Origin of the sequence: Priestia flexa (genome assembly GCF_021441905.1) — a bacterium.
Taxonomy (GTDB): Bacteria; Bacillota; Bacilli; order Bacillales; family Bacillaceae_H; genus Priestia; species Priestia flexa.
Genome location: NZ_CP090431.1, coordinates 2,128,970 through 2,183,247, shown reverse-complemented (window position 1 = coordinate 2,183,247; position 54,278 = coordinate 2,128,970). Strand labels below are relative to the sequence as shown.

Annotated in this window: 67 protein-coding genes, 3 pseudogenes, 1 riboswitch and 1 other annotated feature (2 of these 72 running past the window's edge); of the genes and pseudogenes, 41 read left to right on the top strand and 29 right to left on the bottom strand. The window is 36.5% G+C overall.

Features of this window, described 5'->3' with window-relative positions; all coding sequences use genetic code 11:
- Positions 1–172, top strand: partial view of a hypothetical protein gene (locus LZP85_RS11280; protein WP_224840296.1) — the 3' portion only. Its footprint begins 8 nt before the window's first position; 172 of the gene's 180 nt are visible here — the last part of the coding sequence; its start codon lies beyond the left edge, outside the window; it ends in the stop codon at positions 170–172.
- 23 nt (positions 173–195) lie between these two features.
- Positions 196–426, top strand: coding sequence for a hypothetical protein (locus tag LZP85_RS11275; protein ID WP_224840294.1), 231 nt, complete (start codon positions 196–198; stop codon positions 424–426).
- A 1-nt stretch (position 427) separates the two neighbouring features.
- On the opposite strand, the gene LZP85_RS11270 is transcribed toward LZP85_RS11275, so the two are convergent.
- Complete coding sequence (locus LZP85_RS11270) at positions 428–655, bottom strand: hypothetical protein (RefSeq protein WP_062686657.1); 228 nt, start codon at positions 653–655, stop codon at positions 428–430.
- A gap of 133 nt (positions 656–788) precedes the next feature.
- Here LZP85_RS11270 and LZP85_RS11265 point away from each other — a divergent pair, with 133 nt between their 5' ends.
- Both LZP85_RS11265 and LZP85_RS11260 read left to right on the top strand, forming a co-directional pair.
- Entirely contained in the window at positions 789–941 is a 153-nt protein-coding gene (locus LZP85_RS11265; protein ID WP_119542930.1) for a hypothetical protein, read from the top strand.
- Positions 919–1,113, top strand: a pseudogene (locus tag LZP85_RS11260) (NADP-dependent oxidoreductase); the annotation flags it as partial. The gene LZP85_RS11265 and the pseudogene LZP85_RS11260, both read left to right, overlap by 23 nt.
- Before the next feature lie 44 nt (positions 1,114–1,157).
- On the opposite strand, the gene LZP85_RS11255 reads toward LZP85_RS11260, so the two are convergent.
- On the bottom strand, positions 1,158–1,787 hold the full coding sequence (locus tag LZP85_RS11255; protein ID WP_078989551.1) for a YitT family protein: 630 nt from the start codon (positions 1,785–1,787) through the stop codon (positions 1,158–1,160).
- 305 nt (positions 1,788–2,092) lie between these two features.
- On the opposite strand from LZP85_RS11255, the gene LZP85_RS11250 reads away from it, so the two are divergent.
- On the top strand, positions 2,093–2,854 hold the full coding sequence (locus LZP85_RS11250) for a GTP pyrophosphokinase (RefSeq protein ID WP_224840292.1): 762 nt from the start codon (positions 2,093–2,095) through the stop codon (positions 2,852–2,854).
- 298 nt (positions 2,855–3,152) lie between these two features.
- Here the strand turns inward: LZP85_RS11250 and LZP85_RS11245 are convergent, their stop codons facing one another.
- Entirely contained in the window at positions 3,153–3,587 is a 435-nt protein-coding gene (locus tag LZP85_RS11245) for a hypothetical protein (RefSeq protein WP_119543557.1), read from the bottom strand.
- Between the two features lie 127 nt (positions 3,588–3,714).
- Positions 3,715–4,281 carry a GNAT family N-acetyltransferase gene (locus tag LZP85_RS11240; protein ID WP_061785275.1) on the bottom strand — a complete coding sequence of 189 codons (567 nt, stop codon included), beginning with the start codon at positions 4,279–4,281 and terminating at the stop codon, positions 3,715–3,717.
- Positions 4,282–4,503: 222 nt separating this feature from the next.
- Between LZP85_RS11240 and LZP85_RS11235 the strand changes: the two genes are divergently transcribed.
- Positions 4,504–5,301 carry a sulfite exporter TauE/SafE family protein gene (locus LZP85_RS11235; protein ID WP_061785276.1) on the top strand — a complete coding sequence of 266 codons (798 nt, stop codon included), beginning with the start codon at positions 4,504–4,506 and terminating at the stop codon, positions 5,299–5,301.
- A 35-nt stretch (positions 5,302–5,336) separates the two neighbouring features.
- Here the strand turns inward: LZP85_RS11235 and LZP85_RS11230 are convergent, their stop codons facing one another.
- The 3 genes from LZP85_RS11230 to LZP85_RS20775 form a co-directional block, all read right to left on the bottom strand.
- Positions 5,337–6,014: a class D sortase gene (locus LZP85_RS11230; protein ID WP_061785277.1), complete on the bottom strand. Its 678-nt coding sequence runs from the start codon at positions 6,012–6,014 to the stop codon at positions 5,337–5,339.
- A gap of 1 nt (position 6,015) precedes the next feature.
- Entirely contained in the window at positions 6,016–7,122 is a 1,107-nt protein-coding gene (locus tag LZP85_RS11225; RefSeq protein ID WP_226638953.1) for a processed acidic surface protein, read from the bottom strand.
- Between the two features lie 258 nt (positions 7,123–7,380).
- A complete protein-coding gene (locus LZP85_RS20775) occupies positions 7,381–7,512 on the bottom strand; it encodes a hypothetical protein (RefSeq protein ID WP_256993296.1) in 132 nt (43 codons plus the stop codon).
- A gap of 252 nt (positions 7,513–7,764) precedes the next feature.
- On the opposite strand from LZP85_RS20775, the gene LZP85_RS11220 reads away from it, so the two are divergent.
- From LZP85_RS11220 to qoxD, 10 genes are all read left to right on the top strand, one after another.
- The gene (locus tag LZP85_RS11220; RefSeq protein WP_119543559.1) at positions 7,765–8,013 is read left to right on the top strand and encodes a YueH family protein; all 249 of its coding nucleotides are present in this window, start codon (positions 7,765–7,767) and stop codon (positions 8,011–8,013) included.
- A gap of 187 nt (positions 8,014–8,200) precedes the next feature.
- Positions 8,201–8,260: riboswitch (Fluoride riboswitch) on the top strand.
- Positions 8,261–8,311: 51 nt separating this feature from the next.
- On the top strand, positions 8,312–8,719 hold the full coding sequence (gene crcB / locus LZP85_RS11215) for a fluoride efflux transporter CrcB (protein WP_025909950.1): 408 nt from the start codon (positions 8,312–8,314) through the stop codon (positions 8,717–8,719).
- On the top strand, positions 8,713–9,069 hold the full coding sequence (gene crcB / locus LZP85_RS11210; RefSeq protein ID WP_119543560.1) for a fluoride efflux transporter CrcB: 357 nt from the start codon (positions 8,713–8,715) through the stop codon (positions 9,067–9,069). The genes crcB (LZP85_RS11215) and crcB (LZP85_RS11210) overlap by 7 nt, the downstream gene beginning before the upstream one ends.
- A gap of 170 nt (positions 9,070–9,239) precedes the next feature.
- Positions 9,240–9,584 carry a hypothetical protein gene (locus LZP85_RS11205; protein WP_062686662.1) on the top strand — a complete coding sequence of 115 codons (345 nt, stop codon included), beginning with the start codon at positions 9,240–9,242 and terminating at the stop codon, positions 9,582–9,584.
- A 37-nt stretch (positions 9,585–9,621) separates the two neighbouring features.
- On the top strand, positions 9,622–9,882 hold the full coding sequence (locus tag LZP85_RS11200; RefSeq protein WP_025909953.1) for a metal-sensitive transcriptional regulator: 261 nt from the start codon (positions 9,622–9,624) through the stop codon (positions 9,880–9,882).
- Between the two features lie 163 nt (positions 9,883–10,045).
- The gene (locus LZP85_RS11195) at positions 10,046–10,573 is read left to right on the top strand and encodes a hypothetical protein (protein WP_224840290.1); all 528 of its coding nucleotides are present in this window, start codon (positions 10,046–10,048) and stop codon (positions 10,571–10,573) included.
- A gap of 562 nt (positions 10,574–11,135) precedes the next feature.
- Positions 11,136–12,116 carry a cytochrome aa3 quinol oxidase subunit II gene (gene qoxA, locus LZP85_RS11190; protein ID WP_025909955.1) on the top strand — a complete coding sequence of 327 codons (981 nt, stop codon included), beginning with the start codon at positions 11,136–11,138 and terminating at the stop codon, positions 12,114–12,116.
- 38 nt (positions 12,117–12,154) lie between these two features.
- Complete coding sequence (gene qoxB / locus LZP85_RS11185) at positions 12,155–14,098, top strand: cytochrome aa3 quinol oxidase subunit I (protein WP_025909956.1); 1,944 nt, start codon at positions 12,155–12,157, stop codon at positions 14,096–14,098.
- Entirely contained in the window at positions 14,098–14,706 is a 609-nt protein-coding gene (gene qoxC, locus LZP85_RS11180) for a cytochrome aa3 quinol oxidase subunit III (RefSeq protein WP_025909957.1), read from the top strand. Before qoxB ends, qoxC begins: the two co-directional genes overlap by 1 nt.
- A gap of 3 nt (positions 14,707–14,709) precedes the next feature.
- Positions 14,710–15,018 (top strand): cytochrome aa3 quinol oxidase subunit IV, encoded by a 309-nt coding sequence (gene qoxD / locus LZP85_RS11175; RefSeq protein ID WP_025909958.1) that lies wholly within the window; start codon positions 14,710–14,712, stop codon positions 15,016–15,018.
- A gap of 39 nt (positions 15,019–15,057) precedes the next feature.
- Here the strand turns inward: qoxD and LZP85_RS11170 are convergent, their stop codons facing one another.
- Positions 15,058–15,381 carry a hypothetical protein gene (locus tag LZP85_RS11170; protein ID WP_025909959.1) on the bottom strand — a complete coding sequence of 108 codons (324 nt, stop codon included), beginning with the start codon at positions 15,379–15,381 and terminating at the stop codon, positions 15,058–15,060.
- A 1-nt stretch (position 15,382) separates the two neighbouring features.
- Positions 15,383–16,162: an undecaprenyl-diphosphate phosphatase gene (locus tag LZP85_RS11165; RefSeq protein ID WP_025909960.1), complete on the bottom strand. Its 780-nt coding sequence runs from the start codon at positions 16,160–16,162 to the stop codon at positions 15,383–15,385.
- 348 nt (positions 16,163–16,510) lie between these two features.
- Between LZP85_RS11165 and LZP85_RS11160 the strand changes: the two genes are divergently transcribed.
- Positions 16,511–16,924: a hypothetical protein gene (locus tag LZP85_RS11160; RefSeq protein ID WP_025909961.1), complete on the top strand. Its 414-nt coding sequence runs from the start codon at positions 16,511–16,513 to the stop codon at positions 16,922–16,924.
- Between the two features lie 33 nt (positions 16,925–16,957).
- Here the strand turns inward: LZP85_RS11160 and LZP85_RS11155 are convergent.
- Positions 16,958–17,210: pseudogene (locus tag LZP85_RS11155) on the bottom strand (RrF2 family transcriptional regulator); the annotation flags it as partial.
- A 155-nt stretch (positions 17,211–17,365) separates the two neighbouring features.
- Here LZP85_RS11155 and LZP85_RS11150 point away from each other — a divergent pair.
- Both LZP85_RS11150 and LZP85_RS11145 read left to right on the top strand, forming a co-directional pair.
- Positions 17,366–17,926 (top strand): GNAT family N-acetyltransferase, encoded by a 561-nt coding sequence (locus tag LZP85_RS11150; RefSeq protein WP_062686664.1) that lies wholly within the window; start codon positions 17,366–17,368, stop codon positions 17,924–17,926.
- 172 nt (positions 17,927–18,098) lie between these two features.
- Positions 18,099–18,932 (top strand): LCP family protein, encoded by an 834-nt coding sequence (locus LZP85_RS11145; protein ID WP_076512436.1) that lies wholly within the window; start codon positions 18,099–18,101, stop codon positions 18,930–18,932.
- Between the two features lie 28 nt (positions 18,933–18,960).
- On the opposite strand, the gene LZP85_RS11140 is transcribed toward LZP85_RS11145, so the two are convergent.
- Entirely contained in the window at positions 18,961–19,236 is a 276-nt protein-coding gene (locus LZP85_RS11140) for a hypothetical protein (RefSeq protein WP_025909964.1), read from the bottom strand.
- Between the two features lie 164 nt (positions 19,237–19,400).
- On the opposite strand from LZP85_RS11140, the gene LZP85_RS11135 reads away from it, so the two are divergent.
- Positions 19,401–19,838 (top strand): hypothetical protein, encoded by a 438-nt coding sequence (locus LZP85_RS11135; RefSeq protein ID WP_062686666.1) that lies wholly within the window; start codon positions 19,401–19,403, stop codon positions 19,836–19,838.
- Positions 19,839–19,978: 140 nt separating this feature from the next.
- On the top strand, positions 19,979–20,344 hold the full coding sequence (locus tag LZP85_RS11130) for a DUF7674 family protein (RefSeq protein WP_025909966.1): 366 nt from the start codon (positions 19,979–19,981) through the stop codon (positions 20,342–20,344).
- 38 nt (positions 20,345–20,382) lie between these two features.
- On the opposite strand, the gene LZP85_RS11125 is transcribed toward LZP85_RS11130, so the two are convergent.
- Positions 20,383–20,673: a DUF3817 domain-containing protein gene (locus tag LZP85_RS11125; protein ID WP_025909967.1), complete on the bottom strand. Its 291-nt coding sequence runs from the start codon at positions 20,671–20,673 to the stop codon at positions 20,383–20,385.
- Between the two features lie 270 nt (positions 20,674–20,943).
- Here LZP85_RS11125 and LZP85_RS11120 point away from each other — a divergent pair, with 270 nt between their 5' ends.
- The 3 genes from LZP85_RS11120 to LZP85_RS11110 all read left to right on the top strand — a co-directional run bounded on the left by LZP85_RS11120 (position 20,944) and on the right by LZP85_RS11110 (position 25,134).
- Positions 20,944–21,504: a TetR/AcrR family transcriptional regulator gene (locus tag LZP85_RS11120; RefSeq protein ID WP_119543562.1), complete on the top strand. Its 561-nt coding sequence runs from the start codon at positions 20,944–20,946 to the stop codon at positions 21,502–21,504.
- A 62-nt stretch (positions 21,505–21,566) separates the two neighbouring features.
- Positions 21,567–21,989 (top strand): hypothetical protein, encoded by a 423-nt coding sequence (locus LZP85_RS11115; RefSeq protein WP_206782593.1) that lies wholly within the window; start codon positions 21,567–21,569, stop codon positions 21,987–21,989.
- Between the two features lie 106 nt (positions 21,990–22,095).
- A complete protein-coding gene (locus LZP85_RS11110; protein WP_206833690.1) occupies positions 22,096–25,134 on the top strand; it encodes an efflux RND transporter permease subunit in 3,039 nt (1,012 codons plus the stop codon).
- A 607-nt stretch (positions 25,135–25,741) separates the two neighbouring features.
- Here the strand turns inward: LZP85_RS11110 and LZP85_RS11105 are convergent.
- Together LZP85_RS11105 and LZP85_RS11100 are read right to left on the bottom strand one after the other, a co-directional pair.
- A pseudogene (locus LZP85_RS11105) lies at positions 25,742–26,785 on the bottom strand (alkene reductase); the annotation flags it as partial.
- A gap of 156 nt (positions 26,786–26,941) precedes the next feature.
- Positions 26,942–27,199: a GlsB/YeaQ/YmgE family stress response membrane protein gene (locus tag LZP85_RS11100; RefSeq protein WP_061785287.1), complete on the bottom strand. Its 258-nt coding sequence runs from the start codon at positions 27,197–27,199 to the stop codon at positions 26,942–26,944.
- Positions 27,200–27,559: 360 nt separating this feature from the next.
- On the opposite strand from LZP85_RS11100, the gene LZP85_RS11095 reads away from it, so the two are divergent.
- The 3 genes from LZP85_RS11095 (at position 27,560) to LZP85_RS11085 (ending at position 29,477) form a co-directional block, all read left to right on the top strand.
- A complete protein-coding gene (locus tag LZP85_RS11095) occupies positions 27,560–28,225 on the top strand; it encodes a cobalamin B12-binding domain-containing protein (RefSeq protein WP_076512432.1) in 666 nt (221 codons plus the stop codon).
- Positions 28,212–29,036 carry an STAS domain-containing protein gene (locus tag LZP85_RS11090; protein ID WP_119544103.1) on the top strand — a complete coding sequence of 275 codons (825 nt, stop codon included), beginning with the start codon at positions 28,212–28,214 and terminating at the stop codon, positions 29,034–29,036. The genes LZP85_RS11095 and LZP85_RS11090 overlap by 14 nt, the downstream gene beginning before the upstream one ends.
- 102 nt (positions 29,037–29,138) lie before the next feature.
- Positions 29,139–29,477, top strand: a complete 339-nt coding sequence (locus tag LZP85_RS11085) for a hypothetical protein (protein ID WP_094910508.1) — start codon at positions 29,139–29,141, stop codon at positions 29,475–29,477.
- A gap of 523 nt (positions 29,478–30,000) precedes the next feature.
- Here LZP85_RS11085 and LZP85_RS11080 read toward each other — a convergent pair.
- A complete protein-coding gene (locus tag LZP85_RS11080) occupies positions 30,001–30,936 on the bottom strand; it encodes a LysR family transcriptional regulator (RefSeq protein ID WP_062687217.1) in 936 nt (311 codons plus the stop codon).
- 369 nt (positions 30,937–31,305) lie between these two features.
- Between LZP85_RS11080 and LZP85_RS11075 the strand changes: the two genes are divergently transcribed.
- Positions 31,306–32,409, top strand: a complete 1,104-nt coding sequence (locus LZP85_RS11075; protein WP_119544102.1) for a citrate synthase/methylcitrate synthase — start codon at positions 31,306–31,308, stop codon at positions 32,407–32,409.
- Between the two features lie 54 nt (positions 32,410–32,463).
- Here the strand turns inward: LZP85_RS11075 and LZP85_RS11070 are convergent, their stop codons facing one another.
- Positions 32,464–33,474 carry a YeiH family protein gene (locus tag LZP85_RS11070; protein ID WP_119544101.1) on the bottom strand — a complete coding sequence of 337 codons (1,011 nt, stop codon included), beginning with the start codon at positions 33,472–33,474 and terminating at the stop codon, positions 32,464–32,466.
- A 98-nt stretch (positions 33,475–33,572) separates the two neighbouring features.
- On the opposite strand from LZP85_RS11070, the gene LZP85_RS11065 reads away from it, so the two are divergent.
- The 3 genes from LZP85_RS11065 (at position 33,573) to LZP85_RS11055 (ending at position 35,267) form a co-directional block, all read left to right on the top strand.
- Positions 33,573–33,785 (top strand): DUF3231 family protein, encoded by a 213-nt coding sequence (locus LZP85_RS11065; RefSeq protein ID WP_119544100.1) that lies wholly within the window; start codon positions 33,573–33,575, stop codon positions 33,783–33,785.
- Positions 33,786–33,876: 91 nt separating this feature from the next.
- A complete protein-coding gene (locus LZP85_RS11060) occupies positions 33,877–34,503 on the top strand; it encodes an NUDIX hydrolase (protein WP_025909977.1) in 627 nt (208 codons plus the stop codon).
- Between the two features lie 14 nt (positions 34,504–34,517).
- Positions 34,518–35,267 carry an arylamine N-acetyltransferase family protein gene (locus LZP85_RS11055; protein WP_119543969.1) on the top strand — a complete coding sequence of 250 codons (750 nt, stop codon included), beginning with the start codon at positions 34,518–34,520 and terminating at the stop codon, positions 35,265–35,267.
- 72 nt (positions 35,268–35,339) lie between these two features.
- Here LZP85_RS11055 and LZP85_RS11050 read toward each other — a convergent pair whose 3' ends face one another.
- Positions 35,340–35,828: a DUF4306 domain-containing protein gene (locus tag LZP85_RS11050; protein ID WP_175406235.1), complete on the bottom strand. Its 489-nt coding sequence runs from the start codon at positions 35,826–35,828 to the stop codon at positions 35,340–35,342.
- Positions 35,829–36,017: 189 nt separating this feature from the next.
- On the opposite strand from LZP85_RS11050, the gene LZP85_RS11045 reads away from it, so the two are divergent.
- The gene (locus LZP85_RS11045; RefSeq protein WP_078989569.1) at positions 36,018–36,902 is read left to right on the top strand and encodes a diacylglycerol/lipid kinase family protein; all 885 of its coding nucleotides are present in this window, start codon (positions 36,018–36,020) and stop codon (positions 36,900–36,902) included.
- 26 nt (positions 36,903–36,928) lie between these two features.
- On the opposite strand, the gene LZP85_RS11040 is transcribed toward LZP85_RS11045, so the two are convergent.
- Positions 36,929–37,531 (bottom strand): YitT family protein, encoded by a 603-nt coding sequence (locus tag LZP85_RS11040; protein WP_206833691.1) that lies wholly within the window; start codon positions 37,529–37,531, stop codon positions 36,929–36,931.
- 163 nt (positions 37,532–37,694) lie between these two features.
- Here LZP85_RS11040 and LZP85_RS11035 point away from each other — a divergent pair, with 163 nt between their 5' ends.
- A complete protein-coding gene (locus tag LZP85_RS11035; protein WP_025909982.1) occupies positions 37,695–38,138 on the top strand; it encodes a GNAT family N-acetyltransferase in 444 nt (147 codons plus the stop codon).
- Positions 38,139–38,361: 223 nt separating this feature from the next.
- Here the strand turns inward: LZP85_RS11035 and LZP85_RS11030 are convergent, their stop codons facing one another.
- Positions 38,362–38,733, bottom strand: coding sequence for a protein kinase family protein (locus LZP85_RS11030; protein WP_061785297.1), 372 nt, complete (start codon positions 38,731–38,733; stop codon positions 38,362–38,364).
- 187 nt (positions 38,734–38,920) lie between these two features.
- Between LZP85_RS11030 and cobT the strand changes: the two genes are divergently transcribed.
- Complete coding sequence (cobT, locus tag LZP85_RS11025) at positions 38,921–39,958, top strand: nicotinate-nucleotide--dimethylbenzimidazole phosphoribosyltransferase (RefSeq protein ID WP_224840288.1); 1,038 nt, start codon at positions 38,921–38,923, stop codon at positions 39,956–39,958.
- Between the two features lie 38 nt (positions 39,959–39,996).
- On the opposite strand, the gene LZP85_RS11020 is transcribed toward cobT, so the two are convergent.
- Positions 39,997–40,137, bottom strand: a complete 141-nt coding sequence (locus LZP85_RS11020) for a hypothetical protein (protein ID WP_167556122.1) — start codon at positions 40,135–40,137, stop codon at positions 39,997–39,999.
- A 293-nt stretch (positions 40,138–40,430) separates the two neighbouring features.
- Between LZP85_RS11020 and LZP85_RS11015 the strand changes: the two genes are divergently transcribed.
- Positions 40,431–41,096 carry an FHA domain-containing protein gene (locus LZP85_RS11015; RefSeq protein ID WP_226638949.1) on the top strand — a complete coding sequence of 222 codons (666 nt, stop codon included), beginning with the start codon at positions 40,431–40,433 and terminating at the stop codon, positions 41,094–41,096.
- A gap of 64 nt (positions 41,097–41,160) precedes the next feature.
- Here LZP85_RS11015 and LZP85_RS11010 read toward each other — a convergent pair whose 3' ends face one another.
- Both LZP85_RS11010 and LZP85_RS11005 read right to left on the bottom strand, forming a co-directional pair.
- On the bottom strand, positions 41,161–41,904 hold the full coding sequence (locus LZP85_RS11010) for a class I SAM-dependent methyltransferase (RefSeq protein WP_025909986.1): 744 nt from the start codon (positions 41,902–41,904) through the stop codon (positions 41,161–41,163).
- Between the two features lie 203 nt (positions 41,905–42,107).
- The gene (locus LZP85_RS11005) at positions 42,108–42,572 is read right to left on the bottom strand and encodes a DinB family protein (RefSeq protein ID WP_025909987.1); all 465 of its coding nucleotides are present in this window, start codon (positions 42,570–42,572) and stop codon (positions 42,108–42,110) included.
- 206 nt (positions 42,573–42,778) lie between these two features.
- Positions 42,779–43,033, top strand: a binding site (T-box leader).
- Between the two features lie 62 nt (positions 43,034–43,095).
- Here LZP85_RS11005 and LZP85_RS11000 point away from each other — a divergent pair.
- Positions 43,096–44,436, top strand: coding sequence for a sodium-dependent transporter (locus LZP85_RS11000; RefSeq protein WP_119543973.1), 1,341 nt, complete (start codon positions 43,096–43,098; stop codon positions 44,434–44,436).
- A gap of 48 nt (positions 44,437–44,484) precedes the next feature.
- On the opposite strand, the gene LZP85_RS10995 is transcribed toward LZP85_RS11000, so the two are convergent.
- On the bottom strand, positions 44,485–44,760 hold the full coding sequence (locus tag LZP85_RS10995; protein ID WP_025909989.1) for an AbrB/MazE/SpoVT family DNA-binding domain-containing protein: 276 nt from the start codon (positions 44,758–44,760) through the stop codon (positions 44,485–44,487).
- Positions 44,761–45,070: 310 nt separating this feature from the next.
- Here LZP85_RS10995 and rpsN point away from each other — a divergent pair, with 310 nt between their 5' ends.
- Positions 45,071–45,340 carry a 30S ribosomal protein S14 gene (rpsN, locus tag LZP85_RS10990; protein ID WP_025909990.1) on the top strand — a complete coding sequence of 90 codons (270 nt, stop codon included), beginning with the start codon at positions 45,071–45,073 and terminating at the stop codon, positions 45,338–45,340.
- A gap of 28 nt (positions 45,341–45,368) precedes the next feature.
- Here rpsN and LZP85_RS10985 read toward each other — a convergent pair whose 3' ends face one another.
- On the bottom strand, positions 45,369–48,227 hold the full coding sequence (locus tag LZP85_RS10985; RefSeq protein WP_234561730.1) for an N-acetylmuramoyl-L-alanine amidase family protein: 2,859 nt from the start codon (positions 48,225–48,227) through the stop codon (positions 45,369–45,371).
- A 423-nt stretch (positions 48,228–48,650) separates the two neighbouring features.
- Here LZP85_RS10985 and LZP85_RS10980 point away from each other — a divergent pair, with 423 nt between their 5' ends.
- A complete protein-coding gene (locus tag LZP85_RS10980; RefSeq protein WP_182840874.1) occupies positions 48,651–49,217 on the top strand; it encodes a GrpB family protein in 567 nt (188 codons plus the stop codon).
- Between the two features lie 37 nt (positions 49,218–49,254).
- On the opposite strand, the gene LZP85_RS10975 is transcribed toward LZP85_RS10980, so the two are convergent.
- The 3 genes from LZP85_RS10975 to LZP85_RS10965 form a co-directional block, all read right to left on the bottom strand.
- Complete coding sequence (locus LZP85_RS10975; RefSeq protein WP_226638935.1) at positions 49,255–49,938, bottom strand: DUF4397 domain-containing protein; 684 nt, start codon at positions 49,936–49,938, stop codon at positions 49,255–49,257.
- A gap of 139 nt (positions 49,939–50,077) precedes the next feature.
- Positions 50,078–50,368: a hypothetical protein gene (locus LZP85_RS10970; protein ID WP_025911288.1), complete on the bottom strand. Its 291-nt coding sequence runs from the start codon at positions 50,366–50,368 to the stop codon at positions 50,078–50,080.
- A 241-nt stretch (positions 50,369–50,609) separates the two neighbouring features.
- Positions 50,610–50,903, bottom strand: a complete 294-nt coding sequence (locus tag LZP85_RS10965) for a putative quinol monooxygenase (RefSeq protein ID WP_025911289.1) — start codon at positions 50,901–50,903, stop codon at positions 50,610–50,612.
- A 177-nt stretch (positions 50,904–51,080) separates the two neighbouring features.
- Here LZP85_RS10965 and LZP85_RS10960 point away from each other — a divergent pair, with 177 nt between their 5' ends.
- A complete protein-coding gene (locus tag LZP85_RS10960) occupies positions 51,081–51,395 on the top strand; it encodes an ArsR/SmtB family transcription factor (RefSeq protein ID WP_206833803.1) in 315 nt (104 codons plus the stop codon).
- A 43-nt stretch (positions 51,396–51,438) separates the two neighbouring features.
- Here the strand turns inward: LZP85_RS10960 and LZP85_RS10955 are convergent, their stop codons facing one another.
- Complete coding sequence (locus LZP85_RS10955) at positions 51,439–51,786, bottom strand: CHY zinc finger protein (RefSeq protein ID WP_234561728.1); 348 nt, start codon at positions 51,784–51,786, stop codon at positions 51,439–51,441.
- 181 nt (positions 51,787–51,967) lie between these two features.
- Between LZP85_RS10955 and LZP85_RS10950 the strand changes: the two genes are divergently transcribed.
- Positions 51,968–53,032, top strand: coding sequence for an undecaprenyldiphospho-muramoylpentapeptide beta-N-acetylglucosaminyltransferase (locus LZP85_RS10950; protein ID WP_025911295.1), 1,065 nt, complete (start codon positions 51,968–51,970; stop codon positions 53,030–53,032).
- Positions 53,033–53,109: 77 nt separating this feature from the next.
- On the opposite strand, the gene LZP85_RS10945 is transcribed toward LZP85_RS10950, so the two are convergent.
- Entirely contained in the window at positions 53,110–53,772 is a 663-nt protein-coding gene (locus LZP85_RS10945) for a hypothetical protein (RefSeq protein WP_025911297.1), read from the bottom strand.
- Between the two features lie 341 nt (positions 53,773–54,113).
- Here LZP85_RS10945 and lepB point away from each other — a divergent pair, with 341 nt between their 5' ends.
- Positions 54,114–54,278 carry the beginning of a signal peptidase I gene (gene lepB, locus LZP85_RS10940; RefSeq protein ID WP_119544004.1) on the top strand. 390 nt of this gene lie beyond the right edge of the window, so only the first 165 of its 555 coding nucleotides appear in the window; it begins with the start codon at positions 54,114–54,116; its stop codon lies off the right edge, out of view.

The following is a 54,278-nucleotide window of genomic DNA, read 5'->3' as shown; positions in this document are numbered from 1 at the left end:
TTTATTTAAAAGCCGAATTCAAATGTCTTCTACTCAAACTACGAGCTCTTTATCAATTCTATTTAACAGTGAAACAACAATTTTAACGCTAGATTTACCTACAAACATTGCTCAGCAGCAAAAAAAGATTGATGGAATTGTAGGGGGGAAGCAAATATCCCACTTGGACTAACAAGCTATGAATATGGTGTGACGATGCGCTTGTATCGGAATAGTCAACAGCTAATGAGCCAAAACTTACGTCAAGGAGCAGCTGCGGTACTAACGCTAGGGTTTATCCAAAATAATACCATCCCTTTTTTGTGGGTAGATCAAAATGCTGTGCAAGAAACCAATACGTATACGGTGACGCTTCGGTTCTTTACTCGGTCAACAAGCGGCGTGAGCATCCAGACTAAGACAAGAAGCCTAAACGTTATCTCGTAGCTTAGCAAAGCTCAAAGTGATAACTAAACCAATAATCGTCTTGGATGTTACGCGTATTAGAAGCAAGGATATGCTCTTTTCCTTCCTCATCTAGTGCTAACCAGTTATAATTAATGTCCATTTTAATAGAGTAAAAATGGCCTTCTTTAAACAAAATAACCGGAGGGTGTACTTCTACATAATCATTTAGTTTTTTAACCACGTCTTGTTTACAACGAATAAGTTCCATGAAATTGTTTCTCCTTTGTGCATATGTATAGCATATTCTTTGCGGTATAGCTTGCACCCTCTTTACAATTAAGAGGAGCAAGGTTATTTTAGCATATTTTAAAAAAGAATTAGAGTGAAAAGGACCGAGACAAATGAATGAACAAATTATCTTTGCCAAAAGACCAGCTGGAATGCCAGAGACAGACACATTTCGATTTGAAAAAATTGCAATGCCAGAAGCAAAAGAAGGAGAGGTAGTTGTTCAAACCCTTTATTTGTCGAATGAAAGGATTCATTGTGGCTGATTATGCAGAACGCTTTCAAGAGGAGATTAAACAATTAGGTGAATGGGTGCAGCAAGGAAAGATTAAATACCGTGAAAATGTTGTAGAAGGATTTGAAAATGTTCCTGAAGCATTTTTAGGCTTATTCAGTGGCGCAAACCTAGGAAAGCAGCTTGTAAAAGTAGCCGAGTAAAAGCTTATATTAAAAAACCCAGCTTTATAAAAGCTGGGTTTTCTTTAAAGAACAGATACGGTTTGCTGTTCCTCTGTATTTTCTTGCTTGTGGTTACGCTCAATAGCCGAGCGTTTATGGTAACGACCAAGTAATCCTGTCATAATAAAAATTGCTAACAGAGAATAAAGCACTTGAATGACCCCAAATACGGCAGTTGCTGACCCAACAATGAAAAGATCTGTAATAAGCATCGTTTTTCCAGGATTCACTCCAAACCTTTTGTCTAAAAAAACGCAAAGCATATTAATGCCACCGAGTGAAGAGCCGTTTCGAAATAAGATAATAAGCCCAATCCCAATGATGATGCCTGCTGTAATTGCAGAAAGCAGTGGATGAGGCAGTTGCAAGGGAAGCATTCCTACAAGAACATCTGACATAATAGACATTAAGCTAACGCTTATGAAGCTTCGAATTGTAAACTGCAAGCCAATTTGAGTAATAGCCATGAAATAAAACGGTAGGTTAATAATAAAGAAAAGCATGCCAAATGAAATGTTGCTTAATTGTTCAAGTACAATCCCTAATCCTGCTGTCCCGCCGATAACCAGGCTTGAAGCAGTTAAAAATTGAATGCCAGTTGCTACGAAAAGGCATCCAATTGTAATCCATATCCATTGTTTCACCCTGTTCATTTTTAATACCCCTTTGTATATGAATTAATTTTTTTGTATATAAATTCTCGTTTTCTGATATCACAAATCCTATTGTACTACAAAAAAAATTCTTTGTATCTATAATTGTAAGAGAATCTAACACAATTAAAAAAAGTAAGATAATTTAAATTAGTTTAACTTTTCTGTTTATTTCTGTAGTTTTAAAATGAATATAAAATGTATATTTAGAAAGTGGAAAAGGCGAGCAGAAATTTGTGAAGAGCGTTTCTTAGTTGGTAAAATAAAAGCGTAGTAGATTAGCCAAAAAAAAGAAAAGAGGCAGCATGAAGATGAATCATTCCGTTGATGTAAAACAATTAAAGGCAATGAAGCAAACATTAACAAGATTTATGATGGCTTATAAGTTTGCTTTAGATGAAATGAGCACGAAAATCAATGTATTAAAACAAGAATTTGAATATGTACATGACTACAATCCCATTGAACATATTAAAACGCGTTTAAAATCGCCTGAAAGTATTCTAAAAAAAGTGTATCGAAAGAACGGAGAGTTATCTTTAGATTGGATTAAAGGAAATTTAAAAGATATTGCAGGCATCCGAGTCACTTGTTCCTTTATCTCTGATATATATAAGCTTCGCGATATGATTCAAAGTCAAAAAGATATTAAAATTGTTGAATGTAAAGATTACATAGAAAATCCAAAATCAAATGGATATCAAAGCTTACATCTTATTATTGAGATCCCGGTCTTTATGTCTGATAGGCAAGAAAATGTGTTTATCGAGCTTCAAATCCGATCCATTGCTATGGACTTCTGGGCCAGCCTTGAACATAAAATTTACTATAAATATAATAAAAAGGTTCCAAAGCAGTTGATAGATGAATTAAAGGAAGCGGCGGTTACAGCAGCCGAATTAGATCGCAAAATGGAAAAGCTTCATGAAGAAATCAATTACTTAAAGCTTGTAGACGATGAACAAGAAGAAGCAAATGAGTTTGAGATTAATCACGTGAAGTTTCCTTTACCCGATGAATTATTAAAGCTTGTAACAAACGATAAAAAGAGGCTGGGACATAAGTAATTCAGTCAATGATAAACCTGAACGATTGAGAGTTCCTCATTTTTTGATCGTTCAGGTTTTTTGATGATTGTGAAAACAATGTTGGAAACAGGGTGGAATGGAGCGTAGGACACTCGACTCCTGCGAGAAAGAGAGGAAAAAATGAGATCCCGCAGCGCAGCGAGGAAGCTCGGATTCCTCTCCGCGGAAAGCGAGTGGCCGTAGCGCAATGGAACGAACGTGTTCAGGTAACGTAAAGAGGTGAGAAAAGGGAGTGTTCATCTTTTTGGAAATTTGTTTTGTTATGTCCCACCCTCTTTTAGAAAATGATGATAAATTCATGAATAAGTAATAATAGAAAGAAGAGAGTCACAATGAGGTGTTGGTTATCGGGAACAAGGTTTGTTCTAATGGAGGGGAGTATTTTACTTGTTCTGCTATAAAGCTGTTCATATTCATGTTTTGTCACTCGGTGAGCACCTAAAAAATACGGAAACCACCAAGTGAAGATGTGAGAAATGAATAAGATAATAGTGATAACAAAAGCTAGCTTAGTAGTAAAAGGTAAATTAATGTACATACAGCAACCAATAGTTAAAAGGGGAATATATTGATACAACAGCTCACTTTTGCGATGGACAGACGTTTTCTTTTGAAGATCGTTAAATGGATATAAAGGACATAAGTTTTTAATTAGTAGATAGACAAAAAATAAGACAACCACTAATAAGCTCCATGCATGTAAAGAAATCATTGAACTCACTCCTATGATGTTAGCCTACTATATATATACGATTTTCAAGAGTAAACATTCTGAATAAGGCATGGTTTAATTTACGTGAAAAAGCCACATTAGCGCATGACAGCGCTAGTGTGGCTTTTTATAATGCTGTTTCTTTTGAATTTAGCTTCTTCCATTCATGTTGGAGAATTCCATAAATCACAAGGTCATGGTAATGGTCATATAAATATTCTCCGTCACGACAAATGCCTTCTTCAGTAAAGCCTAATCGTGTGGGAACGGCACGGCTTTTGTGGTTATCAACCCCACAGCGAATTTCTACTCGGTGAAGTTTCAGCGTATCAAATGCGTAAGTAAGGCAACCGTGTACAGCTCTGGTCATAATACCTTTTCCTTGAAACTGCTCCCCAATCCAATAGCCAAGGCTAGTGCTTTTATTCCCCCAGTTAATTGCATGAAATCCAACCATGCCAGCAATTTCATCATAGTAGCGAATAATTGCTTGAAAACCTTGATTGTTATAATATTGAGTTCGCCATTCGGGGATTAAATCATCGTAATCGGAGATGCTTCTCATACTGTCAACCCACGGCAACCACTCCCGCAGATAAGGTCGTGATTCATTTACAAGAGATAAAAGTGGAAATGCATCACTTGGCTCAATTAACTGTAAACTAATCTCTTTATCAATTTTATACTCAAACATAAAACAACCTCCGAAATTAATAAGAATAAGCATTAAATATACCTTTATCATAGCATATTTATAAACTGTTTTTTCGGATTTTTCTATAGTTCAGAATGGTTTTAGAATCATAAAAAGCCAAATAAATGGTAAGAATTATCTTACATGAAAACAAGACAGTGCTATAATGAGAAAGGATGAACTACTACTAAGGCTACATGTTGTAATTTAGAAGGTGACAAGATGGACGTACAATTATTACTGACAGTATTTGCGTTGGGATTTTTAGGCTCATTTTTAGCGGGTATGCTTGGTATTGGAGGCTCGGTTATTTTATATCCAGTTTTACTTTTTGTACCACCTCTTATTGGAGTAGGGGCATTTACAGCGCATGAAGTAGCGGGAATCGGAGCGGTACAGTCTTTATTTGCATCAATTTCTGGAACGCTTGCCTATAAAAAAGGCGGCTTTTTACATAAATCACTTATCATTTATATGGGAACGAGCGTGTTGCTTGGAAGTCTCGTTGGTTCAACTCTGTCTAATTCGTTTTCAGAAGATACCATTAATTTAATCTATGGAGTAATGGCTACAATTGCTGCAATTCTTATGTTTACACCTAAGAAGCCTACACAAGATGAGAACAAAATGGAGGTCTGGTTTTCAAAAAAACTAGCTGTTCCGCTTTCTTTAGCCGTAGGTATATGTGGAGGGATTGTGGGAGCAGGTGGTGCTTTTTTGCTTGTTCCAATTATGATTACCATATTAAAAATACCGGTAAGAGTGACAATTGCTAGCTCACTAGCAGTGACCTTTTTATCTTCAATTGGAACAACCTTCGGAAAAGTGGCTACTGGACAAGTGTTAGTGCTACCTGCGCTGATGATTATCGGTGCAAGCTTACTAGCAGCGCCAATTGGAGCATTTGTTGGTCAAAAGACAAAAGTGAGTTCCCTTCAAGTTGTTTTAGCTATTGTTATTACCGCAACTTCGTTAAAAATCTGGTTTGATTTACTAAAAAAGTCAATCTCTTTCCATTAAATAAAAAAGATAGCGTGATTTAAACGCTATCTTTTTTATGTTGTTTTTGAAGAAACAAGATGTGCTACTAGGATGTAGCGTTCTGGCGCAGAACCTATAAAGTTAAAAGGGTAACAAGTACTGACTGTTAGAGTAGCTCTTGGTTTAGGAACAATTACGGTTCGATCATCGGCATCGACAATTCGCACTTTATTAACTCGATACGTAAATGATCCCGCTTCTGTATGAACTAATAACAAGTCTCCTTCTCCAACTTCCCCTAGTTTTCGAAAGACTGTATCACGATGACCGGATAGCACAGAATTGTCGCTTTCTCCAGGCAACACGCTGTCTGCAAAATGACCAACGCCTTTTTCAAGCTCATCTTCGTTAGTACCATGATAAATTGGAAGCGTAGCCTTCAGCTTTGGAATTTCTAGTTCACCCATTAAGTCTCCTATTTTAGGCTGTGAAGGATAAGATGCATCTTTCTTTTTGATTTCCTTTAAAGAACTGCTGTTTTCTTTCTCTATAGGCTGTCCTGCTTTTGCTTCAGCAGGTGCTGTTACCTGGGGTTCAACAGCACCTGTTTTATAAGCAAAATATCCTTTAGCAAACTTATAAGCATTAGTAGTGGTAAACCATAGGCCGAAACAAAGAACCCCTACAATAATCGAAAGAAAAATCAATCGCTTTTTGCGACTGATTTTTCCTTTTGAACTTCTTGGTTCCATATCATGCTCGTCTCACTTTACGATATGCAGCAAATGCTAACAAAACAAGGGCTGAGCCAATTAAAGTGTTTAATAAATAGTCTGAAGCCGTATTTGGTAAGCGAGCTCCTTTAACAGTCTTCTTTACTTCAGCTTTTTTTACTTCTATTTTTTGAGCTTTTTCTTTAACAGGTGCTTGTTTTACAATGTTATTTACGTTTTGAGCAGATTTTTCAATGCTCGTTCCTGTGTTTGCAACCGTATCCGAATTAACCATTTCACCTGTGATAATCATATCAGCTAAAAATTTGCCGTCAGCTGTATATAGGTTAATTTTTAAGCTAGCATTTTTTAATTCTTTCATATTCATTAAATCAAATAAAGATAATGTCTTTTGGGTTCCGTCTTGAATCAACGTATATGTTGCTTTCATTTTAAAGATAGAAAGCATTTCGTTATAAATTGACATTAGTTCCGCAATTTGATCAGAAGTTAGTTCAGTTGTTGTATCAAAGTCTTCAAAAGCTGCTAGACGCTCGGCAAGTGCCATTAAGCGATTTAACGTTTCTTCATCCGCAAGCTCATCTTCAATTGACATTAAGTGATCGTTAATGCGCTCTAACTCTTCACGCGTTAGTCCAAACTCATCTTCCAACATTTTTAAAGCAGATTCAAAATCATCAGTGCTAATCTCGTCCGCATACTCTTCATCATCGGCATAGTCAAACTCATCTTCTAAATAGAAAAAAACTGTTTGGTCTAAATCATCAACAAATACATAATCATTTAAATCTTCACCATTTTCTTCTAATAATGATTGAAGTGATTTTTGATTTAAGTCATAGCTTTCATAGATAGAGCTTAAATTGCTTAAGTCGCTTTTGATGACGTCACCCAAAAATTCTTTTAATTCTTCCACAGTATCAAAGTTTGATAATTCCTCATCGTAAAGTGAAAGTGAAAACTCAATATCATCTTTTGAAACATCAAACCCACGAGTAGTACTGACAGTTGTTAAATACTTCGTCAAGTCTGCTTCAAATGTTTTGGACTGAGCAGCAAATGATACAGCAGGAAAGCAACTAATCATCAGTAGTAAAGCAAGTAAAATTGAAACCCCTTTTTTCATCTCTCATTCTCCTTTTTATGTAGTCTAGAAGATTATAAGTTATGAGTAATATTTTTACAATACTAGATATTAAAGTTTTTATATGGGAAATTATAACTTTTAGATTGGGTGTTAATATATCAAAAAAGACAGCTCACTTCTTATTTAACAGAAAAGAAATGAGCTGTCTTTATTCATAAATGTTACCGCTCTCTATTTAAGGTAACTAAAAAAGGGAAGACAAAGAGCGTATGTAGTGATATTCGTTACCGTTACGGTTTAAGGCTTTAATAGCGAAAGGGTTGAAAAATGAGAACGAGGCTTTGTAAGCTCAATTTTTATCCCTTTTAGTTTTAAACGCTCAACAAACTGTTTGCGCTTTTGACGTTTTTCTTTTGGGGAACGATCCATTGTTTACCTCAACCTCCATTTAGTTAGGTACATCTCAATATACTCATCATACCAAAAAATTGCATATATACAATAAACATTGCAAGATATTCACAAAGATTTAAAAAATGAAGCATTACTTTCTTTTTAACTAGTATTCTATACCCTATTTTTAAACCCTTTAACATGGCAAAAGAAGCTAATGCGCATTGATGTTTCTTTATGTGTATCATATGATGATACACATAAAGCTTATATAGAGGTGATAAGTAGATGAAAATTCGTAAAGCATATATTCGCATAGACGAAAAAGTCATTGAAAATGTATTTGTTCATGAAAATAAAAAGGAAGAACAAACGCTAATTGCAATTCCAGATTTGGAATGGTCAACCATTATCCCTTATGAAGAAGAAATTCAAGAGTGTAAAAATCGACTACGGACATCGTTAGCTTCTAAAGTCAGTGAAGAGGTAGCGGAGCAACTAACGAGAAAAATTAATTTTTGGGTACGAGAGATGTAAAAAAGAGAGAGTAACCAAAAGAATAATAATATCTTTTACTTCATTATTTAAACATTTCACTACATATAATTCTAAAATGACCGTAATTCCCAAATTGGTGCTACAGATTGAACGCATTATTTTCTTGGATTTTCCATGATTAGCTCTTGATAAATGGAATGGATTATGTAAAATGAATGTAGGAAACAAAATATACGGCGATGGAGTTCGCCAAAACTGCTGCAGAGCTAATGACTCCTACCCATATACAGGGTAGGAGTCTATTTTTTTGTTCATAATTAAGAAAGAGGTGAAGAAGATGACGTATTTACTAGTAGGTATAGGAGGTATTCTTGGAAGCTTGCTTCGCTACTATCTCGGTGTGTTTACACATTCATGGTGGGCATACAGCTTTCCATTAGGAACGTTAATAACGAACTTGATGGGCTGCTTTATTTTAGGTTGGTTTACATATCGAATGATTAAAATGAATGTGTTTCCTTCTGCTGTTTTAGCTGGCATCGGTACAGGGTTCGTAGGTTCTTTCACGACGTTTTCTACCTTTAGTGTCGAAACCGTTACTTTAATCAAAAACGATACCAGTCTGTTAGCTTTTCTTTATGTAGCACTTAGTTTATTTGGTGGTTTACTGATGTCTTGGTCTGGTTACCGAGTAGGGGATCGTTCAGCCAATAAGCTGAAAAAGAAAGGAGAACAGCTATTATGACAGCTTTACTCATTGCACTGGGTGGGTTTTTAGGTGCCATAGCCAGGTATGTGCTAAGTACGTGGATGAATCAAAAATCAACTACAGGGTTTCCAATTGGCACTTTATGCGTCAATTTAGTAGGCTCATTTCTACTAGGAATCCTGGTTGGGAATGGAATGACATCTGGGGTGTATTCTTTTTTAGGAGTGGGTTTTATGGGGGCATTTACGACATTTTCGACGTTTAAGCTGGAAAATATCCACCTTCATGAAAAGAAAATGCATACGGTTCTATTCCCTTATTTGGCGTTTAGTTATATTGGAGGTATTGTGTTAGCTTTTATAGGAATGTTAGTCGGTGCTCTCTAAAAAATCTTGATTGTAACAAAGGGCTATTTAAAGAAAAGCCAATTTATTTTTTCTGCACGCTTTTTTCCATTTGAAACTATATTATGAAGAAACTTTTTTGTTGACGTACGTTCTAGATGACAGCTATGATGATACTAATATGGGTATGAAGTTACGTCAGGGAGGATACAATGATACTACTTTATATTGGTGTAATCTTATTTTGTTGTGCCATTATGTTTAGTTTATATAATCGCCATGTGCCCGTTCATGGAATTAAGAAGCTTTCTACGCTTGACTGTGAGACTACGGAAATTGCAGTCGTAGATGTTCGACATTTTCATGAAATGAAACATAAACCTTGTCAAAAAGCTATACACATTCCGCTGCCGTACTTGGAAAGACAACATGTTGAAATTCCGTCAAAACAAGTAGTAGTTATTGCACCGGATACAATTGCAAGAAACTTAAGCATTCGTAAGCTGCAAAAGTATGGCTATCAAGTAAAGGGATATTGCTGTGCATGTGAAGGATAAGTCATTAGTAACGCACAAAATATAGGAGGGATACTGCGTGAATTATACTGATCAGACAAAAAATCGGTTAAAGCGAGTAGAAGGTCAAGTGCGAGGCGTACTGCGTATGATGGAAGAAGATAAAGACTGTAAAGACGTTGTAACGCAATTATCAGCTGTTCGAAGCGCAGTCGACCGAACCATTGCTCAGATTGTTGCGCTAAACTTAGAACAATGTATTGTTGAAAGACAACAAGCTGGAGAAGAGACTGCAAAAGTCGTAGAAGAAGCAATTGCCTTATTAGTAAAGAGTCGATGAGTAGAAAAGTTATCTGACGAAAGTCTGATAGCTTTTTTTTTGATTTTCATGCATAATTCGTACATATTATTTTTTAACGTCACTCACTAAATGGAAAGGAGCGTGAATACCAATTCGAAAGTTTAAGCGACTCTTAGTTCTAATCATTCTTATAGGTGCTATTGTGGGAGGTATTGAATTTCTTCGATATCCAATTCACAGCAACGCTAAGGATGTTGAAGAGCATATAAGAAAATGGAAAGGGATGGGGGACATTAACGGTTCCAAAAAGCTTGACATTCGAGAAATCCAAAAAATTAGCAGTTCGGACACATATGTTGCGTTATTCACTATTCCTGGTAGTGGAGAAGGAATGGCGATTTTAAAAGAAGGATGGAGCAAAAGGTTACGGATTGAAGTAATGACAAAGATGAACAATCTTGTTGAGTATGATGATATACATACTAATAAAGGGACGTATGCGCTGTTTTTAGGAAAGAACCCAAGTAAACAAATACATCGAGTGAAGGCCTCACTTGTAAATGACAATTATACGTTTGATATTAAAGTTCCCAAAGGAGAATATTTTATTTCATATCAACCTGTGCCAAAATATGTTGAAAAACCATTTCCAGCGGATCTTATTCTATTGAATAATTCAGGAGATGACATCACTGTTAAGGAATATATGGATCAAGAGCTGCGTGAATAACACGCAGCTTCTTTTAGTATGTAGACAACATACATGTCAATTTTTGAACTTTTTGTGAAGTATATAACAAAAGCATTTAATGTGTAATATACTGTAAATGGGCGGTAATCGAACCTACCAAACTTGAATATTGATTGACACAATTCTGTATAGATTTTGTCACAAAATATTCAATAATAGATGAAACCCCTTTTGTATCAAGGGTGATTGCGGTTACATTACATGAATTACCTTTAAAAAGGTAAGTTTCGGTAAGAAAATGCAACATTCATCCTTTTATTTACATTTATTCCTTGTCGAATATATGCTAAAATATCGCAAGGATTGAAGTGTTCTTTGACCTCATGTTTTTACACTATTTTAGAATATTTTCAAAATAAGAAAATCGACAAAAAGTGACGAAAAAATTGTCACTTTGTATTACAATAGTAATGGTTGATGTATAACATGAGTTTAAAGAGATTTTGTATTAAAGCTTTCTATAGTTAACTAGATAGAAAGTTTTAGAGATGATCTAATTTAGAGGCTTCGCATCATGAGTTGTTAGAAAGGAGAGTTTTTAGTGAAACCAAAAAAAGGATTTTGGAAGCTAGCAGGTTTATTCTCTGCACTTTCAGTATTTTTCTTGAGCGGCTGTTCAGAATTAGCCGTTTTGAATCCTCAAGGTCCTGTCGCTAAAGAACAAGCTGACCTTATTGTTTGGTCGCTTTGGATGATGGCGATTGTGGTCGTAGTAGTATTTGCAATCTTTGCTTATGTACTTATTAAATTTCGTGAAAGACCTGACAACATGGACTATGAGCCACCAGAACAAGAGGGTAACTTAAAGATGGAGATTATCTGGACTGCGTTCCCGATTATTATCTTAATTCTTTTAGCAATCCCAACTGTAAAATCAATTTATGCTCTTGAAGAACCACCGAAAAATGAGCAAACAAAAATTGAAGAACCGTTAACAATTCATGTTACTTCAGCAAACTGGAAATGGATTTTCAGTTATCCGGAAGAAAACATTGAAACAGTTAACTATGTAAACATTCCAGAAGATCGTCCAGTTCGCTTTGAATTGACGTCTCAAGGTTCAATGAACTCGTTCTGGGTACCGGAGCTTGGTGGACAAAAGTATTCAATGAACAACATGGCGATGGATTTATATCTTCAAGCTGATAACCCAGGTTCTTATATCGGACGAAGTGCTAACTTCTCAGGTGAGCACTTTACAGATATGGAATTTGAAGTGTTAGCCCAAACTCACGAAGACTATGAAGAGTGGGTTGACGAAGTGAAGGCAACAGCTAAGCCATTAACTGAAGAGAAGTATGATGAAATTATTGAACCAGGTGTAGTAGGTCGCATGACGTTCAACGGTACGCACTTAGAGTGGGTTAACCACGCAAAAGACGCATACATCCCTGGTAAAGTAGACGAGCGCGGCATGAACATGGGACATGGCAATCACAACCATGGCAGCGACGATAGCAAAAAAGAAAGCGACGAAAGCCATGACGAGCATGAAGGTCATGATGAACATGAAGGTCATTAATACGGGCCTAAATAAACGTACGATTGGGGGAAGACATAATGAAGCTAGATGAATTCTTTGTCACTGGCGATCCCGTCATTTATGCAGCTGACGCAGCGATTGTCTTGACAACCATCGGTATCATTTTTGTCTTAACATATTTCAAAAAATGGAAATGGTTATGGACAGAATGGTTAACAACAGTAGACCATAAAAAACTTGGTGTAATGTATATTCTTGCAGCCGTCTTAATGCTTTTCCGCGGCGGTGTAGATGGACTTATGATGCGTATGCAGTTAGCGTTCCCGGATATGAATATCCTGAACCCGCATCACTATAACGGCGTATTTACAGCTCATGGTGTTATCATGATTCTATTCATGGCAATGCCATTCTTGATTGGTTTAATGAACGTTGTCGTTCCGCTTCAAATTGGAGCGCGTGACGTAGCATATCCGTTCTTGAACGCAGTAAGTTTCTGGACATTCTTTATGGGAGCTATGTTATTTAACATCTCTTTCGTTATTGGAGGAGCTCCTGATGCTGGTTGGACATCATATTTCCCTCTGGCCGGAAAAGAATTTAGTGAAAGTATAGCGAACAACTACTATGCAATTGCTATTCAGATTGCCGGTGTTGGTACCCTAATGACAGGTATTAACTTCTTAGTTACGATTTTAAAAATGCGTGCACCAGGCATGACGTTAATGAAAATGCCAATGTTTACTTGGTCAATTTTAGTTACGTCAGTTATTATCATCTTTGCGTTCCCTGTATTAACAGTAGCGCTTGCGTTAATGACGCTTGACCGCGTATTCGACACAGCATTCTTTACGGTTGCCAACGGTGGTCTCCCGATGATGTGGGCAAACCTATTCTGGATTTGGGGACATCCTGAAGTATATATCGTAATTTTACCGGCGTTCGGTATTTTCTCTGAAATCATTAGTACACACTCTCGCAAAAACCTATTTGGTTATAAAGCGATGATTATCTCAATGGTTGGTATCGCGTTCTTAAGTTACATTGTATGGGTTCACCACTTCTTTACAATGGGTAACGCGCCTGCAGTTAACTCGTTCTTCTCGATTACAACGATGTTAATCGCTGTTCCAACCGGAGTTAAAATATTTAACTGGCTCTTTACCATGTATAAAGGCCGTATTAAATTTACAACATCAATGCTATGGTCACTTGCGTTTATCCCAAACTTCGTTATTGGTGGGGTAACTGGGGTAATGCTTGCAATGGCTTCAGCTGACTATCAGTACCATAACAGTTACTTCCTAGTAGCTCACTTCCACTATGTATTAATCTCAGGAACAGTATTTGCATGTTTCGCTGGATTATACTACTGGTATCCAAAGATTTTCGGTCACACGCTGAACGAAAAGCTAGGAAAAATCTCTTTCTGGATCTTCGTTGTTGGATTTAACGTATGTTTCTTCCCACAATATTTCCTAGGTCTAGATGGTATGACTCGTCGTATGCAAACTTATTCAGAAACATTAGGTTGGGGAACATTAAACTTAATTTCAACAATCGGTGCTTTCTTAATGGGTGCAGGTTTCATCGTATTGGTTGTAAATTTACTTTGGAGCGCTTGGAAAAACAAACGCGACACTGCAAACGACCCATGGGATGGACGTACGCTTGAATGGTGGACTAAATCACCAGTTCAACACTATAACTTTGCGGTAGTTCCACATGTGAAAGAAATGGATGAGTTCTGGCACATGAAAAAACGTGGAGAAACAAAAATTAAAGAAGAAGACATTAAACCAATTCATTTACCAAGCAACTCAGGTATCCCATTCATCTCAGGTGTATTCTGGTTCATCGGTGGATTTGGACTTGTCTTTGAATGGATGCCAATGGCGATCTTCGGATTAATCGGAATTTTAGCTTGTCTAGTTGCACGATCATTTGACTATGATGAAGGCTTCTATGTTCCGGTAGATGAGATTAAACAAACAGAAGGTATTACAGGGGGTGACAAATAATGGGTGGACATTTAGATAAGTCATTACCACTCGAGTATCAAGATCACCAGGGCCGAATGAATATTCTCGGCTTCTGGATTTTCTTGGGTGCGGAAATTGCACTGTTCTCTACGCTGTTTGTCACGTATTTAACGTATCATACTCGTACAGCTGGAGGCCCTGGACCACAAGATTTATATATTGTTGAAACGTTTATGATTCAAACAGTTTTACTATTAGTAAGTAGTTTCACAATGGGAATCGTTGTATGGCACATGCGTAATAATAACTTAAAAGGGTTAATTACTTGGCTAGTTATTACGCTTTTACTAGGTGCAGGATTCTTGTACTATGAAATTGAAGAGTTCATTCTTTATGCAGCTCACGAAGGTGCAACAATGCAAACTAGTGCATTCTTGTCTTCATTCTTTGCGCTGTTGGGAACACATGGACTTCACGTAACGATGGGTATTGGTTGGGCAATTTTACTTATTATCCAGTTAGTAAAGCGCGGCTTAACGCCTGTTACAGCAAGAAAAGTATTTATTATCGGTTTATACTGGCATTTCCTTGACGTAGTATGGATTTTCATCTTTACGTATGTATACTTGAACGGATTGGTGGGATAAGACATGGAAAACAAACAAGGCCAAAAAGCAGGATTTCCGCTTAGTCATGTAATGGGGCTTATCCTTTCTTTAGCACTAACGTTTGCAGCGCTTGGATTAGTTATGTTAGCTGACTTATCAAGAGGCGTAACGATGACACTAATCTCAATTCTTGCGTTCTTACAAGCAGCTATGCAGCTTGTGATGTTCATGCACATGACTGAAAGTGAAAACGGCAAGGTACAAGTTGCAAATATGCTTTATAGCTTCTTTATTGCACTATGTATCGTTGTTGGTACGCTTTGGATCTTAGCAGATCACTTTAACCATTAATACAAAAAGCCACTTACTTCTGCGTAAGTGGCTTTTTTACTATTCATTAGTAGCCTTATATCGAAGTGTTTGATAGTGACCTGTGGCCACTCGGTCGACCACTTCACCCTCCTCATTTGTATATACCTCGTATTCCTCATAAACTTCAACATCAAAACCATTGATTCTTTCAGTTGTTATAAGAACATTTTTAAGGCTCATTTCAACGTCTTCATCGTTACTTGAAGCTTCTACTTCACCGCTGTCTAAAGAAAGAGGTGAGACGGCTTCAAAGTATTCTTGAGACTCGTTGTCCATGTAGCTAATCACAACCATGATTCCAATAAAAAAGATTCCTAAAAACAATATACGAGCTGATGTCATCTTAAAAGACCCCCGTAAATTGACATACTAAAACAACTAAGCCAAGAATCCATACGTAAACAGCAAATGTTTTTAGAGAATGATGCTTTAAATAGTGAATCATCCATTTTACGGCCATATAGCCAAAAAGCGCAGCCGAACATGTTGCTACAAATAAAGAGAAAAACGAGATGTATTCCACACCACCACCGACAACATCTTTAAGCTGTAAAAGAACGGCTCCACATATGGCTGGCGTTGACAGTAAAAAAGAAAAGTAAGCAGCTGTTTCTCGGTCTAGCTTACGCATTAAAGCAGCTGCCATTGTTAGACCAGAACGTGAAACGGCAGGAAAGATGGCGGCTGCTTGAAAGGTACCGATAAACAGTGCGTCCTTGTAGGAAATATCGTGCATCTTTTTTGCTCCTTTTTTTACTGAGTCAGCAAACCATAAGAAAAGACCTGTTACAAGAAATTCCCATCCAATTGTAGAACCTGTAATTGAGATTTCCTCAAAATAATCTTTAAATAATAAGCCAACCACAACAGCTGGAATCGTACCAATGATTAGCAAGAAGGTAAGCTTGCTAAACGGGTGACGAATCATGTGCCACAGCTCGTCTTTATAAAAGACAAAAATAGCAAGCAAGGTTCCAATATGTAGCATCGTATCTAGGTACAAACCTGCGCTATCTAATCCAAATAAGTGTCGACCTAAATACAAGTGCCCTGTGCTACTAATGGGTAAAAACTCTGTTAACCCTTGAATGATTCCTAAAATTAATGCTTCAATCCATGACATATTTTCACCTCTTAAAGCGTGTCCTTGTATTATTGTATCGACCAAAAGGCATGAACATGACAAAAATTAATGAGAATGGTTAGATAAAGCAAAAAAATTAGAGTCCACTATTAGTGTTTCTAACAGCATGCAACAACTAATGGCTGTATTGAAATAGAGATTAAAGCATAGTTAGTAATTGATTAAACTAAAAGGTGAATCTTTGCTTAGAAGGTTGAAATCAACATGGATAAACTTAAGTGATTACACAAACGATAAGTTTGAAACCAACATAACGTTTGTGCAAGAAAAATGGATATTTAGCTTGCGGTATACAAATTTGTATTCATCAAACGGAGGTGGGAACTCATGATAAAAAAAGTGTGCATAGCACTTATTTTATGCTTCATTGGAATTCATTCACATGTAGCAATGGGAGAACAACCTAAAGTGGAAGTGTTTCAACTTGATACAGGTAAGGTCATTCGGGTAGCTGATAAAACTGAAGTTGTTCAAAAAGAGGTTGAAAAAAGCATCGCTTCCATTACTGGGATTTATAAAAAAGTAAATCCTTTACCTAAAACCGGTTATTTGGTGAAGGTACCATTAGACCCCGCTGTACAAGTGCAGCAAAAAGGGTTAGATGTGTTAGCTAGTGAAGCTGTTGTTGTATTAAGCCCAAATGAACAACCTGTACTCATGCTATACGATAATGAAAACAAAATTTATTTTTTTGAATTTACCTATGACATCTCTACGTTACGAAAAGAATTAGAATTGTAAAAGAAAGCTCCGCATAGAGATGTCGGAGCTTTCTTCATTAGTAACATACACATCATATATATAGATATCTTCAGGTTTTTTCTTTAGTTTAAAGCCTCCTTTTACACCTGAGACGGAAGTGATGAGATCCGCATGAACTAGCTTTATTAACAGTTTTTTGGAAAAAAATAAGAGAAGCGCCTAGCTGCTTACTCATTGCATCTGCTGGCAATACAGCTTTGGAAGGTAAAAAGTGAAGAAGTACCATGGCGTATACAGATTGTTCAACGCCTGTTTTCATATGCAAAGTATATCAAACCTTTCTAAAGTGGATAATAATTATCCACTTTAATCGTTTTATTTGAGAATGCCAAATAAATTTTTCGGGTTATTTGACAGTTAATTCAAACAACTGTAATATATTTAGAAAAATCAAATATTTTACGATGGGGTGGGAATGCGATGATTGAATTAAGACCGTTCACAAAAAAAGATATAAAAGAACTCATTGAATGGATTCCCTCAGAAGCCTTTATGATTCAGTGGAGTGGCTCCACGTTTGCATATCCACTTACGCCTCGCCAGCTCAAAGAGTATATCCGCTATGCCAATTATGAAGGAGCTCATACGTATGCTTTCTCCGTTTTTCATCAACAAACCGGCCAGCTAGTTGGTCATATTTCTCTTGCTCATATTGATTATCACCATAAGACGGGCAGAATTGGTCGAGTATTGCTCAAAGAAGAGGAAAGAGGAAAAGGATACTGTGGTGATATGTTTGACCATGTTTTATCATTCGGTTTTGATGTATTAGGACTTCATCGTATTTCCCTGGGCGTATTTGACTTCAATGAAGCTGCTATTAAGTCATACGAGCGTATTGGGTTTTTACGTGAAGGGATGATGCGAGATGTAAAGCACGTGAACGGACAGTATTGGAGCTTAATTGAAATGAGCATGATTGATTATGAGTGGAAACAAAGAGAAGAAAGTTCTGCGGAAGCAATAAAACATATTCAGTAAAATGAAACCGGATTGAAAAACTCAATCCGGTTTTTTGCGTCAAACCCTTTTGTCATTTTATTTTCGCGCTTCTAATTATACTTAGCAGGTATAAATCTTTGAAAAAAAAGGCATATAGGAAGTAAATAAGCTAATAAAAGCAGCGGAGGGACAGAAGGGAGAGACATAAGTTATGAAGTTCAAGTACACGTTACTTTCCGTACTCATATTTCTTGGTTGCGTCTTAACTGGGGTCTTATATGTTTTTAGTGAAAAAAAAGTTGAGGCAAAGGAATTTAACATGCTCGTAATGGGTGTAGATGAACGAGAAGAAGATACGGGACGTTCAGACGTACTAATGGTTGTTCATTTTAATTCAGAAAATGGACATTTGAAAATGATGCCTATCCCTCGAGATACGCGTGTGAAAATTAAAGGACAAGCAGAAATGGAAAAGATTAATCATGCCTATAAGTACGGTGGAATTAAACTAACAGTCGACACTGTCGAACAATTCTTAAATATGCCAATTGATTACTATGTCAAAGTAAACATGGAAGGATTTAAAGCGGTCGTGGATGAGATAGGTGGTGTAACGGTTGATAATCCGTTTCCATTCACATTTGCATCTTATTTATTTCCGCAGGGTGAAACAAACTTAAACGGTGAAAAAGCTTTAGCTTATGTAAGGATGAGACATGAGGATCCTAAAGGAGACATTGGTCGTAATGAAAGACAAAAACAAGTAGTAGAAGCGCTCTTAGACAAAGGAATGAGTATGTCAACGGTAGCTAATCTTCCCAATCTCTTAAATATTACAAAGCAATACGTTGATACAAACGTAACGATTAAAGACGCGTTAGCTGTATATAACGTAATGGAAAAAGGCAAACCAACGTTTGAAACAGTACATGTAGAAGGAGAAACGCAAATAGTAGACGGAACATGGTACTATATTGTAAAAGACCAGGAGAAGGAGCATATAAAAGCCATGCTATATGGAGATAATCCATCGGAAGAACACTGAAAAAGCGCGCAGCCTGCGCGCTTTTTGTTTAATTCATTTCTTGTTCGCCAATTTCTTCTTGACGTTGCAAACAAGAAATCTGCTTTTTTTCTGGGTGAATATTAAAGGTATATCCCCACGTTTGAATCTTTTCAAGGATAATTTCCTCTTTTTTAAAGCCAAAAATGAGTACGATATCTTGATTTTCATCTAATAGTAAATATTTTTCATCTTTTCTCCACATTGTTAGGTTAGCTGCATAAAAGAAATTCCAACCATTATTCATACGATGACCTGTTGCTTGATTTTTATAGTTTAAAATCATAATAATTTCCTCCAATAGACAAACTTTCTAGTAAAATAGTTCATTTCTCATTATAAACAGTTCTTTCTTATAAATCTATAAGACGAATGAAGCATAAAATGATAAAATGTTTACGTTAGATTTTCTAGCAATATACCGTCTTTTTATTAGAAAGGAGATTTGTAATGAGCATATGGTATTTTATCATCGGAGCACTAATTGCCGTTATCGGAATGATGTTTATTTATCAGTCAACCATTTATACAATTGAAGGTAAGCTACAGGAAGACAAAACAGATAATGAGATTTATCAAGATCTTGTTCGTATTCAGACTATGTTTTTTATTAAACACGCGGTAGTAGAAATTGTTCCGTTAATTTTAATCGTATTAGCATTTATGAACCCAGAACCTGCTTCAAGCATGAGTCCATTAATTATTGTGGCTGTCGTTTGGATTGGAGCGATGCTTCGCATTTATCAAACTCACCAACAGGTGGCAAACAGGATAGAAAAACAGCAGTTCCGAGGGTTTCTAACAAAATTTATGATGATAGAGATTGGGTTGATCAGTGCCTTTCCAATTATAGCAATTGTCGGTGCACTTACGCTTAGTGTAGGGTAATACATAAAAGCGTCTATATTAGTAACCTCTCTTGATGAATTACAAACAGTATGATTCAATCTTCACGTTTAAGTATAATAACAATGGGTAAATAAGAAGTATATTACTATATTTAGATTACAAATAAGGTAGGGAAACATATGATTACAAAGGGCGAAGTTATTCCATTGTTAACTGATGCAAGTCCATCATTTCAATATGATGAAGAGGTGAATACAACAACAATAGAAGGTTTGCAGCAAGAGCTCAAGCGCTTTGCTTCTCACTTAATTTCATTAGAATTTAATAATCAATTAGCCCATGAATCTGAGATATTTGAAACCATTGAACGATTATATACAGAAGGTGAAGCTGAAGTAAAAGAAAGCATAACGATAGGCTTGTTTGAGACTATGTATGAAATGCTTTCTGAACAACACATAACATCTGAAGAAATAGGAAGGCTTTTAAAACCACATTCCTTTAAATGGTGGAAAACCATTGAACAGTTTAACAAGCTTTCCTAATAATAAATAAATCACGCCAGTTTCTTGGCGTGATTTATTTATTGCTCATGTTTTAATTGCTTGTCTAAATAGAACGTTCCAAAAGGAATAAAAGATAAAATAAACGCATAGATGCCCCATAAAATTGTTTTTCTATGCTCAAATTTTACGTGCACAGCAGCAAGTATGTATAATACGAACAGAGCACCATGGGCAGCTCCAACGACGGATACAACCTCAGGAATACCAGCTAAATATTTTAAAGGCATAGCAATGAATAGTAAAAGTAGATATGAAATGCCTTCTACAATACTTAACAAACGTAAGCGGCCAATCGATGATCTTAACATCTTGGTTCATCCTCCAAATGTATGATTTTTTTAACTGTCGTGAAAAATGTACCATGTAGATGCAACCGTTACAAGCATCAATGGTCGCTGTCACAAAAGATTCAAAAGATAATTAAAAAAGAGCCCACTATGAGTTGACAAGGTATAACGTTATCTTTTATAAGTATATATAGTAAATGATGAAACTGTACATTCATTTATTTACGTTCAGTCTCGATACGTTAATCCTGTTTTACACGTGTAATAAGAGGCAGGAAAGGGTTTGGAAATATGACAAAAGGAATAGAACAAAAGGAAAATATCCTTGATGCAGCGTTTGTTGTATTTGGAGCAAATGGTTATCATGATGCTAAAATGATTGATATTGCTAAAAAAGCGGGTGTGTCGAAAGGGACACTTTACCTTTACTTTCCTTCAAAAGAAAGCTTATATATTGCGGTTAATGATCGCTCTTTTCTTTACTTCATTGCTAACGCAAAGCGAGAAACCAATCGCTGTGAAACATTTAGGCAAAAGCTTTATTCAATTGCAAGACATCACCTGTACTTTTTTTATAACACAAGAAAGTACCCAGATTCGTTTTGGCAAGCTCCCCATCAAATGCCTGAAATGATGGAGCGTTTGCATCGTTTTTTTGATGATTATCATTCCCTAGTATCAGACTTGATGAAAGAAGAGGGACTTGAAGATACAGCTTTACATTCAAAAGCGTTTTGTAGCATGCTAAATGGGTATAGAATGGATATTGTATCTAACAAAAATGTGTCAGAAAAAGAAATTGAACGTTATGCAACGTTTACAGTTGACCTTTTCCTAGAAGGTTGCTACTGATTTCTTTTTTTTTTAAAAACTGACCCGTGGGTACTCTAGTTTAAATTGTATGGGAGGTTCTCATGAATAAGAAACAGCAAGTAATGGATTTTACGTACTTTTATGGACAACAAGTTATAAACATCATTCATGAATATGACAATCCGTTAGCTTTAGAATTTTCTAATGGTGGTCTTGTTATTGAATGTCCATGGCGATTGAAAAAAGCAGATGCTGTGATTGCCGGTCAAGCGGACTGGAAGCTCAATGCTTCGTTTGAATGGCGTTATCATATTGCAAAAAAAATACTAGGAAAACGGATTAATAATATTGTTTGGTATGAAGACTTAAACATTTTGCGAGTATATCTGACAGAAGAGTACCTATTAGACTTATTTCAAGATAGCGCAATGTTTGAAGGGTGGGATCTTCACGGAGAGAACGGTTTTTCCTTTATTTCACTGCCAGGGGGCTCAATGGATTACCTCCCGAAGAGTGTCTATTAATCTTTAACGCAAAGGAGGTGAGGCTTTTAGTGACATAAACTGACCCGCTGGTACTCACTACATTACACATGTAAAATACGACTAATAAAATATACGGGGGCTATTTATGAATTTCTTGACAAAGTTTAGCTTAAAGAATGCAGTAGCAGTATTCATTTTATCGTTTCTGCTTATCGTAGCTGGATTATTCTCATTTTCAAGGTTAAAAATTGACTTATTACCTAATATTGAATTTCCACAGCTATCGATTGAAGCTGTATATCCTGGGGCTTCTCCTAGTGATGTAAACGAACAAGTAACATCGAAGTTAGAAGAGCAGTTAAAAGGTCTTGAAGGCGTTAAAAGCGTTCAAAGTGTTTCTTACGAGAACGTGGGGATTATTAATTTAGAATTTCCGTTCAATACGGATTTAGATGAAGTTGAACAACAAATTGACACTATAACAAAAGATTTAGATTTACCAGAATCATCGACGGTTGATGTGAACCGCTTTTCATTTGGTACTTTCCCGATTATGAACATTTCTTTATTTGCTGAAGGTGATGCAGAAGTTGAAAAGCTTTTAGACAGCGAAATTATCCCAGAATTAAATAAAATTGAAGGGATTAACTCTGTATCTGTTGGTGGCGTAAAGGATGATCTTTTACAAATTACGTTGGATAAAGAAAAAGCAGTGGCAGCTGGTCTGACGCTTGAACAAATCAAAGAGCAAATTAACCAAAAGTCCGTATCGTTTCCAGCAGGAACTGTAAACGGTGAAGAACTCCAAATTCCTGTTCGAGTTGAAGAGAAACTAGATACAATTGATGCATTAAAAGAAGTTGAGCTAAAATCTACAGTTAATCCCGAAGCTCCACCAGTTTTACTTGGTGATATTGCAACGATTGAAGAAGTGAGTGAGCAAGGAGAATACACGCGCTATAATCAACAAGAGGCGCTAACAATGGCTATTACAAAGAAACAGGATGCAAATACGGTTCAAGTTGCCAATGATGCATTAGAAGTGTTGAAAAAATATGATGATGATATTAACTATGCTATTGGATTTGATTCAGCAGAAGGAATTGAAAAGTCAGTTGAAACGTTAGTAAAAGAAGGATTGCTTGGGGCGTTGTTCGCTTCAATTGCAGTACTAATCTTCTTGCGCAACTTCCGTGCTACCATTATTTCAATTATCTCGATTCCACTTTCACTTCTTGTCTCAGCTATTTTCTTAAATGGACTGGATATTTCATTAAATATCATGACACTAGGTGGAATGGCAGTAGCAGTTGGGCGCGTTGTGGATGATAGTATCGTAGTTATTGAAAATATCTTTAGGCGTGTTCGAAAATCAGAAGAAGGCATTTCTGATGAATTAGTTGAATCTTCAACAAAAGAGATATTAAAAGCCATTACATCATCGACTATTACAACTGTTGTTGTATTTTTACCAATCGGTTTTGTCGGTGGAATTACTGGTGAGTTCTTCTTACCATTTGCTCTAACAGTAGTATTTTCATTATTAGCATCTCTTCTTGTTGCGGTTACAATCGTCCCGATTTTAGCAAAATTTGCGTTTAAGAAGGTACCAGCAGAAGAGAAAGAGGGTAAAATTCAGCGTGGATATGCAAAAGCGATTGCATGGTCACTAAACCATAAGATTAAAATTTTAATTCTATCTTTCTTACTATTATTTGGTTCATTTGCTCTTGTTCCATCGCTTGGCTTCACATTCATTCCAAACGAAGAACAAAAGCTTTTACAGGCAAATGTTCAGCTACCTTCGTCTACTTCTTTAGAACGTACAAATGAAGTGTCGTTAAAAGTGGAGGAGCTATTTGCAAACGAAGATGAAGTAAAAGAGGTAACAACAGAAGTCGGTTCACGCGACTTTGCAACTGGCGTAAAGCGACCAAATCAGATCGGTTATTTCTTAAATCTGAAAGATGGCGTAGATGTAGATGCGTATATTGATGAACTTCAAAGTAAGATGGAAGACATTGTAGGAGAAGAGTCTCCAAAAGCAACACTAAGCGTATCTGAAGCTTCAACAGGTGGACCACCAACTAATAACAACGTAACGGTAGATTTATTCTCATCTGACTTAGATGACTTACAAACGGCGGCAAAAGAAGTAGAAAATTATTTAAATACGTATGATAACTTAAAGTACGTAAAAAATAATTTCTCTGATAAACAAAAGCAGCTTGTGGTTGAAGTCAATCAAGATAAAGCATCTGAGTATAGTGTATCTGGATTCCAGCTTGTGGGAACCATTACCGATCAAACAAAACCTGTATCAGTAGGTGACCTAACGTTAGATGGAACAAATCGTGCAGTTCAGCTTTCTTATGATGAAGATATTAGTTCAACAAAAGCAATTGAAGATCTGCAAATCTTTACACAAAGAGGACCAGTAGCAGTAAAAGATATTGCTAATGTAAGCGAAATTGATACATTTACATCCATTCAAAAATTAGATGGAAAAGTGTTTGCTCGCGTTGAAGCGGATATTAAAGACGAAAATATTCAAAAAGTGACGCAAGACGTAGTAGAGGGTGTAGAGAAGCTTAATTTACCAAAAGGGGTAAGTCTTGAAGGTGGAGGCGGTAGTGATGAAACCGTAGAAATCTTCCAATCTTTAGGATTGGCTATTTTAACAGCCATTGGTCTTGTTTACTTGACGATGCTCATTACGTTTGGTAAAGCTCGTATACCATTTATTATTTTATCGTCGTTAATCTTTGTTCCAATTGGTTCACTAATTGGCTTAGTGATCGCAAAAGAGCCTCTATCTGTTAGCGTAATGATTGGTTTCCTAATGTTAATTGGAATTGTAACGACAAACGCTATTGTATTAGTAGACCGAATTACCCAAAATAGAGAACAAAAAGGTATGACAATTCGCGAATCGCTTATTGAAGCTGGTAAAACGCGCTTACGTCCAATCCTAATGACGGCCTTTGCAACAATTGCAGCGCTGATCCCGCTTGCTTTGACAACATCAAGTGGAACATTGATCTCTAAAGGTCTAGCAATAACGGTTATTGGTGGTCTAACATCTTCTACTTTATTAACCTTAATTATCATTCCAGTTGTATATGAATTATTCTTTGCTAAGCAGGTTCGTAAAGAAAGAGAACTGGGAAAAGGTGCGAAATAAGAACTATTTTCTATAAGAGGAAAATATGACCATTAATTATATGCTATAATAAAGGTACGTTTTATTTAACCCCTTATATTATATAGATGAAGCCAGGACCCTTTAAGCCGAGGGGATCTCTGGCTTCGTTTTTTTATTGCTTTTTGTTAGAGATGGTTTACACTTAAAAAGTATCCATGAAGAAATACAGTATTGATATGCGAGGTGAAGGGGAATGGGCACTGATGACCCCAATTTGTACAGAACTATAAATAGAGGCAACATAAGGTGTTCCATGTCTCTTTTCACACGTAACGAAAAGCTACTTTTGATGCCTCACTTTTAAAATGAGGTGAATGAATATGATTAAAACATATCTTTATTATTGAAGCTCACGCTTTGAATCTTGCTCTTTTTCAGCGCTGTTATTTTTTACTTCAAACTCTTTAGGAGAGCTAGTAAATAACCCTGTAAATAGCAAGATGGGAAATACTACTGCTAAAAAGGTGCTTATAGCTCTAAAATCTTATAGTAGAGTCATTCAATATGTTTTTCAACAACAAGAGAGAATAGAAAAGGGAGGAGTCTAACAAAAAAAGAGCGGCTATAGGCCGCTCTTTTACGATTATTAAATTAGTTTTGGTAAGTGTGTCGCAGCATCGTACTCTACAAGAGGCTCACCTTGTTGAATACGATGTAAATAGTCAGGGTTTGAAATAAGTGGGCGTCCAATAGCGGCTACGTCAATCCAGCCAGCTTCTAGAGCACGTTCTGCAGATTCTGGTGTTAAATCACCAACTCCGATAATAGGGCCGCTCCAGTAGTTTCGAACAATTTCATAAAGGTTCTTACCGTCTTTTACATCTTCGTAAAAGTTAAGCATTGAAGGGTGAATTATTTTCACGCCAACTTCTTTAAATGCTTCAACATAGGTTTGAATTGCTTTTTCAGCATCATCCCATCTGTATTCAGGCGCATCGACCTTATGCGGAGAAAAACGAATTATAACACGTTCTGCACCAATTGCATTAATCACGGCAGAAATGACTTCTTTCATGAATGTTAATCGTTGTTTTAAATCTCCACCGTATTCATCTGTGCGCTTGTTTGAAAACTCAGAGTTAAACTGATCAATTAAGTAGCCGTGTGCACCGTGAATTTCAACACCGTCAAATCCAGCTTCAAGGGCATTTTTAGCAGCTTGAGCATATTGAGCAACAACCTCTTTAATATCTGCTTTTGTCATTTCTTCTGGTATTTCATAAGGTTTACGGAAGCGAGGAACTTGACCAGCTGCAGCGATGGCAGAAGGAGCTTGAGGCTGTTGGCCTTTAATTAATTCATGGTGACTTAAACGCCCTACATGCCAAATTTGCGCAATAATTGTACCGCCTTCGTCGTGAACGGCATTGGTTACTTCTTTCCACGCTTCAATTTGCTCTTGCGTATAGATTCCTGGAACACCTGGATTTCCTTTTGCGCGATCACTAATGACAACACCTTCTGAGATAATGAGGCCGATGCCGTCTTTAGCGCGACGACGATAGTACTCAGCAATTTCTGTATTTACAACACCTGTTTCATCATCTGCAAAGCAACGTGTCATTGGAGCCATTGCAGTTTTTGTTTTCAATTGTAGACCTTCTAATTGTGTTTGTTCAAATAGCTTAGAATAGCGAGTCATTATTCGTTCATCTCCTTCAAAACAAGTCTTTGTATGCAATCCTTTTAAGTAAGGATAGACTCAGTGTAACAAGAAGGGTATTTTTGATTCAAATATTTTGACTCACGAAAAAAACGCTGCTTTACAAAGCAGCGTTTTTCAATGTTAAGCGTGGTTTCTACGCATTTTTCTCATAACGAAACTTACGATTAATACTAAAATGATTGAACCAATAATGGCAGGTACAATGGCGAATCCGCCCATCTCAGGACCCCAGTTTCCAAAAATAAGTCCACCTAACCAAGCTCCGATAAAACCAGCGATAATGTTACCGATAATCCCTCCTGGGACACCTTTTCCAGTAATGATACCAGCTAACCAACCAATAAGTCCACCTACAATAAGCATCCAAATAAATGACATAATAACAACCTCCTGATAGTGTATTTGAATCTTATATCTTTTTGATACCCGCGAATGAACCAAGTTATGCATGTTTTGACCAAAAATAAAAGATAGTGTGAAATTAATCAAAATAAAGAGTAAATTGAAGGAAACAGGGAATATAGATAAGTTTAAGGTGAATAAATAGGGAGGTTTATACTATTTGTCCATAAATACACTAGTTTCAGTTGTTGGCCTTATATTTATATGATAAGGTTGAATAAAATTAAAATTTTTAAATAGAAAGATACAACCTTTAGCGAGAAAGTTCTTTAGGCTTTCTCGCTTTCTTATTTTAATTGGTAAAAAGTGATAAATGATGGACTGAGGTGAGAAACATTGAAATCTCAAACCTTGAGGTTAGTTAATCAGCTACTTTCAGGAAATCAAGATAGTGCGTGGGATATAGTAGAAGAAGCTTTACAAAAAGGAGCAAGTAGCTTAGATATTTATGAAAGTCTTTTGACGCCTGCTATGTACTATATTGGCACGCTTTGGGAAAAGAATATCGTTACGGTTGCAGACGAGCATGTAGCGACTACAACCTGTGATTATGTATTAACACGCTATGGATTTTATAAAGAAATGACAAGTGAAAGCAAAAAAGAGTACGGAAAAGTGATGTTGTTTTGTTTAGAAGAAGAACAGCATTTTATTGGATTAAAGATGGTCTCGCTTCTATTTGAAGAACATGGATTCGATACGCGGTTTTTAGGAGCAGACTTGCCAAAGGAAGCAGCGGAGGTTATGGCAAAGGACTGGCAGCCTGATATCGTAGCATTATCCGCTAGCATTTCGTATCATTTAGATCAGCTTCCGCAATATGTAAATATGTTAGAAGATTTAAACCCAAAACCAATTACTTTAGTTGGTGGAAGACTCATTGCGACAAATCACGTTGCAAGTACTATACTTGAAAAAGCAAAACAAATGCCAAGTTTAAACGAACTAAATGAATGGTTATTACGTTATAAAAAAGGGGTGGACATACATGTCGATGCTTAAAAGTGCTCCTGTTCCATATTTTACTGTGGACCGAAATTTTAAAATTTTAAATCGTTCCAAGCTAGCGATGACCACTTTTGCGCCGGTCGATAACTTCTTAGATGTTGTTGATACGTTCAGCAAAGAAAAAGCCAAAAAATATTTAAGAACAGAGTATATCGTAAAAGACGACAAAGAAAAAAGTGAAAAACAGCTGCACACAACGCTTGTAGAAGAAAAAGACTACACCACGCAAAAGGTAGAGCTTGTGTTGCAAACTGAGCAATCACCGTATGCTTTATTTGAATGTTTCATACAGTGGGATGAAGAAGTTGGGCATTTAGTTTGTATTTATCAAGATGAGCGTATTAAAGAGCTAACAAGGATGGTTCACGCTCACCAAAAGCGACTTGCACATACAGACTTTGAACTACTGCAGCAAAAAGAGAGCTTAGAAGCTTCACTAAAGCGGATTAAGCAACTATCAGCTTCTTTCATTAAGCTTTCTGAAAAGGTAGCTCTTATTCCACTGTTTGGCGATTTAGACGAGCAGCTCGTAGCAGAAAATTCCAAAGTGCTCCAAGATGCTACATATGATGGCCACTATTCCATTATGCTCTTTGACTTTTCAGGAATTAATGAACTGAAACCGGAAGGCATCCACGCCTTTTCATCCTTTATGCGTTCGTTTGATATTATGGGAGTTACCTGTTACATCATAGGCATGAAACCATCTCATACAGAAATGTTAAAGGGGAATTCATTTGGTAATCAGATTATCTATATGAATAATTTAAGTGATCTCGTAAACATTAAACATTCTGTTGGGTAAAAAAGCTGTGCGACTGCACAGCTTTTTTTGTTCTTTAAAATATTCCGCTGATTTTTAAATAGGGGAATGTGCATAATAAAGATAGAGTAGGGAGGTGGAAAAATGGAGCATAAAGAACATAGCGGTTTACATAAACATGAGCATAGCCTAGCATGTGGACATACGAAAATTATGCATGATGGTCATATTGATTATGTTCATAACGGTCACCTACACCATAAACATAATGACCATTGGGACGAGTGTGTAATTCCGGTAAATGAAACCAACCCTGATGCATGTCAGCCAATAGAGTGTGGATGTAATCATGAAGAGGATTGTGGCCATGAGATGGTACCCCATGGAGATCATATGGACTATTTAGTAAATGGAAGGCTACATCATGTGCATGATGGTCACTGTGACGACCATGGACCAGTAGAAGTCATCACTAATCATTGAATAGACGGAAAATTTTAAAAATGTAAGCGCATACTATTTACAATTTAGGTATCAATTGCTATTATTGTCTTACAGGATACTTGTTCGAATTATCTTGTAAGACAATATACTAAGTCGATTTTCAAAGGAGGAAAAGTTATGATAATGGAAGAATGGTTCGCACTTTTCGCACTTGCAGGAGTATGCATGGTCCTTGTTAATCGCATGTTGCACAAAATTTATAAAGAAACAAGTACAGACGATTCTTAACATCTTCTCTTACATTGAAGGTGTTTTTTTATGGTCTTATATAAGAATATGTTTATATAAAAGAAGCTGGAAAATAAGTATTTAAGTCAACAAGATATCCGAACCGTCGAAAGTTAACTTCTTTTGATAGTTCGGATATCTTTTGTTGGTTTCGAACTTATTCTTATAACTTAACTATTGTAGAAACGTGATGAATCATCTTTGAGAAGAAATCATGACGTTTTGTTCTATACCATTTTTTTATTTAACATAAACCATTCTTATTTCTAATAAATTACGGAGTAGGTAAATTTTGAGCTTCTTCTTTTTTCATCATATGGGACGGTAGGATAATTTCTTCATCTACTAAGAAGCTAAGAAGCTCTCGCGTAGCAAATGACATATAGCGTTCTTTCTTTAAAATAATACCTAACTCCCACATCGGTGTTGGAGAAGAAATGGGAATGCTACGTATTAAAGGATTATTAATCTTCGGATAAACCGATTTTGGCAAAATAGCAATCCCGAGTTCAGAAGCTACGAGTTCAATGATAAGATCCCACTGTGAGCTTTCATAGGCAATTTTCGGCTGGAAGCCAGCTTCAATACATTCATGAATAATACGGTCGTGAAGCGAGAAATCTTTGCTAAATAAGATGAAAGGTTCTTCTTTTAATTCCGATAGAGATACGACCTGCTTTTGAGCAAGTGGATGTTTATGGTGAATATATAAGTTAAACTCTTCTTGTACAAATGGATAAATATGAAACATTGGGTTTTGGACTGGAAGTACAATAATCCCAAGGTCTACCTGTTCAGACTCAACAAGTTCAACAATACGCTTAGCGCCTAATTCCACGAGCTCTAGTGTTACTTGTGGATGCTTTTTAGTAAACTTTTTTGCAATCATTGGAAAAACAATGGTACCAATTAAAGGTGGTATGCCGATTTTAATTTCACCAGTTGGTAAGTGTCTAAGATCATCTAATAGAGCATGAAGCTCATGTAATGTTGAAACTAATTTTTGGCTTTGATTATATACAACTTGACCTGCATCTGTAAGAGTCAGTTTGCGAGTCGAGCGATCAAATAAATCGACGCCCAACTCTTCTTCAAGCTTTTTCACAATTTTACTCAAAGCAGGTTGAGATAAATGAATAGCAGATGCAGCCTTGGTAAAACTCTTTTGGTTCACAACTTCCATAAAGTGTTGCAGTTCACGAATGTCCATAAGCAAGCCCCTCACTAATATTCTTTGTTTTCATACTATTTATTCTATTTATCTATTTTACTTATGTTTCAATAAAATGTAAACTCTTACATAAGGAAACTGAATGATAATTCATCTTTTTTACAAGAATAACCCTTCTTATTTTGTATAAGAACACAATGTTGTAAGCGTTATCATTAATGGTTATACCCTCAGAAATACCGTTTTTAGAACCTTCAATTTACAGAAATAATAATAGTTGTTCCTCACACATCGCTATTGATTTGTTCTTACATACAAAGAAGAAGAATAAAATAGAAAGATGAAATTTATCAGACTACAAGAACACCTCATAAATAAAGAGAAAATAAAAAGGGGAGAGTGGTCATAATGACATATGTAAAAGGTTTAGAAGGAATTGTAGCGGCTGAAACAAAAGTTGGGCACGTTGATGGAGATAAAGGTCAGCTGATTTACCGTGGATACTGGGCGAAAGATTTAGCAATTAACTATACATTTGAAGAAGTAGCTTACTTGATTTGGAACGGACAGTTACCAAATCATGAACAGCTTAATGAATTTAAAGAAGAGATGAAAGCACATCGCGTATTACCAAAAAATATTGTAGCGCTAATGGATTGTTTACCGAGAGATACAGAAGTCATGAGTGCTCTTCGTACATGCATTTCAGCACTTGGCGATCCATCTTACAGTTGGCCGCCTACAAAAAATCAAGCGGTTGCATTAACGGCAATTGCGCCAACTATTATTGCTTATTGGTATCGTAAAATGAATGGTTTAGAAGTTGTTGAGCCGAATGAGAATCTAGATCACGTGGCTAACTATCTGTATATGATCACAGGAGAAGTATCGGATTCAAGCTTAGTTAAAGCATTGAGCGCATATTTTGTACTTACTATTGAGCATGGTATGAACGCATCAACGTTTTCTTCGCGCGTGGTAGCGTCAACTGAATCAGACATGGTCTCTGCGATTTGCGGAGCGATTGGTGCAATGAAAGGACCTTTACATGGAGGTGCTCCTTCTGGTGTTATTAGCATGTTCCAAGAAATTGGCTCTGCAGAAAACATTGAGCCTTGGGTGCGACAGAAGCTTGGGAACAAAGAGAAAATTATGGGATTTGGACATCGTGTGTACAGAACACATGATCCAAGAGCAGAAGCTTTAAAAGAGGTTTCAAAGCAAATATCAGATGATAACGAATGGTTTGATTTCATTGTAAAAATTGAAGATACAACCATTCGACTGTTAAATGAATATAAGCCAGGAAGAAAAATTTACACGAATGTAGAATATTTTGCTGCAGCTGTTATGAAAGCAGTGGAGCTTCCAGCAGATTTGTTCACACCCACTTTTACGGCAAGTCGACTGGTAGGATGGACTGCACACGTACTTGAGCAGTCAGAAGATAATCGTATTTATCGTCCGCAGTCATCTTATATCGGCTATACGCCAGTGGAACAAAAACAATAAACACTCGAATCAAAAAGAAGCGGATGTTGAAGGATTCGCTTCTTTTTTTGTGAATTAAATGATCACTAGGGTAATAGTTGATAGTAGCAACGAAGTAATGATAATTGCTAGTATTGGCCGAACAGATTTAGAGCATAGCGTTTTAATGTTAACGTTTAAACCTAAACCAACCATTGCCATTGTTAAAATGAACGTAGTTAAGACAGGGGTGCTACTCATTATTGTATTAGGAATGTGTATATATCTTCCCAAAATATAGCTGTTGAAAATGCTCATTAAAAGAAAACCCACTAAAAACCATGGGAATTTGATAGCTGTTGGTGTCCCTTGTTTTTCTTTCTTTTTCATAAGTAAAACAAACAAAAAGCTAATTGGAATTAACCATACGACTCTGCCCAGCTTGGCTATAATAGCAAGGGATAGAGATTCTTGGCCTGCAGGCATAGCAGCGAGGGTTACATGAGCAATTTCATGTAGACTCATGCCAGACCATATTCCGTAATCTTCAGAAGAAAGATGTAAAGCTGACTGAAGAAAAGGGTAGACAATGGAAAAAACACTTCCAATTAGCGCAATAATTCCGATGCTTATTGCGATGTCTTCTTCTTTTGATTTTATAATAGGAGAAATGGCTCCGATAGCGGCTGCTCCGCATATGCCCGTTCCTACACCAAGCAATAATAAAATGGCCAAGTCTGCTTTTAGCCATTTTCCAACCAGGACCATACACGTAATCGAAAAGATAATAACCAATGCATCTTTAAAAAAAATACCGATACCCACAGCAAATATTTGATCAATCTGAAGCTGAAGACCATACAAGATAATAGCTCCACGAAGTAGAGCTGTAGATGCAAATTTAATTCCTGGCTCAAGTTGAGTCGGGTACCCAATGTAATTTCGATAAATAATTGCAATTAAGAGTGCACAAGCAAGGGGGCCTATCATTTTAAAAATTGAGAGAGATGCAAGAAAATACCCTCCTAGCGCCACAGCAAAGGTAAAAGCAAGACCACCACTATATGCTAAACCACGTTCATTTTTAATACCATTATTCGTATTCATGTTTTTCAACTCCAATATGATTCGTACTTCTTTGAGCATAAAGGAGATTTAACTATTAGTGAAATACTGTTATTTTATTTTAATCATTAATATTTTTAATGATTTATCACACAGGCATTTCAAGTACAAATGGACTTTCTAATTATGGAACAGCCCTTTCAAAAGTTGCTCGCAAAGACATTACAATTGACTTCGGTCGACTATTGCTTGAAACAGTAAAGTTTGCGCTTGATGGTGTGAAAAACAGTATCAAAAAAGGCTGGCTTGAGCAGCCTCCGTTAGCTGCTAAACATGATTTTTTCTCGAAATAATTAGAGTATAATAATGTTCATCGGCGCTACAATGGTGTAAGATTATACCAGTGTAGTGCTTTTTTATGAACATAAATAAAGGAGCGTCGTTATGGAAAATGAAATGTTAAAGGTATTTGATGAAAACCATCAACCAATTGGACAAGCATCACGTGCAGAAGTTCATCGACTTGGTTATTGGCATGAAACGTTTCACTGTTGGTTTATCAGCCGTGAAGCATCAAAAGCCTATATTTATTTACAGCTCAGAAGTACGGATAAAAAAGACTATCCGGGCTTGTTTGATATCACTGCTGCAGGACACCTTTTAGCTGATGAGACCGTTGAAAATGGAATTCGAGAAGTAGAAGAAGAACTAGGTGTAAAAGTCAAATTGGACGAGTTGGTTTCAATTGGGAAAGTCCACTATGAAGCTTACAAAGAAGGTTTCATTGATAAAGAGATTGCTCATGTCTTTGTATATGAAACACCATATGAAATAAGAGACTATCATCTACAGCTTGAAGAGGTAGCAGGAATTGTTCGCGTTGACTTCAATCACTTTTACAATTTTTGTTTTGGCAAAACAAACAGCATTCTTGCAGAAGGATTCACATGCAAAGACGGTATGAAATTGACCTTTAAAGGAGACATTACCTACAAAAAACTAGTTCCTCATGACCTTAGCTTTTATCAACAGGTGGCAGAACGTATTCAAAGGTATTTAAGTAGAAAATAAGCGAGGAGAAAAAAATGGTTCATATTCAACAATTTTTACAACACATTCACGCACATCTACAAACAGATCAAACATCATTATTAAAGCATATACATAAGCAATCTGTTCTAACAATTCCATTTGAAAATCTTGATATTCACTTAAATAAGCCTTTATCAATGAACCCAGAGCATGTGTTTGATAAAGTTGTACGAAACAAACGCGGCGGTCTATGCTTTGAAACAAACAGCTTATTGTACGCAATCTTAACACAGCTTGGATTTAAAGTAACGTTGATATCAGCGGCATTTTGGAATGAAACGCAAGAGAGCTGGAACAAAGACTGTACGCATCTAGCGCTATGCGTAGAGGTAGATGCGAAAAGTTACTTAGCCGATATAGGAATTGGAGGGGGCTTTTTTGAACCTTTACTAATTGAGGACCGGCATACATATAAGGACAATAATGGTGAATACCGAGTGTTAAACCGTCATGACGAATGGATTGTTCAAGAAAAAAATAGTGATTGGCAGGATCTTTTTAAATTTTCTCTTCAATCAAGAAAACTAGATGATTTTTATACTGCCTGCCGATATTATGAGCACGATCCAACTTCATTTTTTCGCCAAAAGAAGCTTTGTAGCGTAGCGACTGAAGATGGTAAAGTTTCATTATCATCTAATACATTAAAAATTACAAAAGGATTAGAGAAAGTGGAAACACCTATTATATCGGATGATCAGTTTAGGAAAGAGCTAAAAAAATATTTTCAAATTGTACTATAAAAAAAAGCACAAGGGTCAGTTACATACAAGTAAACCCTTGTGCTTTTAATTTATTTAATAATAGATAAATAATTATGATGATAAGAATGGAATCTTATGGTTTCTGATAAATTTTAAACCATAATAAAAGCTAAAAATCAGCACGAAAGAACCGGTGGTTAAGCACGTTTTCATGAGAGCTAGCCCTCCAATAGACGGACTTGCCGATAGTTTATAACCTAGCAAAAAAAGCAAAGTTGCTAGCATAAATAAACAAAAACTCATATATGAATAACGATTCTTAAAAGCAGCAACGAGAAGGAGAATAAGTAAGTACAAGCCGCTTATAAGCATCATTATAGGGAAAAATGGATAAAGTTTAGCTGCATAGATAAAATAGTCCACCTGTGAAATATCGTATCCAGAGGTAATAGGAGTAGTAGCAATCGAGGTATATTTTGCTGAATCTCTCCATTCAAACGAATCATCAGTCAAATTGGATCCCTCATACCATGTTGCTGCCGTTGATAAAAGAAATATGAAACAAGCTGCAAATAGCTGAGTCATATATTTAATTGACATAAAGTGCTTCATCTCCTTCAAATAATGCCATACTCTAGGAAGATATTATATCAGCTTTTAGAAGAAGAATATTTTATTTTACAGAGTGTCATAAAACGTTCAAAATTCACATCAGAAAAAGTTCATGTTTCAACTTAATAAAAATAGGGGAACATTGACAAATAAACGTAATGTATAGGAGAGACAAACATGAAAGTAGCTGTTATCTTAAACCCAAACGCAGGTAATAAAAAATTAATTGAGTCGATTGAACTTATTTGTGATAGATTGAAAACAGCCTTTTCAGAGGTGAAGTTATACGAAACCGAGGCTCCAGGTCATGGAAGTGAAATTGTAAAAGAAATCGCTTCTGATGTGGATGTCATTATTGGAGCTGGGGGAGACGGAACCATCTATGAGCTTGTGAATGCCATTGCACCGCTTGAACAATGCCCCGTTTTCGCAATTCTTCCAGGAGGAACATGTAATGATTTCTCTCGTGCAATTGGCATGAATCAAAATCCATTGAAAGCAGTAGAGCAAATTATTGCACAAAAGAAAATTGCAGTTGATGTTGGCAAGCATAATCAACAATACTTTTTAAACTTCTGGGGAATCGGCCTTGTAGCAGACGTCTCTGAGAACATTTTAGAAGATGGGAAAGAAAAGTTTGGTAAGCTCTCATATTATATGAGTGTGGGGAGAACGATTAGCCAAGTAGAACCTTTTGAGGTAGAAGTTGATAGCGATGAAACGACTTATGAGGGTGAAGCAGTAATGGTTTTGATTGGCAACGGTCCTTTCCTTGGTGGAAACCGAGCTGTTTTAGGAAATTGTTCGTTTCAAGATGGGCTTTTAGATGTATATGTGGTCAAACAAATGGCTCTTGAGCCTCTCATCAAATGGCTTCAAACAGCGCCTGGAGAAGAGCAAATGGACCCAACAAGTCAGCTGTTACATTTTAAGACAAAACGAGTAACAATTGACGCTACTCCACAGAAGACTGTAGATTGTGATGGTGAAAAAGAAACAACTACGCCCGCAACAATTTCGGTTCTTCCCCATCATTTAGATATGTACGTTGGTAATATGTAAAGCGCCTGGATATGGCGCTTTTTTTATTATGGTATCCATTTCTTTGAAGTGAAAGTAATAATCATAAAGCTGCTCATCACGATGACAATCATTGAGTAGCAAAAAGCTGTAAAACCCACGATATGTAAGCCGATAAGCATAATTAAGCTGTCCAATAGAAAAATAACAAGACCAATATTAATCGGCCACTTTGCTGAAATAATTAAAGCGATAAGATCAAGACCATCTGAGCTAACTTCATATCGAAGCATTAAACCGATTCCCATACCAGTTAGCACGCCTCCAATTATGGAACTAAACAGTAAAGGTATTTCCATACTCCCACCAATAACGTTTAGCTTTTCTGTCATAAAAAAAGAAAAGAGTAACCCAATGCTGCCATAGAAAAAATGTTTGCGATGGTAAAAAAATGCGTAAATAAAAACAGGTATATTAACTAATAAAATGGATATGCCGATTGGCAAGCCAATCATGTAATAAATAACTAAGCCCAAGCCGATAAGTCCACCATCCAATAAATGATGGGGTGCAATAAACCCATTAAGTCCTAAGCCGATTAATAAACTACCACAAAAAATGACGATTGCTCGAGTAAAAATAGTCCTCACCCTATATAAAAAGTTATTCATTAATTGTCAAAAAGCTAGTACATTGATAATATATGGGAAGTTTGTCCAGCGTATGCCTTTCTTTCGAGAGATTATTAATCTAATAGGTTGTTCTGTGAAATATCCAATTTATGCTATAATAAATAGTTGAATTTTCATATAGTTTAACTAGAGGAGTGAGCATATGGTTGTTATTAGATGTGCAGTTGAAAAGGATGTTGAACGACTAGCAACACTGATGAAAGAGTACATTGTTGATTTTTACCATCAGCCGGAACCGCCACGAAAAGAGATAGTTTCTCATCTTGAGTTATTATTAGCCGATTCATCAAAAGGAGTTCAATACGTAGCTGAGGAACAAAATCGCTTGCTTGGTTTTGCAACCATTTATGTAACCTTCAGTACATTAAAGCTAAAGAGAACAGCTATTTTAAACGATCTATACGTATTGCCAATGAATCGCGGAAATAAAGTAGGAGAAAAATTATTTCAAGCATGTGAAACATACGTAAAAGAAAATGATTTAGTGGGGTTATCCTGGGAAACAGCTGTTGATAATGAAGTTGCTCAGAATTTTTATGAGAAAATGGGCGGAGAAAAATCAAGATGGCTACACTATGAAAAGTAATCGTTTATTGCAATTTATAAACAAATTATGGTATAGTATGGAAATGCATAAAGTTGTACGTTAGTTGTTATGAAAGGAAAGGAGAAACTTACGAATTGAAGAGCAATCCAATTGTACATATGTGGAAACTGTTAACCGCGATTGGCGGGTTTCTCGTTGCTTTCTTTCTTTTTAAAGTTCGCAAAGGTAAATAACAGTTATGAGTGAAAAAGCACGATTTCGTTTATGAAATCGTGCTTTTTTGATTTGAGGGAAACGGAATGCTAATTTTATCATGGATGGAATTCTTGTAAGAGTTGTAAGTAAAAGAATCTCCTGTGGATTGCTGTATCGACATGTACAGCAGATAGCTATCTTTTGTTTCCATATAATAACTGGCATCGTCCAGCTTAAGTGAATAAAAACAATAACTGAAGTTAAGCAGCGATTGTTTTTGAATACGGGTTTCAGAATGTTCTTTTACCCACTCATATAACTCAAAAACAGTGGCACAATCAGGGGATAACATAATCTTTGCTTTCTGTTGAATCTCATTAGCAGCGTTAGTAACTGAATCTTTAAGCTGTTTAACAAAAGAGGAGAGTTGTTCTTTCACATTTTTCTTCCTTTCACATTTAGCCTTTTCTATAAATTGTGTTGAAACAAGAGTTTATATACGTTAACTACTTATAAAAAGAGTGAAGTAGCCGCATTGTAACAAGTGGCATGTAAAAAATATAGCCAATCTAATTTAGTATTTGATAAAGTAAGGAATATAGAAAAAATAAGGAGTGTACAACAATTTGACAAGCATACAGATTCAACCTCTAGATGTTAAAGCTGCAGAAGCAGCAGCAAAGTATATAGACACGCTAACAAAGCCTCAAGGAAGTTTAGGAAGGTTAGAAGAGCTAGCAATTAATTTGGCTGGCATTACACAAGAGATTTTTCCAACCGTTACACCACCTGGAGTACTGGTATTTGCAGCAGATCATGGGGTTGTTGAAGAAGGGGTATCAGCTTTCCCAAAAAGCGTAACTGCTCAAATGGCGCTTAATTTCTTAGAAGGTGGCGCAGCTATTAACGTATTTAGTAAGCAAATTGGAGCTCAATTTCAACTTGTGGATATTGGAATTACCACTACTGTTCAACACAGTGAACTTTCGTGCCGAAAAGTCAGAATGGGTACGCGCAATTTTTGCAATGAACATGCAATGACGAGAAATGAAGTTGAGCAAGCGATTGAAATAGGTATAAATGAAGCAACAAGCCTAATTAACAAAGGAATAAAGTGCTTAATTGTTGGAGAAATGGGAATTGGCAATACTACTTCTAGCACAGCTCTACTAGCTGCTTTAACAAATCATAAAGTAGAAGAGCTAGTCGGCAGCGGTACAGGAATCACTTCTCAACAACTAAAGCATAAAATAGAAAGAATTGAGCAAGCATTAGCAGATAGACAATATGATGTAAAAGATCCAATTGACATTTTGTCAGCTTTTGGAGGACTTGAGATTGCAGGAATGGTTGGCGCAATGCTTGCAGCAGCTTCATACCGAATACCAATCATTGTGGACGGGTTTATTTGTACTACAGCGGCTGTGTTTGCTGTCCAAATGAATGAATTAGCTTCCGACTATATGTTTGCAAGCCATCAATCTGTTGAGCCAGGTCATCGATTCGCTCTGTCCATTTTAAAAAAAGAACCATTATTAAATTTACAGATGCGTCTTGGTGAAGGAAGTGGCGCAGCTATCGCGTTTCCACTTCTTCATTCAGCGTCTTTGATGATTAAAGAGATGGCTACATTTGCAGATGCAGGTGTTGCAAACAAAGAATAGTAAAAAAAAGACATACTCAGTATGTCTTTTTTACATCATCATATATGTAGGTTCAGCATCATAATAGAATAAATTCCATAGCTTATGCCGGTTAATAAGAACGATCCCATAATTAGTAGTACAACAGCAACACGTCTTTTAATCGCTTTAATTTCTTTTTCTTGTGCTACACGGTTCATTTTGTTTCCTCCAGTAACTTGCTTAGAGATAAGAATTGTGAAGGTAATCACATATGCATATGCCAAAATAACTAATTATTGTTTATCAAGAATAAACTGTAATTTAATTCATGAGTTTAATTATGACTATCCACTTAAACTTTGCTGAAATTATTTACTTGTACAAATTGAACATATATTATAAAAAGAGTGGATAAGTTGATAGTATCGAAAGTAACATACAATCGCAATAAATACGATAATCATAATTACATAATAAGATGAAGAAAATTCTGAAAAAAGAGGTAATGCAGATGAATGGTACACTCATTATTCAGCATGGTGCTCCGTTTGTAAATGGAACATCTGTCCCTCTTGAACAATCTACTGTTATAGTTGGACGAAAAGGAGATGGATGGTTGCCTGATTTAGCGTTTCAAAGCGTATACATCTCTCGTAAGCACTTTAAAATCACTACCAATGAAAACAACTATCAGCTTATTGATTTAAATAGCAAACATGGGACGCAAATAAATGGACAAAAGCTTATTCCCGCTCACTCATATACACTGCAGCATCAGGATCAAATATCAATTGCAAATGGTACAGCTGTCTTAACATTTATTAGCCAAGACATGGACGCAACATTAGATTTAGGTCCACTATTAAATGAGATTCACACATCTAAGCAATATGAACTTGATCCCGTACTTCAAAAGATTAGAGTAAAAGATGAAGTATATGTATTATCAGAGAAGGAATATGCGTGTTTATCGTATTTACTTCAACAGCACGATACCTTCGTTTCAAAAGAAATGCTCAAAAAACAAGTTTGGCCAGAACGAGTGATGGAAAAAAATGATGTATTTGTTAATCCGGAAGAGCTTAATTCTTTAATGTACCGAGTTCGCAAAAAAATAGGACAAACGCTTGATATTCAGGTAGTGCGAGGTAAAGGGTATATGCTTCATTTTAAATAATGTCTTTGTCGTTCTAAAAGCCATGTGGTGAAGTACCGCATGGCTTTTTTGCTAATTTGTAATGTTAGATTGTTTTTACAGCCTGTACGCGAATATAAGCTGCTGGCAAACACCATTCGTCTTGTTTGAAAAATGTTTTTTGTAACTTGTCTTCAACTCTATTAAAGATAATTTGTTTTGTTTCAGGCGTTATATTATTGAAAAGAGATGATGCATGTGTATCAAGCCAGTTACGAAGGCCATCTTCGTGCTGTAAAACGAGAGGCTGTATGAAATGAATAGCGCTTTGAACATCGAATCCATGCTGCTCAAGCAAGGAAGTGTATTCTCCAATACTCGGAAAATAAAAAGGGAGAGAAAAATTAGATGAAATAATATTGAAAACGACAAGCTGGCGCAGCACCTCGTTAAAAACAGGATAAAGGTGGTTTTGGCCATTGAACTCTGTCACAAAGCGTCCTTGTAGTCTGAGTGCGCGATAAATATTTTTAATAACAACAGTAGGAGGGTGAATAAGGTGAAGCGTGTTTTGGGAAAATACTGCATCAAACTGATCTTCATAGTCTAAATCCAGTGCATTGACGCGCATAAAGTGGACGTGAGGGTAATGATGCTGTGACTGTTCAATCATATTTTCCGACGAATCAATACCTGTTATGTTCACACCTAGAGAGCTAAGCTGATTTGCCATGTATCCGTTACCTGAGCCAATTTCTAAGATGTTTTCACCAACTTGAGGAGAGAGCATGTTCATTACATTTCCACCAAAAGACGAAATAAACGAAGAGTGTGAGAGTGTGCGGTTCATATTGATACTGCCTCCTTATTAAAGGTAGTTCGAGAACATGTCGTTCAATCAATACAGCTTAAGGAGAAAAATACGTAAGAGACAATCGATTGAATAGTAAAATTATATCACAATTCTGACAAAATAGAACGACCCTTCTATCTTTATTTACAAGCTTCTTAAAAAAACAGCTTAATTGACTGCTAGTCAATTAAGCTGCTGAATTATCCCCACTTTACAAATAGAGGTAGGTCTGTATGACCCATTTCTCGAACATATACAAATAAGTTACCTTTATGATGAATTTCATGATCGATTGCCATTGACACTAATTGGCTTGCGGGCATCTTTTGACCAAATACCGCAGAGGTATCGATAACGCAGTTTAACTGGTCGTCTGTTAAAGAAGCTAGGATGTCTTTTGTTTTTTCAGTATAATGAGAGGCTAATTCCGATAAGTTTTTCTGCTCAATATCATGCTTTTCTTCCAATGGAGCAAGGTTGCCCTCTTGTGCTACTTTCGCAAATGTGTAAAAAGAAGTAAGCATGTGTGTAGTGAGTTTATATGCTGACATAGATGTTGGTGTTGGTTGATAATCATAATGATTTTCTTCAATCTTATCAATTAACATATTTGTTACATTACGATGAGCTGAAAAATGATGTAAAAGACGCTGAGATGAGGACATTAATTACCACTCCTAATATGTAAATTTTTACTTCATAGTCAGTATACCATGGTGCCTATGTAAGTTAAAAATATATGCATAAAATGACGAATTTTGTAGAAAAATAGAGAAAAAAATAAGAAAAAGTGGTTGACACTATAGAGAAAAAGACTTATGATACGTATATTATAAATTTTCGAAATAAATTGACTAAATTCTTCAATATACATTTTGCGTTGATTGGGAGTAGTAGAGGATCTAATTATAACAGAGAGCTGTTGGTTGGTGTGAAACAGTATAAGATGACCTTGAACTCGCCCAGGAGCTCTTAAGATGGAACGGAATTCACTTCTTATTATATCTTAACGCATAACCTCCGTTAGAAGGTTTGTACATGATGTACAAGTAAAGTGGATTTTAATCGATGAATTAAAATCAAAAAGAGTGGTACCGCGGAGGTCAGCTGGCCTAACGTCTCTTGTTGTAAAGAGACGTTAGGCCAGCTTTTTTTGTTGAAGAAATTTAGACGGAAAGGAACATCAAGATGAATCAAACAAATCAATGGACATCAAAGTTAGGTTTTATCATGGCAGCAGCAGGTTCAGCAGTTGGAATCGGCGCAATTTGGAAATTCCCATATGTTGCGGGAACTAGTGGGGGAGGCGCGTTTTTATTAATTTTCTTACTCTTTACGTTATTAATCGGCTTGCCTTTACTATTAGCTGAATTTGTTATTGGGCGTAGCACACAAAAAGACGCTATTTCTGCATATGAAAAAATTGCTCCAGGAACGGCATGGGTATGGATAGGACGTCTAGGAGTTATTACGAGTTTTGTCATCTTATCATTTTATAGCGTTGTTGGTGGTTGGATTATATTATATCTATACAGAAGCGTTACAAATCAATTGGTAGGTTCAACAGATGATTACGCAGCTTTATTTAATGATACAATTTCAAGCTCTTTTTCACCGGTTATAGGACAATTACTCTTTATGATTATTACGATTGTTGTCGTTGCTAAAGGTGTTCAAAATGGAATTGAAAAAGCAAATAAATACATGTTTCCAGCACTATTTATTTTATTTATTGCATTAATTGTTCGTTCATTAACATTAGATGGTGCGATGGAAGGAGTAGCATTTTTCTTAAATCCTGATTTTACAAAGCTAACATCTGAAAGTATTTTATATGCCATGGGTCAATCGTTCTTTGCAATTAGTATTGGGATTTCAATCATGGTCACATACAGCTCTTACTTAAATAAAGAGGAAAGTCTGCAGCGTTCAGGTGGAATGATTGTAGGACTAAACATTTTGGTTTCAATTTTTGCTGGGCTAGCGATTTTTCCAGCTGTGTTTTCAATTGGCTTAGAGCCAACAGCAGGGCCAGGATTACTATTTAACGTACTACCAGCTGTGTTTGAACAAATTCCGTTTGGCGGCTTGTTTTTAACAATTTTCCTAGCGTTATTCTTGTTTGCTACATTAACATCTGCATTTTCTTTACTTGAAACAATCGTAGCAGCAGTAACAAAAGGGAACAGTGATAAGAGAACGAAAGCATCTTGGACTATGGGGATTTTAATCTTCATTGTTGGAGTTCCTTCAGCTCTATCTTTTGGTGTTTTATCAGATATCACGTTTGGTGGGAAAATTTTATTCGATGCGCTTGATTATTTAACACTTAACATTTTAATGCCATTTGGTGCTCTGTTAATTTCCTTTTTTGTTTCATATCGCATGGATAAAAAAGCTGTATATGAAGAATTCATATCAGGCTCCAGAACAGCGAAATATTTGTTTAAAGCATGGATGATCTTACTTCGTTACATCATTCCAATTGTTATTATCATCGTGTACTTGCATACGTTTGGCGTACTGTAAAAACAGTAAAAAAGGGAATCGCTATTCAGCGGTTCCCTTTTAAGTTCATTAAATATTATGTTGTTTTAATTCTTCAAGCAAACGCTCCATGCCTTCACGACTTAATGTTAGCTTTCCATCAGCAAGTGTTACGTTGTCAGATGATACTTCTCCTGTAACTGCACAAGCTCCGTTAGGCTCATACTTCTTTAAAATAATGCGATCAGTTTCTACAAAGATTTCTACAGGATCTTTTACATCTATTTCAAGTACACGGCGTAGTTCTTTAGGAATTACAATACGACCTAAATCGTCAACTTTTCTTACAATACCAGTTGATTTCATTTTTTAATCACCTTTACTTTAGAAATATTATTTTTGGAATTTCTACAACTGATTATATACTACAATTCGACAAATAAAAGCGAAGTTATAGAGATGTAAATGAACTGTAATATTATTGAAATGTTTTCTTTATCTATAAACAATGCCTAAAAAATGGAATAAATTTCAAATGTTATTTTAATAAAATAATGAAACGTTATGCTTGCATTAAGCTTCTACCTATGTTTTAATATAGAAATTGCTCGTAAAGTATAAGTTTTAAATCGGAATGATTACTATCAAAAAAGAACATTGAAAGGATGAGAATTCATTGGCTAAAAAATCAAAGGTTGTAAAAGAACGTAAACGTCAACAATTGGTAGAAAAGTATGCACTTCTTCGACAGGAACTAAAAGAAAAAGGGGACTATGAAGCGTTACAAAAACTGCCGCGTGACTCCTCACCAACTCGTTTAAAGAATCGGTGCCGTGTAACAGGAAGACCGAGGGGCTATTTACGTCAATTCCAAATGTCCCGAATTGCATTTCGAGAACTAGCTTATAAAGGGCAAGTTCCTGGTGTGAAAAAAGCTAGTTGGTAAAAAAACTCTCCATAAAAGGAGAGTTTTTTTATTTTGTAGCTGCAAAATAGCGTGAGATACCTTCTGCAATACCACGAGAAACTTGCTGCTGATATTGTTCTGTTGCAATACGATCTTCTTCACTTGGATTAGATACAAACCCAAGTTCAACAAGAACGGAACGCTTATTATTATGTTTTAATACATAGAAGTTAGCTTGTTGCGCACCACGATCTCTCATATTTGTGTGTTGCACCATGCTCTCTTGAATGTATTTTGCAAGTTCTTGATCACGAGCTGAATAGTAATAAGTCTCAATTCCAGTAGCGGATGAGCTTCCTGCATTATAGTGGATGCTAACGAATGCATCAGCTTCGCTTGCGTTGCTGATTTTTGTTCGGCCATCTAACGAAATGAAGGTGTCGTCAGAACGAGTAAATAGTACAGTACCACCTGCGCTTTCAACTTGTGCTGCTACTAATTTAGCTGTTCTTAGTGCTAGGTTCTTTTCAAGCTCGTCTTGACCAACGGCTCCTGGATCATGACCACCATGACCTGGATCAATAACAATTAACTTCTTTTCTAAACCTGAAGTTGGGTTTGTTACTTCACCTGGTGTTGAAGGTGCTTCAGTACTCGTTAGTCCTTTTGATACCCAAGCCGTTTGAGAACTAGAATATTGAATTTGAACCCAACCATTTGACTCAGCTACTTTATTAAATGACTCCCCGACTTGTGCTACGCGAAGAATGCTTGCACTTAAACTTGGCTGCGTACGTAGGTTAGCAGCTTTCGTAATTGTAACCTTTTCAGTTGGGTTGTTTGTTTCAGGCTGGTCAGAGCCTTCTTTTAAGTACTTGTTGGCAACCCAGCCAGTTTTGCCGTCACTCGTTTTAATCTGCGACCAGTCTCCGTTTTCTTTAATCACGGTTACTTTGGCATTGCGCGGCAAGTTGGTAACGATTGAAGCCGAAGTGCTAGCGGCAGAGCGAACGTTTAAAGAACTAGCGTTCACGGTCGCTTGCTTGGAAACAGACGTACCTTCATCTTTAGGTGCATCGGCTTTCACATCGGCTAAGTATTTGTTGGCAACCCAGCCAGTTTTACCGTCACTCGTTTTAATCTGCGACCAGTCTCCGTTTTCTTTAATCACGGTTACTTTGGCATTGCGCGGCAAGTTGGTAACGATTGAAGCCGAAGTGCTAGCGGCAGAGCGGACGTTTAAAGAACTAGCGTTCACGGTCGCTTGTTTGGAAACAGACGTACCTTCATCTTTAGGTGCATCGGCTTTCACATCGGCTAAGTATTTGTTGGCAACCCAGCCAGTTTTGCCGTCACTCGTTTTAATCTGCGACCAGTCTCCGTTTTCTTTAATCACGGTTACTTTGGCATTGCGCGGCAAGTTGGTAACGATTGAAGCCGAAGTGCTAGCGGCAGAGCGAACGTTTAAAGAACTAGCATTCACGGTCGCTTGCTTGGAAACAGACGTACCTTCATCTTTAGGTGCATCGGCTTTCACATCGGCTAAGTATTTGTTGGCAACCCAGCCAGTTTTACCGTCACTCGTTTTAATCTGCGACCAGTCTCCGTTTTCTTTAATCACGGTGACCTTAGCGTTACGAGGCAAGTTGGTAACGATTGAAGCCGAAGTGCTAGCGGCAGAGCGAACGTTTAAAGAACTAGCGTTCACGGTCGCTTGTTTGGAAACAGACGTACCGTCATCTTTAGGTGCATCAGCTTTTACATCGGCTAAGTATTTGTTGGCAACCCAGCCAGTTTTACCGTCACTCGTTTTAATCTGCGACCAGTCTCCGTTTTCTTTAATCACGGTTACTTTGGCATTGCGCGGCAAGTTGGTAACGATTGAAGCCGAAGTGCTAGCGGCAGAACGAACGTTTAAAGAACTAGCATTCACGGTCGCTTGCTTGGAAACAGACGTACCTTCATCTTTAGGTGCATCGGCTTTCACATCGGCTAAGTATTTGTTGGCAACCCAGCCAGTTTTACCGTCACTCGTTTTAATCTGCGACCAGTCTCCGTTTTCTTTAATCACGGTGACCTTAGCGTTACGAGGCAAGTTGGTAACGATTGAAGCCGAAGTGCTAGCGGCAGAGCGAACGTTTAAAGAACTAGCGTTCACGGTCGCTTGTTTGGAAACAGACGTACCCCCACTTTCAGAAGAAGGAGTAGTAGATCCCGATCCCACTTTTAAGTATTGATTGGCAACCCAGCCAGTTTTACCGTCACTCGTTTTAATTTGCGACCAGTCTCCGTTTTCTTTAATCACGGTTACTTTGGCATTGCGAGGCAAGTTGGTAACGATTGAAGCCGAAGTGCTAGCGGCAGAGCGAACGTTTAAAGAGCTAGCATTCACGGTCGCTTGTTTGGAAACAGACGTACCTTCATCTTTAGGTGCATCAGCTTTCACATCGGCTAAGTATTTGTTGGCAACCCAGCCAGTTTTACCGTCACTCGTTTTAATTTGCGACCAGTCTCCGTTTTCTTTAATCACGGTTACTTTGGCATTGCGCGGCAAGTTGGTAACGATTGAAGCTGAAGTGCTAGCGGCAGAACGAACGTTTAAAGAGCTAGCATTCACGGTAGCTTGTTTTGAAACAACATTTGTGGATGATGTTTTTTTCTCTATGTATTCACTTGATATCCAAGCGTCTTTGCCATTAAGTTGGATTTTTGCCCATCCTTGTTGTTCTGTTAATACATTAATTGTGTTTCCTTTATACAGCTTGCCAACGATTGCCCCACTTGTGCTTGGAATTGCCCGCACGTTTAATGATGTGGCATTAACAGTCGCTGGTTGAGCGGCTTCAGCTTCTAAATTAAAAAAAAGAGCCGAAGAGCTCAGAGCAGCAGTTGTACAAACTGCATACATCATGTGTTTATTATTCATCTTTTCCTCCTTGCATTCTACTAAATTTACTTAAAAATAAAATGGATTTCAAAGCATATATCGGCAACTTAACCAAAAATTCAAGGTAAAACTATATTTCTCTTAAGTTACCTACATTATCCATCATACTACATGTCGAATGGTGGCGGTATAATGAATTTGTCCTAAACAAATGGAAGATAAAAAGGGAGAGTGCTTTAGCGTTAACTTTTAATTCATAAAAAAAGAAGCATATATAAGGGAATATTAACAAGTAAATGGAGTATTTATTAATAATTTAGTCCACATTGCTCAGAATGAAATGGTCAATTTTCATAAAATTTTTGAAAGAGGAAATTGTATATAAATAATTATTAGAAAATTATTTATTTTTAATTAATTTAGTGGTAAATTATAAAGAAAGCTAAAGAGAGGTGGAGATCATTGGTTGAACTTGTGAATTATGAAACAAAATGGCCGGTCCTTTATGCATTTGAAAAAGAAAAGGTAACCTCAATGCTTAAAGACTTTTCAATTGAAGTTAAGCATATTGGAAGTACAGCTATCCCCAATATGTCGGCTTCTCCAATTATCGATGTATTAATAGGTGTTCAACGTTCTGAGGACTTAACGTCAGTTATTGAAATATTGCAAAATGGCCCATATGTTTATATAGAAGAAATGAATATATTTATTGCTCTAAAAGATGAGGCTTCTTTGTCGCATTATCCAAAATATATAAAGGAAAATGACTCCTACTGTGCAATACCAACTCATATTCAACACGCTCATCTGTACGTAACAGCTGTTAATTCAGCCTTTTGGGATGGCTGCTTAGCGTTTCAAGATGAACTTAAGAAAAGTGAAAGGCTACAGGAAGGGTATATAGACCTTAAAAACAAACTTGCATCTTCATACTGGAATAATTATGAGCGATATATGGAAGAAAAACAGGCTTATATTCAAGCGTATGTTTCTTCTAAAACTTTGCAATCAACAGATATAAAATAGAAAAAGCCAGCGCAAAAACGCGCTGGCTTTTTAAGCGTTACTTTGTATCTTCTAAGATAATTGTTTCAAGTTGGCTTGCAGTATTCACGGCTAAAACCGTATAATTCTTACCATTTTCTACTTTAGTACCTGGAAGTCCAAGTATTTCTTTGCCATCTTCGGTTGTTACGCTTAAATCATAAGCACCAGGAGCAAGAGTCTGGTAGTCAGATACTGTTTTGAATGCTAAATTTGTAAACAGTGGAGCGGCTCCTTTTGGTCCAACGTTAACAGCTGGAGCATCAGGTGAAAAGTGAGCAACACGAACTTTTGCTTTATCAGGCGTTCTTACCGTATTGTTGGAGATTGCTTTTAGTTCTAACATATTTACTTTGTTAATAGCAGCAATCGTGTAAGACTTTCCACCTTCTACAACAAGCGTTGCTTTTACTACGGGCTCTTTTGTTCCTTTTGTACCAGTTGCATAAACTTCTACTTCATGTGATCCAGCAGGTACTTGTAAAAAATCCGTAGTATCTTTAAATTTAACACCTTCAACAACGGGTTTTGTATCTAAGAAGATATCAACTGCAGGCGCATCTGGAGAAGCATGTACGATGCGAACATCAGCATTCTTTGCAGGAACTGCTTCGTTAGGCGCTTTTGTTTCAGAAGCAAATACAAGTGTGCGGCTTATGGCAATCAGCATAATCGCCGTAAGTATAACTAATAGTCGTTTCATGTTCTTTCACTCCTCATTTCATCTTGAGACAGTTGTATGTAAGGAAACTGTTCAACTATTAGCGTATACAAATTAAAAGCAACTATACGAAAAAATGCACTACTTCGTTGATAAGTAGTGCATTTTGTTAGGGGCCCTTTTAGCGATAAGGGCGTAAGAAAAATGTGCGGAATAGAGCAATAACTGCAAGCAACGTAGTTAATCCCCAAGTGAAGATATAGGCTAATCCCAGCCCAATATTTGCATCTAAATAGTTATGTTTGGATTCATCGTATAGAGCATAAAGCAAAGGAGCAGAACAAACGAAAAAACTCGCAAGTAGCGCAATTCCTTTCCAAGGTTTAGGGCGTCTAATTGTCCAGAATAAGCATAAAAAAGCAACGAATAGTAAAAGAAACGTTCCCACTTGTATTACGTTTAAAATAATCATACCGCTAATCACCTTCTTAATAATTGACTATGACTATTATAGGCATAGAACTTGGAAAAAGAAAGGAAAAAAAGCCTAAGCAATTATTCGCTTAGGCTTTTTACATTGAACTGAAATCCATGCTTTTCTAACATGGCGCGAACCTCAGGATAATAGATCGTTTTATAAATAGAACTTACTGTTTGTGACCAGTTGCGTATCCATTAACTTGGCTGGACTCATACTTTCAAAGTGCTTTGAATTATTCGGGCTTAGAAAATGAAGTTTTTGCTTCTAAAGGAGCTACTAACACACCATCTTTAGCAAACTGAACGAACGATACAAAGTGAGCAGATTGATTATGAGCTTGAATAGAAGCCTCATCTTTCCACTGTTCAAGCATTACAAATGAATTTTTTTCAAATGCGTCTTCAAATAATTGATAGCTCACGTTTCCATCCTCTTCAGTAGAATGTTTAATTAATGTTTGAATAGCTTCTAAAAAAGCATCGCGCTTTGCAGGATTAATTTTCATATAAGCTTGAATGGTAATCATATTTATTTCCTCCTAAAATGAAAAGGTTTTTTAGTCGTATTTAAAACGTTAGTCTTATTAGTTCGAAAACCATCGAACAATGAACACTATATCACTTGAAAAGTGGCCATGCAAGCATTAAAGTTCGGAGATTATCAAACATTGAAAAGAGGTATGAGAATGTGATACCTTTTACGTATGAGAAATCCATATCAACCATCCAAATCTGAAATTCGTTTAACGTCTATCTTACATGCTTTGAGTGATCCAAATCGCTTGCGTATTGTACAATGTTTAGGGAAAAGAAAGGAGAGTCACTGTTCTTATTATCAGACGCTTAATGTATCAAAATCAACGCTATCCCACCATTTTAAGGTACTGCGCGAAGCAGGAGTTATCAAGGTTAGAATTGAAGGAACACAGCACTTTTACTCACTGCGAATAGAAGATCTAGAGGAGCTATTTCCAGGTTTGCTCTCAGCAGTGATTAACGTTAACGAAGAGTTACTATAAAAAGCTGAACAATTTGTTCAGCTTTTCTTAATGAATGAAGCACTTAGACCTCAAAATAGAGGTGAATATGCAAGTTACACCCTGGATTGAAAGCAGCTTGGCAGTGTGGGCATCGTGATTTACAAGATAAGTACTCAGTAACGCTTAGCTCATTATGACATGCACCACAGAGGATAGCTTTTGTATTAAACAGCTTTTGAGGCCAAACTTTAGCTGAGTGATCTGCTGTTTCTTCATGACAGCGATGGCAAGGATAGTAGTCTTCACAGCAATAAAATTTTATTGAAATAATATCTTTAGCGGAATGATAATGAACGCAACGCGTTTCTTGGTCGATTGTTTTTCCTTTAACGTTCTTAATGAGAATCACATCCTTTTGAAAGCTAAACATGTTAATTGTATCATGAAATTGAGCATCGTTTGGATTTTAAACAGTATATATACATAGAAGGTGTTATAATAAATGCGTTAAGCCTTTATCATTTATATAAAGGCAAAGGCAAAGGCAAAGAATCTTTCAATGAATAGAAAATTAAAAATGCGTGAAATGCAGTGTAAAGAGAGGAAATAAGATGAGTAAGAACGTAATTGTATTTACTGGCGGGGGAACAGCTGGCCACGTTACTCCCAATATTGCTATTATGAAGGAGTTAGATCAAGAGAAGTGGGATATTCACTATGTAGGCTCTCATAATGGGATTGAAAAAGAATTAATTACAAACTTAGATATTCCGTATTATGCGATTTCGAGTGGGAAACTTCGTCGATACGTGGATATGGAAAATGTAAAAGACGTCTTTCGAGTAGTTAAAGGTGTAGGAGACGCAAGGCGAGTGTTAAAAAAGCTTAAACCTTCGCTTGTGTTTTCTAAAGGTGGATTTGTAACGGTACCTGTCATTATGGCAGCGAAGTCGCTTAATATTCCAGTATTTATTCATGAGAGTGATTTAACTCCGGGACTGGCAAATAAAATCGCTCAGCGTTTTGCAACAAAAATTTTCACATCATTTGACGAAGCAGCTGCTTATTTTCCGAAAGAAAAAGTGCAGGTTGTGGGTTCGCCGATTCGTCGAGAATTATTTCACGGAAAAGCAAACAACGGTCAAAGCTGGCTCCGCTTTTATGATAAAAAGCCAATTCTTACAATCATGGGTGGAAGCTTAGGTGCGCGAAAAATTAATGAAGTTGTTCGTGAATCGCTTCCAGAACTTCAAAGAAAGTTCCAAATTGTACACCTGTGTGGAAAAGGCAACGTTGATGAGAGCTTAGTGAACTTGCCGAGCTATCGCCAGTTAGAGTACGTGAACGAAGAGCTACCTGACGTGTTAGCAGCGACTGATTACGTCATTACGCGCGGAGGATCTAATGCTATTTTCGAATTTTTAGCTCTTCATAAGCCAATGATGATTATTCCTTTATCTAAAGCGCAAAGCAGAGGAGATCAAATCCTGAATGCAAAAGCCTTTCAAAAGAAAGGTTACTGTACCGTTTTAGAAGAAGAGCAGATTACAAAAGAAACATTTTTACAAGAATTAGAGCTTCTTCAAAAACAAGCAAGTGAAATGAAGCGTACAATGCGTGAAGCGACAAAAACAGACGCTATTTCTGTGTTAGTGAAAGAGATAAATCAAATTTAAAGCATGTAATTTAAGTACCAAAAAAAATCAGCTGCTATAATAAGGAGCTGATTTTTTTTATGGGAAAGTTGATGGGTTTACTTTACAACAATCGTTTCTTTTTGCTTTTTGCCTTCTTTTTCCCATGTTACTTCAATCATGGCAAACGTAATGTCTTCTGTTACTTGGCTGCTGTCTTTTACGTCATAAGCTTTAAGGTTATTACTTAATACCGTATCAACAGAAAGAAGCTGTTCGGCATTTTCTTTTTGAATAGGTTGCACGGTGGTATAGCTTTTAACTTCGCCTTCTTCTTTTAGAAATTCTACTTTGCCACGCCAATGTGCTGTTTTTCCTGCTAACGTTTTAATGGGTTTATCTATTCTCTTAGCGGTAGATTTGTGATCATTGGCATGAATAAAGGACAAGATATTATCGCGCATTAACGTCATGGAATAGTTATGATAAAAATCTTTATCAATTTCCCCTTTTTGAAGAGCCCGATCAAGCTGAGAAAATTGCTTATCCGCTAAAAATAAAAGAAGTTCCTGCTCATTAATATTTCGTTTTTCGGCCATTTGAGCAATCGTCGTGCCACTTTTCCATTCTTTTTTAAATTCTTTACTATTTATATGTAAAAACTCTCTTAGCTCGGTATAGTTATAGCGATACTGAAAGCGTGGTTCTTCAGCAGCCCATGAGGTAGAGGTACAGGTGAAAAACAGCATTAATGTTGTTAAGAGAAGGATAATTTTTCTCATGTAGATTACTCCTTTCATCTGATTGTTTGTTATTGGTTAGCTTTTAACAGATAGAGTAAATTATGCATTATTCTTTACTTATCACCTCATTAGGCAATATGATGAAGTATGATAAAAAAATGACAATTTGATAAAGAATATGTAAAAGCTAGTCTCTATTAGCTTCATGATGATATAATAAGAGGGGTAAAGACGTAACTTGCGTAATGGAAACCTCTAATATTAAATTAGGGGTTATTTTTTTTACTATGTAAGTTAGTCTTTCTACTATGTAATGAGAATAAATGTGTAAAGAAGAAAATAGTAAAACAAATGAATGTTTCAATAAAGGAGTTCAAAACATGGCTACTGAAAAGACGACAAGTGATCAGCTGAGAAGTCTGTTTAAGTCCTTAGTCTGCATAATTGCACTTATATATATTATTCGCACTTTTATATTTGGCCCATATATAGTCCAAGGAGCTTCGATGAACCCGACGCTAGAAAATGGGGAACGATTGTTTGTT

Coding starts and splice junctions, on each gene's coding strand:
- LZP85_RS11275 (WP_224840294.1), top strand. CDS start 196: ATGCGCTTGTATCGGAATAGTCAACAGCTAATGAGCCAAAACTTACGT.
- LZP85_RS11270 (WP_062686657.1), bottom strand. CDS start 655: ATGGAACTTATTCGTTGTAAACAAGACGTGGTTAAAAAACTAAATGAT.
- LZP85_RS11265 (WP_119542930.1), top strand. CDS start 789: ATGAATGAACAAATTATCTTTGCCAAAAGACCAGCTGGAATGCCAGAG.
- LZP85_RS11255 (WP_078989551.1), bottom strand. CDS start 1,787: ATGAACAGGGTGAAACAATGGATATGGATTACAATTGGATGCCTTTTC.
- LZP85_RS11250 (WP_224840292.1), top strand. CDS start 2,093: ATGAAGATGAATCATTCCGTTGATGTAAAACAATTAAAGGCAATGAAG.
- LZP85_RS11245 (WP_119543557.1), bottom strand. CDS start 3,587: ATGATTTCTTTACATGCATGGAGCTTATTAGTGGTTGTCTTATTTTTT.
- LZP85_RS11240 (WP_061785275.1), bottom strand. CDS start 4,281: ATGTTTGAGTATAAAATTGATAAAGAGATTAGTTTACAGTTAATTGAG.
- LZP85_RS11235 (WP_061785276.1), top strand. CDS start 4,504: ATGGACGTACAATTATTACTGACAGTATTTGCGTTGGGATTTTTAGGC.
- LZP85_RS11230 (WP_061785277.1), bottom strand. CDS start 6,014: ATGGAACCAAGAAGTTCAAAAGGAAAAATCAGTCGCAAAAAGCGATTG.
- LZP85_RS11225 (WP_226638953.1), bottom strand. CDS start 7,122: ATGAAAAAAGGGGTTTCAATTTTACTTGCTTTACTACTGATGATTAGT.
- LZP85_RS20775 (WP_256993296.1), bottom strand. CDS start 7,512: ATGGATCGTTCCCCAAAAGAAAAACGTCAAAAGCGCAAACAGTTTGTT.
- LZP85_RS11220 (WP_119543559.1), top strand. CDS start 7,765: ATGAAAATTCGTAAAGCATATATTCGCATAGACGAAAAAGTCATTGAA.
- crcB (WP_025909950.1), top strand. CDS start 8,312: ATGACGTATTTACTAGTAGGTATAGGAGGTATTCTTGGAAGCTTGCTT.
- LZP85_RS11205 (WP_062686662.1), top strand. CDS start 9,240: ATGATACTACTTTATATTGGTGTAATCTTATTTTGTTGTGCCATTATG.
- qoxB (WP_025909956.1), top strand. CDS start 12,155: ATGAAGCTAGATGAATTCTTTGTCACTGGCGATCCCGTCATTTATGCA.
- qoxC (WP_025909957.1), top strand. CDS start 14,098: ATGGGTGGACATTTAGATAAGTCATTACCACTCGAGTATCAAGATCAC.
- qoxD (WP_025909958.1), top strand. CDS start 14,710: ATGGAAAACAAACAAGGCCAAAAAGCAGGATTTCCGCTTAGTCATGTA.
- LZP85_RS11170 (WP_025909959.1), bottom strand. CDS start 15,381: ATGACATCAGCTCGTATATTGTTTTTAGGAATCTTTTTTATTGGAATC.
- LZP85_RS11165 (WP_025909960.1), bottom strand. CDS start 16,162: ATGTCATGGATTGAAGCATTAATTTTAGGAATCATTCAAGGGTTAACA.
- LZP85_RS11160 (WP_025909961.1), top strand. CDS start 16,511: ATGATAAAAAAAGTGTGCATAGCACTTATTTTATGCTTCATTGGAATT.
- LZP85_RS11150 (WP_062686664.1), top strand. CDS start 17,366: ATGATTGAATTAAGACCGTTCACAAAAAAAGATATAAAAGAACTCATT.
- LZP85_RS11145 (WP_076512436.1), top strand. CDS start 18,099: ATGAAGTTCAAGTACACGTTACTTTCCGTACTCATATTTCTTGGTTGC.
- LZP85_RS11140 (WP_025909964.1), bottom strand. CDS start 19,236: ATGATTTTAAACTATAAAAATCAAGCAACAGGTCATCGTATGAATAAT.
- LZP85_RS11135 (WP_062686666.1), top strand. CDS start 19,401: ATGAGCATATGGTATTTTATCATCGGAGCACTAATTGCCGTTATCGGA.
- LZP85_RS11130 (WP_025909966.1), top strand. CDS start 19,979: ATGATTACAAAGGGCGAAGTTATTCCATTGTTAACTGATGCAAGTCCA.
- LZP85_RS11125 (WP_025909967.1), bottom strand. CDS start 20,673: ATGTTAAGATCATCGATTGGCCGCTTACGTTTGTTAAGTATTGTAGAA.
- LZP85_RS11120 (WP_119543562.1), top strand. CDS start 20,944: ATGACAAAAGGAATAGAACAAAAGGAAAATATCCTTGATGCAGCGTTT.
- LZP85_RS11115 (WP_206782593.1), top strand. CDS start 21,567: ATGAATAAGAAACAGCAAGTAATGGATTTTACGTACTTTTATGGACAA.
- LZP85_RS11110 (WP_206833690.1), top strand. CDS start 22,096: ATGAATTTCTTGACAAAGTTTAGCTTAAAGAATGCAGTAGCAGTATTC.
- LZP85_RS11100 (WP_061785287.1), bottom strand. CDS start 27,199: ATGTCATTTATTTGGATGCTTATTGTAGGTGGACTTATTGGTTGGTTA.
- LZP85_RS11090 (WP_119544103.1), top strand. CDS start 28,212: ATGTCGATGCTTAAAAGTGCTCCTGTTCCATATTTTACTGTGGACCGA.
- LZP85_RS11085 (WP_094910508.1), top strand. CDS start 29,139: ATGGAGCATAAAGAACATAGCGGTTTACATAAACATGAGCATAGCCTA.
- LZP85_RS11080 (WP_062687217.1), bottom strand. CDS start 30,936: ATGGACATTCGTGAACTGCAACACTTTATGGAAGTTGTGAACCAAAAG.
- LZP85_RS11075 (WP_119544102.1), top strand. CDS start 31,306: ATGACATATGTAAAAGGTTTAGAAGGAATTGTAGCGGCTGAAACAAAA.
- LZP85_RS11070 (WP_119544101.1), bottom strand. CDS start 33,474: ATGAATACGAATAATGGTATTAAAAATGAACGTGGTTTAGCATATAGT.
- LZP85_RS11065 (WP_119544100.1), top strand. CDS start 33,573: ATGATTTATCACACAGGCATTTCAAGTACAAATGGACTTTCTAATTAT.
- LZP85_RS11060 (WP_025909977.1), top strand. CDS start 33,877: ATGGAAAATGAAATGTTAAAGGTATTTGATGAAAACCATCAACCAATT.
- LZP85_RS11055 (WP_119543969.1), top strand. CDS start 34,518: ATGGTTCATATTCAACAATTTTTACAACACATTCACGCACATCTACAA.
- LZP85_RS11050 (WP_175406235.1), bottom strand. CDS start 35,828: ATGTCAATTAAATATATGACTCAGCTATTTGCAGCTTGTTTCATATTT.
- LZP85_RS11045 (WP_078989569.1), top strand. CDS start 36,018: ATGAAAGTAGCTGTTATCTTAAACCCAAACGCAGGTAATAAAAAATTA.
- LZP85_RS11040 (WP_206833691.1), bottom strand. CDS start 37,531: ATGAATAACTTTTTATATAGGGTGAGGACTATTTTTACTCGAGCAATC.
- LZP85_RS11035 (WP_025909982.1), top strand. CDS start 37,695: ATGGTTGTTATTAGATGTGCAGTTGAAAAGGATGTTGAACGACTAGCA.
- LZP85_RS11020 (WP_167556122.1), bottom strand. CDS start 40,137: ATGAACCGTGTAGCACAAGAAAAAGAAATTAAAGCGATTAAAAGACGT.
- LZP85_RS11015 (WP_226638949.1), top strand. CDS start 40,431: ATGAATGGTACACTCATTATTCAGCATGGTGCTCCGTTTGTAAATGGA.
- LZP85_RS11010 (WP_025909986.1), bottom strand. CDS start 41,904: ATGAACCGCACACTCTCACACTCTTCGTTTATTTCGTCTTTTGGTGGA.
- LZP85_RS11005 (WP_025909987.1), bottom strand. CDS start 42,572: ATGTCCTCATCTCAGCGTCTTTTACATCATTTTTCAGCTCATCGTAAT.
- LZP85_RS11000 (WP_119543973.1), top strand. CDS start 43,096: ATGAATCAAACAAATCAATGGACATCAAAGTTAGGTTTTATCATGGCA.
- LZP85_RS10995 (WP_025909989.1), bottom strand. CDS start 44,760: ATGAAATCAACTGGTATTGTAAGAAAAGTTGACGATTTAGGTCGTATT.
- LZP85_RS10985 (WP_234561730.1), bottom strand. CDS start 48,227: ATGAATAATAAACACATGATGTATGCAGTTTGTACAACTGCTGCTCTG.
- LZP85_RS10975 (WP_226638935.1), bottom strand. CDS start 49,938: ATGAAACGACTATTAGTTATACTTACGGCGATTATGCTGATTGCCATA.
- LZP85_RS10970 (WP_025911288.1), bottom strand. CDS start 50,368: ATGATTATTTTAAACGTAATACAAGTGGGAACGTTTCTTTTACTATTC.
- LZP85_RS10965 (WP_025911289.1), bottom strand. CDS start 50,903: ATGATTACCATTCAAGCTTATATGAAAATTAATCCTGCAAAGCGCGAT.
- LZP85_RS10960 (WP_206833803.1), top strand. CDS start 51,081: ATGAGAAATCCATATCAACCATCCAAATCTGAAATTCGTTTAACGTCT.
- LZP85_RS10955 (WP_234561728.1), bottom strand. CDS start 51,786: ATGTTTAGCTTTCAAAAGGATGTGATTCTCATTAAGAACGTTAAAGGA.
- LZP85_RS10950 (WP_025911295.1), top strand. CDS start 51,968: ATGAGTAAGAACGTAATTGTATTTACTGGCGGGGGAACAGCTGGCCAC.
- LZP85_RS10945 (WP_025911297.1), bottom strand. CDS start 53,772: ATGAGAAAAATTATCCTTCTCTTAACAACATTAATGCTGTTTTTCACC.